Annotated in this window: 63 protein-coding genes, 1 tRNA gene, 1 pseudogene and 1 riboswitch (2 of these 66 cut by a window edge); of the genes and pseudogenes, 28 read left to right on the forward strand and 37 right to left on the reverse strand. The window is 68.1% G+C overall.

Translation table 11 applies throughout. The features are described 5' to 3' along the window. Nucleotides 1-786, reverse strand: the 5' portion of a protein-coding gene (locus OHT76_RS16805; protein WP_328871649.1) for an ROK family transcriptional regulator. Its footprint begins 324 nt before the window's first position; the window shows 786 of its 1110 coding nt (coding positions 1-786); the start codon lies at nt 784-786; its stop codon lies off the left edge, out of view. Between the two features lie 48 nt (nt 787-834). On the opposite strand from OHT76_RS16805, the gene OHT76_RS16810 reads away from it, so the two are divergent. Together OHT76_RS16810 and OHT76_RS16815 are read left to right on the forward strand one after the other, a co-directional pair. Further along, entirely contained in the window at nt 835-1902 is a 1068-nt protein-coding gene (locus OHT76_RS16810; protein ID WP_328871650.1) for a Gfo/Idh/MocA family oxidoreductase, read from the forward strand. After that, nucleotides 1899-2408, forward strand: a complete 510-nt coding sequence (locus OHT76_RS16815) for a heme-degrading domain-containing protein (RefSeq protein ID WP_328871651.1) — start codon at nt 1899-1901, stop codon at nt 2406-2408. Before OHT76_RS16810 ends, OHT76_RS16815 begins: the two co-directional genes overlap by 4 nt. Before the next feature lie 21 nt (nt 2409-2429). Here the strand turns inward: OHT76_RS16815 and OHT76_RS16820 are convergent, their stop codons facing one another. From OHT76_RS16820 to OHT76_RS16835, 4 genes are all read right to left on the reverse strand, one after another. Continuing rightward, nucleotides 2430-3281 (reverse strand): fumarylacetoacetate hydrolase family protein, encoded by an 852-nt coding sequence (locus OHT76_RS16820; protein ID WP_328871652.1) that lies wholly within the window; start codon nt 3279-3281, stop codon nt 2430-2432. A gap of 119 nt (nt 3282-3400) precedes the next feature. After that, entirely contained in the window at nt 3401-4090 is a 690-nt protein-coding gene (locus OHT76_RS16825) for a YidC/Oxa1 family membrane protein insertase (protein WP_328871653.1), read from the reverse strand. A gap of 87 nt (nt 4091-4177) precedes the next feature. After that, nucleotides 4178-4492, reverse strand: a complete 315-nt coding sequence (locus OHT76_RS16830) for a DUF6412 domain-containing protein (protein WP_328871654.1) — start codon at nt 4490-4492, stop codon at nt 4178-4180. 53 nt (nt 4493-4545) lie between these two features. Next, the gene (locus tag OHT76_RS16835; protein WP_328871655.1) at nt 4546-5328 is read right to left on the reverse strand and encodes a class E sortase; all 783 of its coding nucleotides are present in this window, start codon (nt 5326-5328) and stop codon (nt 4546-4548) included. Between the two features lie 224 nt (nt 5329-5552). On the opposite strand from OHT76_RS16835, the gene OHT76_RS16840 reads away from it, so the two are divergent. Continuing rightward, nucleotides 5553-7025 carry a glycoside hydrolase gene (locus OHT76_RS16840; RefSeq protein ID WP_328871656.1) on the forward strand — a complete coding sequence of 491 codons (1473 nt, stop codon included), beginning with the start codon at nt 5553-5555 and terminating at the stop codon, nt 7023-7025. A 77-nt stretch (nt 7026-7102) separates the two neighbouring features. Further along, nucleotides 7103-8134: an SEC-C metal-binding domain-containing protein gene (locus OHT76_RS16845; protein WP_328871657.1), complete on the forward strand. Its 1032-nt coding sequence runs from the start codon at nt 7103-7105 to the stop codon at nt 8132-8134. A 7-nt stretch (nt 8135-8141) separates the two neighbouring features. Here OHT76_RS16845 and OHT76_RS16850 read toward each other — a convergent pair whose 3' ends face one another. After that, a complete protein-coding gene (locus OHT76_RS16850; protein ID WP_328871658.1) occupies nt 8142-8609 on the reverse strand; it encodes an SRPBCC family protein in 468 nt (155 codons plus the stop codon). A gap of 107 nt (nt 8610-8716) precedes the next feature. On the opposite strand from OHT76_RS16850, the gene OHT76_RS16855 reads away from it, so the two are divergent. Beyond that, a complete protein-coding gene (locus OHT76_RS16855) occupies nt 8717-11839 on the forward strand; it encodes a DUF3427 domain-containing protein (RefSeq protein ID WP_443049918.1) in 3123 nt (1040 codons plus the stop codon). A gap of 18 nt (nt 11840-11857) precedes the next feature. Here OHT76_RS16855 and OHT76_RS16860 read toward each other — a convergent pair whose 3' ends face one another. Next, complete coding sequence (locus OHT76_RS16860) at nt 11858-12433, reverse strand: hypothetical protein (protein ID WP_328871659.1); 576 nt, start codon at nt 12431-12433, stop codon at nt 11858-11860. 101 nt (nt 12434-12534) lie between these two features. On the opposite strand from OHT76_RS16860, the gene OHT76_RS16865 reads away from it, so the two are divergent. Continuing rightward, complete coding sequence (locus OHT76_RS16865; protein WP_328871660.1) at nt 12535-13554, forward strand: hypothetical protein; 1020 nt, start codon at nt 12535-12537, stop codon at nt 13552-13554. A 114-nt stretch (nt 13555-13668) separates the two neighbouring features. Here the strand turns inward: OHT76_RS16865 and OHT76_RS16870 are convergent, their stop codons facing one another. Next, nucleotides 13669-14316, reverse strand: coding sequence for an ATP-binding protein (locus tag OHT76_RS16870; protein ID WP_443049919.1), 648 nt, complete (start codon nt 14314-14316; stop codon nt 13669-13671). 209 nt (nt 14317-14525) lie between these two features. Between OHT76_RS16870 and OHT76_RS16875 the strand changes: the two genes are divergently transcribed. Further along, nucleotides 14526-15374: a helix-turn-helix domain-containing protein gene (locus tag OHT76_RS16875; RefSeq protein WP_328871662.1), complete on the forward strand. Its 849-nt coding sequence runs from the start codon at nt 14526-14528 to the stop codon at nt 15372-15374. Nucleotides 15375-15382: 8 nt separating this feature from the next. After that, nucleotides 15383-15604, forward strand: a complete 222-nt coding sequence (locus OHT76_RS16880) for a DUF397 domain-containing protein (protein ID WP_328876545.1) — start codon at nt 15383-15385, stop codon at nt 15602-15604. Nucleotides 15605-15614: 10 nt separating this feature from the next. Here OHT76_RS16880 and OHT76_RS16885 read toward each other — a convergent pair whose 3' ends face one another. From OHT76_RS16885 to OHT76_RS16895, 3 genes are read right to left on the reverse strand one after another with little or no spacing between them, the layout of a single operon-like run. Continuing rightward, nucleotides 15615-16475, reverse strand: coding sequence for a helix-turn-helix domain-containing protein (locus tag OHT76_RS16885; protein WP_328871663.1), 861 nt, complete (start codon nt 16473-16475; stop codon nt 15615-15617). A gap of 22 nt (nt 16476-16497) precedes the next feature. After that, nucleotides 16498-17031, reverse strand: a complete 534-nt coding sequence (locus tag OHT76_RS16890) for a DUF6879 family protein (RefSeq protein ID WP_328871664.1) — start codon at nt 17029-17031, stop codon at nt 16498-16500. Then, nucleotides 17000-17263: a hypothetical protein gene (locus tag OHT76_RS16895; protein ID WP_328871665.1), complete on the reverse strand. Its 264-nt coding sequence runs from the start codon at nt 17261-17263 to the stop codon at nt 17000-17002. The genes OHT76_RS16890 and OHT76_RS16895 overlap by 32 nt, the downstream gene beginning before the upstream one ends. Before the next feature lie 200 nt (nt 17264-17463). Here OHT76_RS16895 and OHT76_RS16900 point away from each other — a divergent pair, with 200 nt between their 5' ends. From OHT76_RS16900 to OHT76_RS16920, 5 genes are all read left to right on the forward strand, one after another. Then, a complete protein-coding gene (locus tag OHT76_RS16900; RefSeq protein WP_443049921.1) occupies nt 17464-17961 on the forward strand; it encodes a hypothetical protein in 498 nt (165 codons plus the stop codon). After that, a complete protein-coding gene (locus OHT76_RS16905; RefSeq protein ID WP_328871667.1) occupies nt 17958-18398 on the forward strand; it encodes a hypothetical protein in 441 nt (146 codons plus the stop codon). The genes OHT76_RS16900 and OHT76_RS16905 overlap by 4 nt, the downstream gene beginning before the upstream one ends. A gap of 3 nt (nt 18399-18401) precedes the next feature. Beyond that, nucleotides 18402-18809 carry a hypothetical protein gene (locus OHT76_RS16910; RefSeq protein ID WP_328871668.1) on the forward strand — a complete coding sequence of 136 codons (408 nt, stop codon included), beginning with the start codon at nt 18402-18404 and terminating at the stop codon, nt 18807-18809. Between the two features lie 49 nt (nt 18810-18858). Continuing rightward, on the forward strand, nt 18859-20526 hold the full coding sequence (locus tag OHT76_RS16915; protein ID WP_328871669.1) for a glycosyltransferase family A protein: 1668 nt from the start codon (nt 18859-18861) through the stop codon (nt 20524-20526). Between the two features lie 72 nt (nt 20527-20598). Next, nucleotides 20599-21096, forward strand: a complete 498-nt coding sequence (locus OHT76_RS16920; RefSeq protein WP_328871670.1) for a peptidylprolyl isomerase — start codon at nt 20599-20601, stop codon at nt 21094-21096. A gap of 60 nt (nt 21097-21156) precedes the next feature. Here OHT76_RS16920 and OHT76_RS16925 read toward each other — a convergent pair whose 3' ends face one another. Both OHT76_RS16925 and OHT76_RS16930 read right to left on the reverse strand, forming a co-directional pair. Beyond that, nucleotides 21157-21621, reverse strand: coding sequence for a MarR family transcriptional regulator (locus OHT76_RS16925; RefSeq protein ID WP_443049795.1), 465 nt, complete (start codon nt 21619-21621; stop codon nt 21157-21159). A gap of 47 nt (nt 21622-21668) precedes the next feature. Continuing rightward, on the reverse strand, nt 21669-22463 hold the full coding sequence (locus OHT76_RS16930) for an alpha/beta fold hydrolase (RefSeq protein WP_328871671.1): 795 nt from the start codon (nt 22461-22463) through the stop codon (nt 21669-21671). Nucleotides 22464-22601: 138 nt separating this feature from the next. Here OHT76_RS16930 and OHT76_RS16935 point away from each other — a divergent pair, with 138 nt between their 5' ends. Together OHT76_RS16935 and OHT76_RS16940 are read left to right on the forward strand one after the other, a co-directional pair. Then, nucleotides 22602-23108 carry a hypothetical protein gene (locus OHT76_RS16935; protein ID WP_328871672.1) on the forward strand — a complete coding sequence of 169 codons (507 nt, stop codon included), beginning with the start codon at nt 22602-22604 and terminating at the stop codon, nt 23106-23108. A gap of 48 nt (nt 23109-23156) precedes the next feature. Beyond that, entirely contained in the window at nt 23157-23459 is a 303-nt protein-coding gene (locus OHT76_RS16940; protein ID WP_328871673.1) for a hypothetical protein, read from the forward strand. A 79-nt stretch (nt 23460-23538) separates the two neighbouring features. Here the strand turns inward: OHT76_RS16940 and OHT76_RS16945 are convergent, their stop codons facing one another. Then, entirely contained in the window at nt 23539-23898 is a 360-nt protein-coding gene (locus OHT76_RS16945) for a VOC family protein (protein WP_328871674.1), read from the reverse strand. Between the two features lie 122 nt (nt 23899-24020). Between OHT76_RS16945 and OHT76_RS16950 the strand changes: the two genes are divergently transcribed. After that, entirely contained in the window at nt 24021-25454 is a 1434-nt protein-coding gene (locus OHT76_RS16950; RefSeq protein WP_328876547.1) for an alginate lyase family protein, read from the forward strand. Nucleotides 25455-25535: 81 nt separating this feature from the next. Here OHT76_RS16950 and OHT76_RS16955 read toward each other — a convergent pair whose 3' ends face one another. Further along, nucleotides 25536-26009 carry a carboxymuconolactone decarboxylase family protein gene (locus OHT76_RS16955; protein ID WP_328871675.1) on the reverse strand — a complete coding sequence of 158 codons (474 nt, stop codon included), beginning with the start codon at nt 26007-26009 and terminating at the stop codon, nt 25536-25538. A 106-nt stretch (nt 26010-26115) separates the two neighbouring features. Beyond that, a complete protein-coding gene (locus tag OHT76_RS16960) occupies nt 26116-27543 on the reverse strand; it encodes a DUF445 domain-containing protein (RefSeq protein ID WP_328871676.1) in 1428 nt (475 codons plus the stop codon). A 187-nt stretch (nt 27544-27730) separates the two neighbouring features. On the opposite strand from OHT76_RS16960, the gene OHT76_RS16965 reads away from it, so the two are divergent. Further along, nucleotides 27731-29065: an SGNH/GDSL hydrolase family protein gene (locus OHT76_RS16965; protein WP_328871677.1), complete on the forward strand. Its 1335-nt coding sequence runs from the start codon at nt 27731-27733 to the stop codon at nt 29063-29065. Between the two features lie 6 nt (nt 29066-29071). Here OHT76_RS16965 and OHT76_RS16970 read toward each other — a convergent pair whose 3' ends face one another. The 4 genes from OHT76_RS16970 to OHT76_RS16985 are packed head-to-tail and all read right to left on the reverse strand — an operon-like array spanning nt 29072 to nt 32448. Then, nucleotides 29072-29842, reverse strand: a complete 771-nt coding sequence (locus OHT76_RS16970) for a DUF1707 SHOCT-like domain-containing protein (protein WP_328871678.1) — start codon at nt 29840-29842, stop codon at nt 29072-29074. Between the two features lie 32 nt (nt 29843-29874). Next, on the reverse strand, nt 29875-30834 hold the full coding sequence (locus OHT76_RS16975) for an ABC transporter ATP-binding protein (RefSeq protein ID WP_328871679.1): 960 nt from the start codon (nt 30832-30834) through the stop codon (nt 29875-29877). A gap of 2 nt (nt 30835-30836) precedes the next feature. Further along, nucleotides 30837-31655, reverse strand: coding sequence for an ABC transporter permease (locus OHT76_RS16980; protein ID WP_328871680.1), 819 nt, complete (start codon nt 31653-31655; stop codon nt 30837-30839). Then, nucleotides 31648-32448: an ABC transporter permease gene (locus OHT76_RS16985; protein WP_328871681.1), complete on the reverse strand. Its 801-nt coding sequence runs from the start codon at nt 32446-32448 to the stop codon at nt 31648-31650. The genes OHT76_RS16980 and OHT76_RS16985 overlap by 8 nt, the downstream gene beginning before the upstream one ends. A 205-nt stretch (nt 32449-32653) precedes the next feature. On the opposite strand from OHT76_RS16985, the gene OHT76_RS16990 reads away from it, so the two are divergent. Then, entirely contained in the window at nt 32654-35005 is a 2352-nt protein-coding gene (locus OHT76_RS16990) for a transglycosylase domain-containing protein (protein WP_328871682.1), read from the forward strand. A gap of 22 nt (nt 35006-35027) precedes the next feature. On the opposite strand, the gene OHT76_RS16995 is transcribed toward OHT76_RS16990, so the two are convergent. The 3 genes from OHT76_RS16995 to OHT76_RS17005 form a co-directional block, all read right to left on the reverse strand. Continuing rightward, nucleotides 35028-35348 carry a DMT family transporter gene (locus OHT76_RS16995; protein ID WP_328871683.1) on the reverse strand — a complete coding sequence of 107 codons (321 nt, stop codon included), beginning with the start codon at nt 35346-35348 and terminating at the stop codon, nt 35028-35030. A gap of 36 nt (nt 35349-35384) precedes the next feature. Continuing rightward, nucleotides 35385-35449, reverse strand: a riboswitch (guanidine-III (ykkC-III) riboswitch). A gap of 56 nt (nt 35450-35505) precedes the next feature. Continuing rightward, on the reverse strand, nt 35506-35808 hold the full coding sequence (locus OHT76_RS17000) for a GroES family chaperonin (RefSeq protein WP_443049923.1): 303 nt from the start codon (nt 35806-35808) through the stop codon (nt 35506-35508). Between the two features lie 94 nt (nt 35809-35902). Further along, the gene (locus OHT76_RS17005; protein ID WP_328871685.1) at nt 35903-36232 is read right to left on the reverse strand and encodes a DUF3618 domain-containing protein; all 330 of its coding nucleotides are present in this window, start codon (nt 36230-36232) and stop codon (nt 35903-35905) included. A gap of 93 nt (nt 36233-36325) precedes the next feature. Between OHT76_RS17005 and bcp the strand changes: the two genes are divergently transcribed. The 4 genes from bcp (at nt 36326) to OHT76_RS17025 (ending at nt 38178) form a co-directional block, all read left to right on the forward strand. Beyond that, entirely contained in the window at nt 36326-36793 is a 468-nt protein-coding gene (gene bcp, locus OHT76_RS17010) for a thioredoxin-dependent thiol peroxidase (RefSeq protein WP_328871686.1), read from the forward strand. 138 nt (nt 36794-36931) lie between these two features. Beyond that, nucleotides 36932-37573 carry an HNH endonuclease signature motif containing protein gene (locus OHT76_RS17015; RefSeq protein WP_328871687.1) on the forward strand — a complete coding sequence of 214 codons (642 nt, stop codon included), beginning with the start codon at nt 36932-36934 and terminating at the stop codon, nt 37571-37573. A gap of 14 nt (nt 37574-37587) precedes the next feature. Beyond that, nucleotides 37588-38109: an HNH endonuclease signature motif containing protein gene (locus OHT76_RS17020; RefSeq protein WP_328871688.1), complete on the forward strand. Its 522-nt coding sequence runs from the start codon at nt 37588-37590 to the stop codon at nt 38107-38109. Then, nucleotides 38095-38178 (forward strand) — tRNA-Leu (locus OHT76_RS17025). The genes OHT76_RS17020 and OHT76_RS17025 overlap by 15 nt, the downstream gene beginning before the upstream one ends. A 43-nt stretch (nt 38179-38221) precedes the next feature. Here the strand turns inward: OHT76_RS17025 and rdgB are convergent. From rdgB to OHT76_RS17045, 4 genes are all read right to left on the reverse strand, one after another. Continuing rightward, nucleotides 38222-38824: an RdgB/HAM1 family non-canonical purine NTP pyrophosphatase gene (rdgB, locus tag OHT76_RS17030; RefSeq protein WP_328871689.1), complete on the reverse strand. Its 603-nt coding sequence runs from the start codon at nt 38822-38824 to the stop codon at nt 38222-38224. A gap of 10 nt (nt 38825-38834) precedes the next feature. Further along, complete coding sequence (locus OHT76_RS17035; protein WP_328871690.1) at nt 38835-39236, reverse strand: hypothetical protein; 402 nt, start codon at nt 39234-39236, stop codon at nt 38835-38837. 144 nt (nt 39237-39380) lie between these two features. Then, nucleotides 39381-40118 (reverse strand): ribonuclease PH, encoded by a 738-nt coding sequence (rph, locus tag OHT76_RS17040; protein ID WP_328871691.1) that lies wholly within the window; start codon nt 40116-40118, stop codon nt 39381-39383. Nucleotides 40119-40211: 93 nt separating this feature from the next. Continuing rightward, complete coding sequence (locus OHT76_RS17045; protein WP_328871692.1) at nt 40212-40445, reverse strand: PTS glucose/sucrose transporter subunit IIB; 234 nt, start codon at nt 40443-40445, stop codon at nt 40212-40214. 127 nt (nt 40446-40572) lie between these two features. Here OHT76_RS17045 and OHT76_RS17050 point away from each other — a divergent pair, with 127 nt between their 5' ends. Both OHT76_RS17050 and OHT76_RS17055 read left to right on the forward strand, forming a co-directional pair. Beyond that, entirely contained in the window at nt 40573-41859 is a 1287-nt protein-coding gene (locus tag OHT76_RS17050) for a PTS transporter subunit EIIC (protein WP_328876548.1), read from the forward strand. A 137-nt stretch (nt 41860-41996) separates the two neighbouring features. Beyond that, on the forward strand, nt 41997-43247 hold the full coding sequence (locus OHT76_RS17055; RefSeq protein ID WP_328871693.1) for a PTS transporter subunit EIIC: 1251 nt from the start codon (nt 41997-41999) through the stop codon (nt 43245-43247). 67 nt (nt 43248-43314) lie between these two features. On the opposite strand, the gene OHT76_RS17060 is transcribed toward OHT76_RS17055, so the two are convergent. Then, nucleotides 43315-44067 (reverse strand): MBL fold metallo-hydrolase, encoded by a 753-nt coding sequence (locus OHT76_RS17060; protein ID WP_328871694.1) that lies wholly within the window; start codon nt 44065-44067, stop codon nt 43315-43317. A gap of 258 nt (nt 44068-44325) precedes the next feature. Here OHT76_RS17060 and OHT76_RS17065 point away from each other — a divergent pair, with 258 nt between their 5' ends. Together OHT76_RS17065 and OHT76_RS17070 are read left to right on the forward strand one after the other, a co-directional pair. Continuing rightward, complete coding sequence (locus OHT76_RS17065) at nt 44326-44607, forward strand: hypothetical protein (RefSeq protein WP_328871695.1); 282 nt, start codon at nt 44326-44328, stop codon at nt 44605-44607. A gap of 41 nt (nt 44608-44648) precedes the next feature. Beyond that, nucleotides 44649-45080 carry a type II toxin-antitoxin system PemK/MazF family toxin gene (locus OHT76_RS17070; protein WP_328871696.1) on the forward strand — a complete coding sequence of 144 codons (432 nt, stop codon included), beginning with the start codon at nt 44649-44651 and terminating at the stop codon, nt 45078-45080. 4 nt (nt 45081-45084) lie between these two features. Here the strand turns inward: OHT76_RS17070 and OHT76_RS17075 are convergent, their stop codons facing one another. The 7 genes and pseudogenes from OHT76_RS17075 to clpS all read right to left on the reverse strand — a co-directional run bounded on the left by OHT76_RS17075 (nt 45085) and on the right by clpS (nt 49583). Then, complete coding sequence (locus OHT76_RS17075; RefSeq protein ID WP_328871697.1) at nt 45085-46035, reverse strand: PLP-dependent cysteine synthase family protein; 951 nt, start codon at nt 46033-46035, stop codon at nt 45085-45087. A 6-nt stretch (nt 46036-46041) separates the two neighbouring features. After that, on the reverse strand, nt 46042-46320 hold the full coding sequence (locus OHT76_RS17080; RefSeq protein WP_328871698.1) for a MoaD/ThiS family protein: 279 nt from the start codon (nt 46318-46320) through the stop codon (nt 46042-46044). A 97-nt stretch (nt 46321-46417) separates the two neighbouring features. After that, entirely contained in the window at nt 46418-46513 is a 96-nt protein-coding gene (locus OHT76_RS17085; RefSeq protein ID WP_328871699.1) for a putative leader peptide, read from the reverse strand. A 108-nt stretch (nt 46514-46621) separates the two neighbouring features. Beyond that, the gene (locus OHT76_RS17090) at nt 46622-47044 is read right to left on the reverse strand and encodes a M67 family metallopeptidase (protein ID WP_328871700.1); all 423 of its coding nucleotides are present in this window, start codon (nt 47042-47044) and stop codon (nt 46622-46624) included. Between the two features lie 74 nt (nt 47045-47118). Continuing rightward, nucleotides 47119-48390: pseudogene (locus OHT76_RS17095) on the reverse strand (amino acid permease); the annotation flags it as partial. A gap of 257 nt (nt 48391-48647) precedes the next feature. Next, nucleotides 48648-49253 (reverse strand): DUF2017 domain-containing protein, encoded by a 606-nt coding sequence (locus tag OHT76_RS17100; RefSeq protein WP_328871701.1) that lies wholly within the window; start codon nt 49251-49253, stop codon nt 48648-48650. A gap of 12 nt (nt 49254-49265) precedes the next feature. Then, nucleotides 49266-49583 (reverse strand): ATP-dependent Clp protease adapter ClpS, encoded by a 318-nt coding sequence (clpS, locus tag OHT76_RS17105; RefSeq protein WP_095754611.1) that lies wholly within the window; start codon nt 49581-49583, stop codon nt 49266-49268. Between the two features lie 57 nt (nt 49584-49640). Between clpS and OHT76_RS17110 the strand changes: the two genes are divergently transcribed. Both OHT76_RS17110 and OHT76_RS17115 read left to right on the forward strand, forming a co-directional pair. Further along, nucleotides 49641-50987, forward strand: a complete 1347-nt coding sequence (locus OHT76_RS17110) for a nicotinate phosphoribosyltransferase (protein WP_328871702.1) — start codon at nt 49641-49643, stop codon at nt 50985-50987. Between the two features lie 75 nt (nt 50988-51062). Beyond that, complete coding sequence (locus OHT76_RS17115; RefSeq protein ID WP_328871703.1) at nt 51063-51653, forward strand: isochorismatase family protein; 591 nt, start codon at nt 51063-51065, stop codon at nt 51651-51653. On the opposite strand, the gene OHT76_RS17120 is transcribed toward OHT76_RS17115, so the two are convergent. Then, nucleotides 51650-51994, reverse strand: coding sequence for a hypothetical protein (locus tag OHT76_RS17120; RefSeq protein ID WP_328871704.1), 345 nt, complete (start codon nt 51992-51994; stop codon nt 51650-51652). The genes OHT76_RS17115 and OHT76_RS17120 overlap by 4 nt on opposite strands. Nucleotides 51995-52115: 121 nt before the next feature. Continuing rightward, nucleotides 52116-52923 carry the 3' portion of an immune inhibitor A domain-containing protein gene (locus OHT76_RS17125; protein WP_328871705.1) on the reverse strand. The gene runs 1550 nt beyond the window's last position, so only the last 808 of its 2358 coding nucleotides appear in the window; the start codon falls outside the window, past its right edge — the gene reads right to left on this strand; its stop codon occupies nt 52116-52118.

The raw sequence follows: 52923 nt of genomic DNA on the forward strand, positions 1-52923 counted from the left end.
CTCGCAGACCGGGCCGTCGAGCTGGACGACCTGATGGCCGAACTCCCCCGCGCCGGTGCGAGCACCCCGGTGCACGACTCCCCCGAGCACCAGACCGCCGCCCAGCCCCGCCCCGAAGTGCAGATAGGCGAAGGACTCACCCGCTCCACCGACCGCGAGGCCGAGGGCGGCGGCGTTGGTGTCCTTGTCGACCACCACGGGCACCCCCAGCCCCCGCTCCAACGCCTCCCGCAGCGGGAAGCCGTCCCACTCGGGGAACCCGGTGACCCGGTGCAGGACCCCCTTCGCATGATCCAGCGGCCCCGGCAGCCCGACCCCGACACCCAGCAGGGTCCCGCGCTCCTCCACCAGCGCCGACACCTCCCGCACCACGCCCTCGACGACCGCCGTCTTCCCGGCCCCCAGATCCAGCGAGGCGCCCCGCTCCGCCACCACCGCCCCCGTCAGATCCACCAGCACCGCCCGCAGCGCGTCCCGGTCCAGATGGACGCCCACCGCATGCCCGGCCTCGGGCACCAGTCGCAGTACGGTCCGCGGCTTGCCGCCCGTGGACGCCCGCCGTCCCGCCTCCGCGGCAAGCCCCTCCGCCCGCAGCCGCGCGGTGATCTTGCTGACGGCCTGCGGGGTCAGCCCTATCCGCTCGGCCACCTCCAGGCGGCTGATCCCCTCGGGCCCGGCGGTCCGCAGCAGGTCCAGCACGAGCGCGGTGTTGTGGCTGCGCAGCACCGGCAGATTCACGCCCGCGGCCGCCCCACTGATTCCCTTTGCACTGCTCACACCCCCCATTCTCCCCACCGCTTGCACTTTGGCAACAGCGTTGCGAAAGTAGGAGTCATGACTGGCACACCCCTCCGCACCGGCCTGATCGGCTACGGCCTCGCCGGCTCCGTCTTCCACGCCCCGCTGATCGCCGCCACCGAGGGCCTCTCCCTCGACACGGTCGTCACCGCCAACCCGGAGCGGCAGGAGCAGGCCCGCGCCGGTTATCCGGACGTCCGTATCGCCGCGACCCCCGACGAGCTGTTCGCCCGCGCCGACGAGCTCGACCTGATCGTCATCGCCTCCCCGAACAAGACGCATGTCCCGCTCGCCACCGCCGCGCTCAAGGCCGGTCTCCCGGTCGTCGTGGACAAGCCCGTCGCGGGCACGGCCGCCGAGGCCCGGGAGCTCGCGGCGCTGGCCGAGGAGCGCGGACTGCTCCTGTCCGTCTTCCAGAACCGCCGCTGGGACAACGACTTCCTCACCCTGCGCAAGCTGATCACCGAAGGCGAGCTGGGCGACGTCTACCGCTTCGAGTCCCGCTTCGAGCGCTGGCGCCCCCAACTCAAGGGCGGCTGGCGCGAGTCCGGCGACCCGGCAGAGATCGGAGGTCTCCTCTACGACCTCGGCAGCCATGTCGTGGACCAGGCCCTGGTCCTCTTCGGCCCCGCCGCCTCCGTCTACGCCGAGTCGGACATCCGCCGCGAGGGCGCCGAGACGGACGACGACACGTTCATCGCCATCACGCACACGAACGGCGTCCGCTCCCACCTCTACGTCTCCGCCACCACCGCCCAGCTCGGCCCCCGCTTCCGGGTGCTCGGCTCCAAGGCGGGCTACGTCAAGCACGGCCTCGACCCCCAGGAGGCGGCCCTGCGCGACGGCGAGCTGCCCGGCGCCGACTGGGGCACCGAGCCCGAGTCGCTGTGGGGCCGCGTCGGTTCCGGCGAGTCCCCGCTGACCGGCGGGGGCCGCCCCGAACCGACCCTTCCGGGCGACTACCCCGCGTACTATGCGGCCGTGGCCAGGGCCCTTACCGGCGGCGGCACCAACCCGGTGACCGCTCTGGAGGCGGCCGCCGCCCTCGACGTACTGGAGGCGGCCCGCCGTTCGGCCCGTGACGGAGTGGCGGTGGCGCTGTGACGCACAACAACGGGATCACCCCGAAGTTCACCCCGGAGATCACCCCGACCATCGAGGAACTCCAGGCCCAGGAACGCCGCCTGGTCTTCAAGGAGTTCACCCTCGACGACGCCTGGCGTCTGGGCTCGCTCCTGGTGGAACTGGCCCGCGAACGCCAGGCTCCGGTCGCCATCGACATCCACCGCGCGGGCCAGCAGCTCTTCCACGCCGCGCTCCCCGGCTCGACGCCGGACAACGACGCGTGGATCGCCCGCAAGCGCCGGGTCGTCGAGCGCTACCACTCGTCCTCCTACCTGGTGGGCGCCCGCTCCCGGGCCAAGGGCACGACCTTCGAGGACTCCTCCCGCCTGGACCCGGATGTGTACGCGGCCCATGGCGGCTCCTTCCCCCTCACGGTGGAGGGGGTCGGCGTCATCGGCGCGGTGACGGTGTCCGGGCTGCCCCAACTGGAGGACCACCGCTTCGTGGTGGAGGCGCTGGAGGAGTTCCTGGGGAAGGCCGAGTAAGGCGTACGTACGTCGAGGGGCCTAGGCGTCCTTGAGCTCCTGCCGCTGACGCCCGAGCCCCTCGATCTCCAACTCCACGACATCCCCGGCCCGCAGGAACGGCTTCGGCTCGGGCTGCCCCAGAGCCACCCCCGCCGGCGTACCCGTGTTGATGACATCCCCGGGGTAGAGCGTCATGAACTGACTGACGTACCGCACCACTTCCCCCACGGGGAAGATCTGCTCGGCGGTCGTCCCGTCCTGCTTCGACTCCCCGTTGACCCACAGCTTCAGCGACAGGTTCTGCGGATCCGGAACCTCATCCGCGGTCACCAGCCACGGCCCCAGCGGATTGAACGTCTCGCAGTTCTTCCCCTTGTCCCAGGTCCCGCCCCGCTCGATCTGGAACTCCCGCTCGGACACATCATGCGCGACCGCGTACCCGGCGACATGCCCGAGCGCCGCCTCCGCAGACTCGACATACCGAGCCGTACGCCCGATGACGACGGCGAGCTCGACCTCCCAGTCGGTTTTCACCGACCCGCGAGGGACGAGCACCGTGTCGTTCGGGCCCACGACCGTGTCCGCGGCCTTGAAGAAGATGACCGGCTCGGCGGGCGGCTCGGCCCCCGTCTCGCGGGCGTGGTCGTGATAGTTCAGCCCGATGCACACGATCTTCCCGATCCGCCCGAGCGGCGGCCCGATCCGCAGCCCCGCGGCATCCAGCACCGGCAGCTCACCGGCCACGGCACGGATGCGCGCGAGCGCGTCCTCGTCGGCGAGCAGCGCTCCGTCGATGTCCGGCACGACCCCCGACAGGTCCCGAAGAACCCCCTCGGCATCGAGCAGCGCGGGCGTCTCCGCTCCCGCCGTACCGACTCGCAGCAGCTTCATGATCACAATCTCCCTCGATCGCGGGGCGCCCGCCGACGTGTGCAGCCATCGGAGGACTGGTCGATCCTCCAAGGTCCACGACCGGTCCGCAATACCCGGTTCACGTACTGGACCGTAGGTCAGCGGTACAGCACGGCCCTCTCGACCGCGCTCCAGAGCGAGCTGGTGACGACGTACAGCGCGGCGGCGAGCGGTACGACGGCCACGGTGACCAGCGTGAAGAAGGAGATGAACGGCATGACCTTGGTGATCGCACCGGCGCCGGGGGTGTCGAGAGCCGGCGCACTGTCGGCCAGGGTCACCTTCGACTGCCGGTAATTGAAGAAGGCGACCCCGGTGACGATCGCGAACAGCCCCAGGTACACGAGCCCGGCCACACCTCCCGTGGTCAGCGCGTCGGTGAAGCGGTCGCCGAGGGGTGCGGTGAACAGCTGGTGGGTGAGCAGTTCGTTGGGCCGGTCGCCGATCTCCGTGCTGGAGAAGAGGTGGTAGAGCAGGACGAACGCGGGCGCCTGGAGCAGGCTCGGCAGACAGCCGGCCAGCGGCGACACCTTGTGCTCGGTGTGCAGCTCGAGCACGGCCCGCTGGAGCTTCTCGGGGTTCTTCCCGTGCTTGCGGCGCAGTTCGGCGATCTTCGGCTGGAGCGCGGTGCGGGCCTTCTGACCGCGGGCGGAGGCCCGGGACAGCGGATGCACGAGCAGCCGTACGAGCATGGTGAACAGGACGATCGCGGCGGCGGCCGCGGAGCCGTGGAAGAGCGGCTGGAGCAGCTCGGCGAGCTGCTCGACAAGGCGGGCGAAAACGGACATGGGTGAGCCCTCCGGGGGTCTCGTCGTGCCGGGATACAGAGAGGCGGCATGACGACCCGCGCGGGGTGTTTTTACAGGTGTGTGCCCCTACGCGAAGGTCGTCGAGACGACGAGTCCGGGGGCTCGGGGACGGGTGCGCCCCTTGGCGTCGGGGTCGCGTTGCGGCAGGAAGGCCGTACGACGATCTCGGTCGCGGATGGCCGTACGGACCCGGGTGGGCGGCACGGCGGGCGCGCAGCGCGCGGCGATGACCGAGCAGACGGCGAGCGCGGAACCGGCCGCGGCGGTCGCGGCGAGGGCGACGGTCGCGAAGAGGCTGCCGGAGTCGAGCAGGACGACGTCGAGGAAGAGGGCGAGGAGGAGGACGAGGGCAGGACGCAGACCGGTCCAGCTCTTGATCATCGACTTCCCCCCTTCCCGTTGCCATTTGTCATACGGCTGTCATTTGTTATACCTCACCGCGCCCGCATGGAGCGCAGCGTCCCCCACACCACCAGCCGGTAACGCGAGGTGTATTCGGGCGTGCAGGTGGTCAGGGTGAGGTAATACCCGGGCTCGCGATAGCCGCGGCCGGGGTGAACGAGGCTGCGCGGCACGGGCCGTATGACCCCGGTGTCGTGCGCGGACGTCTGCGCCAGGGTCTGGTCCACGGCGTACGTGTACACCGCCGCCTTCGTCTCTACGACGATCTCGTCGCCGTCGCCCAGCCGGTCGAGCCGCCGGAAGGGCTCGCCGTGGGTGTTGCGGTGCCCGGCGATGGCGAAGTTGCCGGGGCGGCCGGGCTGTTGGGTGTCGGGGTAGTGGCCGACGTAGCCCTTGTTGAGGACGCCGGTCTTGCTGATGCCTTCGGCGACGGGGACGCGGAGGTCGAGGGCGGGGATGGTGAGGATGGCGTAGGCGTGGGACCAGTCGGGGGTGGGTTGTCGTTGCGGGGCGGGGGGTTGGGTGGCTTGTGACGCTTCTGAAGGGGCGGCTTCCGGGGATGTCTCTTCCGGGGATGTCCGGGGGGCCGGCTCGGTTGATTCTTCAGGCGAGGCGGCCCACTCCCGCTCCAGAGCCGCCACTCCCTCCCGGGCCTCCGCCTTGGCCTCCCGGTTGGTCCACCAGAGCTGGTGGACGACGAGGAGCAGGAGCACGAGGCCGACGGTGACGAGGAGTTCGCCGCCGGTCCACAGGGCACGGCGGCGCAGGGCGCGACGGCGACGGGTGCGGTGCTGGACGACGAGGGGCCCCGGCATGCGCGCACGATAGGCGGAGGCGGCTGAAGTCACCAGAGTCCATGGGGGCGTTCGAGACTTCGTACAGCGGTTTTAGAAAGGGCTGTCGCAACCCTCGACAAGCCGGCCGGGGGCCCCGATGCTTCCTGATGGCATGTACGGGACACGCCATGTGTGGGACAGGCCATGTACGGGACAGGCCGCCCCTCAGGGGGCATCAGGAAGCATCGGGAAGCGGAGAAGTCATGATCCGACGCAGAACTCTGCTGGCGGCGACAGGCGGAGCGGTCCTCGGCAGCGCCCTGGCGACGGGCACCGCACACGCGGACGCGACGATCGCCGTCAACCCCGGGACGCGGTACGGCACTTGGGAGGGCTGGGGCACATCACTGGCCTGGTGGGGCAACGTCTTCGGCACCCGTGACGACTTCGCCGACCTCTTCTTCACCACCAAGTCGGTGACCTACAACGGCACCTCGCTCCCCGGCCTGGGCCTGAACATCGCCCGCTACAACCTGGGCGCGTGCAGTTGGAACAGCGTGAACGGCCAGACGATGGCGGAGTCGCCGAACATCCCCGCGTTCAAGCAGATCGAGGGGTTCTGGCAGGACTGGAACAACGAGGACGCGGCGTCCTCGGCCTGGGACTGGACGGCGGACGCGGCGCAGCGGGCGATGCTGGTGAAGGCGACGCAGCGAGGCGCTGTCTCGGAGCTGTTCGCCAACTCCCCGATGTGGTGGATGTGTTACAACCACAACCCGTCCGGCGCGGCGGACGGCGGCAACAACCTCCAGACCTGGAACTACCGCCAGCACGCCTCCCACCTGGCCGCGGTGGCCCTGTACGCGAAGACGAACTGGGGCGTGAACTTCGCGACGGTGGACCCCTTCAACGAGCCGGCGTCGACCTGGTGGACCGCGACCGGCACCCAGGAGGGCTGCCACCTGGATCCGGCGGTGCAAGCGGCCGTACTGCCGTACATGAGAAGCGAGTTGGACAAGCGGGGCCTGTCCTCCGTACGTATCTCGGCATCGGACGAGACGAACTACGACACGGCACGCAGCACATGGGCGAGCTTCGGCGCGTCGACGAAGGCGCTGGTGAGCCAGGTGAACGTACACGGCTACCAGGGCACGGGCGGCCGCAGAGACCTGCTCTACACGGACGTAGTGACAACATCGGGCAAGAAGCTGTGGAACTCGGAGACGGGCGACAGCGACGGCACGGGCCTGAGCATGGCCCGCAACCTCTGCTACGACTTCCGCTGGCTGCATCCGACGGCCTGGTGCTACTGGCAGGTCATGGACCCGTCGACGGGCTGGGCGATGATCGCGTACGACGCGAACACGCTGCAGCCGACGACCGTACAGCCGAAGTACTACGTGATGGCCCAGTTCAGCCGCCATATCCGCCCCGGGATGACGATCCTGGACACGGGAGTGAGCTATGCGACGGCGGCGTACGACGCGGCGGCGCGCCGCCTGGTTCTGGTGGCCGTGAACACTTCGACTGCCGCCCAGACGCTGACCTTCGACCTCTCCCGCTTCACGACGGTGACGGGCGGCTCGGGAGGCCTGGTGCCTCGCTGGAACACGGTGACGGGGGGTGGGGACATGTACCGGTCGTACGCGGACCGGTACATCTCCGGAAAGTCGGTGAGCGCGGTGTTCGCGCCGGGGGCGGTGCAGACGCTGCAAGTGGACGGGGTGACGATCTAGGAACGTGTGCGTGGACGTGGGGCTGCTGGCCTGCGGATATCTGACGCTCGCCGGGGCCCCGCAGTACGGTGTCCCTCATGCGCCCCGACACGCCTGCCGAGAACGTCGACCACACCGCCGAAGCGGCACGCCTGGAGCGGACCGCCGGCCTGTACCCCGAGGACGCCGAAGCCCTGCTGCTGCAGGCGGCGGCCCACCTGGAACTGTCCGGCAACCGCCCCGCCGCGAGCACGCTCTACGACCGCCTGCTGTCGTCCACGGGTTCTCTGGAGAACCCGTACCTGGTCCGCGCCCTGAAGGCGTCGAACCTGTGGGAGTACGGCCATGAGGCGGAGGCCCGAGCGATCATCGACGGAGTCCGAGCGGCGGCACCCCGGGACCCGGCCCCCTGGGTGATCGTGGCGGAGGCGCTGGAATCGCACGACGAGCTGGAGGCGGCGCAGGAGACGTTCACGGAGGGGGTGACCCTGCTCCTGACGGACGTACCGGAGCCCCCGTACTCGACGCATCCGCTGTTGTACGGCCGCCACCGGGTACGGAGGATGCTGGGCGCTGCCCACGACGACTGGGACACCCTGGCGGACACGATCCACCTCACCCACTCCTCCCCCGCCTCCGCGGTCTCCCTGGACGAACTCCACGACCCGAAGCGCGTCTGGTCGCTGGGCTCGAACAACCCGGCGGAGTTGGAGGCGGAGATCTCCCGCTTGCGCGCGGAGCTGGGCGCGTACCGGGAGGCGCTGTCCCGCCCCTTCCCGGTGGCGGTACTGCACTGGCCGGCGCCTGAACTTCGGGAACTCCTGGAGGCGTACCCGACGCTGGCGGACGAGTACCCGTCCCACGAGACGCACCTCGCGACGATAGAGGCCTCCCTACGGGAGCTGGCCTCCTCCGGCACCCCGAACCTGGGCATCGTGACGGGGACGGTCCCGTCGTACGAGGCCTTCGCGGCGTCGGAGGGGACATCGCCGGGAGATGCGTCGCTATTGCCCCAGTACGCGACGACGCTGGCGGCGCGGGGTCGGGCGGTGGAGTGGCCGCCGCAGCGGGGCGCGGCTTGTTGGTGCGGTTCGAACCGGACCTACGGGCAGTGCCACGGAGCGGAGTGACCTGAGCTCACCCCGCGCGCCCCTCGACGGCGGCGGCAACGTCGTCCAGATCCTTGGCGATGGCCTTACTGACAGCACGAGCCCCGAGGCCGCCCAGAACCTTGGCGAGGATCCCCATCACCCCGCCACTGGGCGCCTCGGCGGTAAACGTCATACGGACGGTCGTCGTCACGGGACCGTCCGCCCGCAACACCCACTCCGAGATGTAGTGGGTACCGTGCGACTCAGCCTCAACGACATACCGCTCGGGCGGTTCACACGCGGTAACCCACATCTCCTCGGTGGCGTCCTTACCGAACATGCGCCGGGTTTCGCGCCATCGGGTACCGACGGCGAAGGCGTCGCCTGAGAGCACCTCGACTTTTGAGACGCCGGTGAGTACGCGCTCCATGCCTTGGAGGTCGGTTAGGGCTTCCCACACCGCCCCCTGAGCAGCGGCGATACGCCGCTCAACAATGACGCTCTTACTGGTCATGGCTCCATGAAAGCAGCGGGGTCCGACAGTCGCCCGATGGGAGCTGTCAGCGTCGCCTGCTACAACAGAGCCACTGCAACACGAGGGATTGGGGATACGGCGTGGCTCTGCCGGGGGATCTGTCTCAGCCTGTCGCGGGTGTTTACGAGGAACTCGTCACCCACCGCATGCAGGAGCAGATGGAGCAGCTGAATGCAGCGGGCTGGAAGGCCATCGATGACGAGGTCAGCGAGGAATCATCACCCCATGTAATCGCCCGGCACATCGGGCGGGCTGTGAGCCACCGGCTCAGCCAGCTACCCCCTGACCAGCGCGTCGCCGTAGCCAACCAGATCATCGAGTCACTCACATCCAATGATGGTGTCGAGCTCATCGCCGATGGGCCGCGTCAGCTCCTTGCGCTGGCTGAGAAGGAAGCACCGGGCGTCTACGCCATACGCCCGCTCACTCCCCTCTCGGAGACCGCCCTCATTACCAACTCTCCCGAGGATCCAAGCCTCGGTAGTGAGCTGCGCGCTGAGCTTGCCACCGCAGACCGCATCGATCTGCTGTGTGCCTTCGTCAAGTGGTACGGGCTACGCGTGCTTGAGGACTCTCTCCGCGCCGCCAAGGAGCGTGGAGTCCCGATTCGCGTCATCACGACCACGTATATCGGCGCGACCGACCGCCATGCGCTCGACCGACTCGTTCGCGACTTCGGCGCTCAAGTGAAGATCAACTACGAAACGCGTTCAACACGCCTACATGCGAAGGCATGGCTGTTTCGCCGCAAAAGCGGCTTCGATACGGCCTACGTCGGTAGCTCCAACCTCTCAAGGGCCGCACTGCTCGACGGGCTGGAGTGGAACGTACGCCTGTCCTCGGTAGCCACTCCGGTGGTGCTCAATAAATTCGAGGCCACCTTCGACGCGTACTGGAACGACATCGCCTTTGAGTCCTACGACCCGGACCGCGACGCGCGCAAGTTGGACGAGGCTCTAGGCGTGGCAGGTGGTTCACCGGCCGGCCACGACTCCAAGATCAGCCTCTCCGGTCTTGAGGTTCGACCGTATCCGCATCAGGCCGACATGCTGGAGCGACTGCGCGTTGAGCGTGAGGTCCGCGGTCACCAGCACAACTTGCTCGTTGCCGCGACCGGTACGGGCAAGACCGTCATGGCCGCCCTTGACTACCGCAATCTGCATAAACAGCTAGGTGGCAAGCAGTACCCGCGGCTCCTCTTCGTGGCACACCGCAAAGAGATCCTGAAGCAGTCCCTACGCAAATACCGCGAAGTACTCGATGACGCCTCCTTCGGCGAAGTCCTCTTCAGCGGTGAGCTACCACGCGACTGGAAGCACGTCTTCGCTAGCGTCCAATCACTCACCGACCAGCGACTCGACCAGTTCGACCCAGCACATTTCGACATCATCGTCGTGGACGAGTTCCATCACGCCACCGCTACGACGTACCGACGCGTCCTCAACCACTTCAAGCCGAAACAGCTTCTCGGTCTGACCGCCACTCCTGAACGCGCGGACGGTCTGAACGTCCAGGACGAGTTCTTTGACGGACGGATCGCCGCCGAGATGCGGCTCTGGGAGGCTCTCGACAACGACCTCCTCTGCCCCTTCCATTACTTTGGTCTGCCCGACGGCACAGACCTCAGGCGCCTCAACTGGCGTTCTGGAACGTATGACCAGAGCCAGCTCGGTGAGCTGTTCTCCGCCGACGATGCCCGGGCCCGCATCGTCATCAAGCAGATACGAGACAAGGTCTCCGACCCGATGAGCATGCGCGCACTCGGCTTTTGCGTGAGCCGGAAGCACGCTCACTTCATGGCGCAGTGCTTCCAGAAGGCAGGCTTCAAGGCTGCGGCCCTGGACAGCGAGTCGAAGCCCGTAGTCCGCGATCAGGTGCTCGCCCAGCTCAAGGCTGGAGAGATCCAGGTCATCTTCTCGGTAGACCTCTTCAACGAGGGCCTGGACATCCCCGACGTCGATACGCTCCTCCTCCTGCGCCCAACGAGCAGCGCCACCGTCTTCCTTCAGCAACTCGGACGCGGCCTCCGCCGCACGCCGGACAAGCCTGTACTCACGGTGCTCGACTTCATCGGCCAGCATCGTGCCGAGTTCCGGTTCGAGGAACAGTTCCGCGCGATGACGAACCTGTCGCGCAACCGACTACTTGAGCATGCCGAGCACGATTTTCCACTGCTGCCATCGGGCTGCCAGATCATCCTTGAAGGCAAGTCTAAGGATCTGGTGCTGGAGAACATCCGCACCCAGATCAAGGCGAACGTTCAGACCCTCGCCAAGGAAGTCAAGTCCTTCAATACGCCCCTCCTCGCCGATTACCTGAAGGAGAGTCGCCGTGAGATCAGGGAGTTGTATAAGGCGAGCAACTCATGGACGTCCGTTCTGCGCCGAGCCAGCATGACCGACCTACCTGAACAAGCTGGCGAGGAGGATCTACTGAAGCGGGTGCATGCGTTTTTGCACGTCGATGACCTCGAACGCGCTGAGGCGTACGCTCGCTTGTTGAGCGATGAGGCTCCCCCGTACGAGTCCTTGAATCCGAGGGACAAAACATTCGCACGCATGCTGTTCTTCAACCTCTGGGACAAGGCTGGCGGGTTCAGTTCGTACGCGCAAGGACTCGAATCGCTTCGTGCGCAGCGAGCCCTCCGCAGCGAACTGCGGCAGGTGCTTGAGCACGTGATGGGACAGGCCGACCACTTCCCCATCCCACTCGTTGGCCCGCACGAACACATACCTCTGAAAATCCACAGCGCATACAACCGCTCAGAGATCCTCGCCGCGCTAGGTGTCGCCCGGCTCGGTGGTCAGATGCCTGGTTCCTTTGCGCAGGGCGTTCTGTGGGACGAGCAGAACCAGACGGATTCGCTGCTGATCACTCTCGAAAAGAACGAGAAGGACTTTTCACCCACCGTCCGATACAAGGACTATGCGCTAAGCCCTTCCCTCTTCCACTGGGAGTCGCAGAGCACAACCGCGGACACCTCGCCTACCGGGCTGCGCTACCAACAGCATGCTCAGCGCGGAAGCCATGTGCTGATGTTCATGCGGCGCTACAAGGACACCGATATCGGCAAGGCCCAACCCTGGATGCTGCTCGGCCCAGCAACCTACGTCCGTCACCAGGGCAGCAAACCAATGGCCATCACCTGGCAACTGCACCACGACCTGCCCGCGGATGTGTGGTCGTACTCAGCCATCACCGCAGGCTAGCCGACGACGTAATACCCGCTAACTGACCGGCTGTCGTGGATCACGCACGATTTCTCCAGCCCTCTGGAGGAAGGCCGCATGGGCTTGCGCCATCTCCTCTCTGGCTCGGGCAAAGCGAGCCCAAGTTGCGCTCAAGCCCTCGGGATTCGTGCCTGATACCGCCACCAAGGAAGCCACTGCCCTTATCGACGTCTCCGTCAGCGCGTAAGCCAGCTCGTTCGCCTCGCCTGGTCCCCAGAGCGCCAACTGGCTGGTTTTCGCCTGCATTTCAAGCGTGCCATCTCCCAACTCACGCCTTGCCGCAGCATCAAGCCCACCGCCGCTTCGCGCCTCGGGGGCGATGCGTGTGAGCACTTCATCGAGTACGGCATAAGCCGCAAAGAGAGCAGCAAAGGACTGATGCCGCTGACTGCGTACCCACTGCCAGTGCTCCGCTGCCGCCTGACCGTGCACCTGCGCTAGAGCGGCCTCAACTGCCTTACGTCCGCCGGCTTCCGCTCCACCCCTGGCATACCTACCGGCAATCACCGCACCGATGACCGCGGATGCGAAAGCGATAACAGCCGCGATGATCGTCCCCGTCGCCTCACCCATCGCACCATCCTCGCCTGAGCCTGGCGTAGCCACAACGGCCCCCAGGCGAACCGGCGTCACCTGCCGCACTCCGCGAGCATCGAACCCACTAACCTCAACACATGACGATGCCCTCTTCCGGGTTCCAACCCGGCGCCATCCTCACGCGCAAGCAGATCCACCCCGTGCTCGGCGGCAGTGGCTACGCTGGAATCTGTCCTGCAGTGGAGAAGCGGAACGTTCTCATCTTCTCTGACAGCGCGATTGGTAAGCGTTACGGATATCGCGACGGATGGCTCGCCGAGGACGACGACCTGGGGCCCATATTCACCTACACCGGCACCGGCAAGCGGGGCCACCAGGCCTTCGAGGGTGGAAATGCGGCCATTCTGGAACATGCCCAAAAGGGTCGCACCCTGCACCTGTTTGTCGCCGTAGGAAAGGTTCCAGGAAGCGACACGCGAACGCATAAGTACATAGGGAAGTTCAAGCTTGACGAGCGAAAGCCATTCGAGATTCGAGAGGCCAAAGACGAATTAGGTCATGACCGCAATGTCATCGTGTTCCGACTGCGCCCGATCGGCCATTGCGTCCGGGAGGCTTCCGACACTCTTCAACCAGCGCCCGAGTCCCAGTCGCGGTTTAACCGGACTGCAGGCCGCTTTGCCCGAGCGGCTCGACGTCGGAGGCGCGAGCGCCAGCCGCAGACCGACATCGACCAGGTAGCAGCAACCCGCGATGACCTGGCGGACGCGTTCGAGGACCGTCAGGTCGTATCTGGGGAAACGATTGGTCAACTGGACGTGTCGATGCGGAACTCAACCTCTCGACTCATGTTCGACCTGTTCAACCCAGCGAACAACACCGTGTATGAGCCGACGGGCAGCGCGGCAAGCGAGTCAATCACTCAAGCTCTTGCTCAACTCCTGCGAGCACGGCGCTACTTAAATGAAATCCCACACGATCAGCCGCTGCACCTAATGGTGCTCGCACCAGCCCTCCCCCAGGGGGATCTCCGCGATCTGCTCGCCGAACACGGGATTGGCCTCGTGTACCGCACCGACAGCGGCGACTTCTCTGAGTTCGAGGCAGGCACCCCCACACGTTCATTCCGCTGCTTGGATTGCCCCGTACCCGCATAGGAACCCCAGCGGGGTGAGGTTGGTGATCTTCGCCGAGATCGCGCCGCTTCGGGAGACCAGCGACTCGATCAAAGGCGCGTGGTCCCTGCATGCGGTTACCTCGCGAGCAACACCTCACCCCACCCCTCCCGTCGTGGCACTCGCCTCCACCTCGAACCGAGTCTGTGCACGATCCAACACGTCGTCCGCGTCGTAGCCATGCACTCGAAGCCAGTGAAGGAAGTCCGCAATGGCCGCGATGGCGGCGTCCTCCGCCATGCCCGAGGCAAGGCGATGCGAGCCCGGCCGCCAAGGCCGTTTCGCCGACGAATAGACGCCGAGCAAGGTCTCGGCGCGTAATACGCCAGGACTGTCCACGTGACCGTTCGGCGTGGCAAGCCCTGTCGCCAACTCGCACCACGTGACCTTCCGATCGCACCGAAGCTGGACACCCCAGCGGTCGGCGACCGCGTCCACCAGGGCCATCCCCCTGCCGCCCTCCGACTCGGAGTCCGCATCGAGGAGCGTGGGAAGGGCGCGCGTGTCGGGGTCATGCACCTCGATACGCAGGTACGTGCCGCTCATGGACACGGCCAGCGTGGCCGGTGTGCCGTGACCGGCGTGGGTGATGACGTTGGTGGCCAACTCGCTCACGCACAGCTGAGCGTGGTCGACCGTGCCGTGCAATCCCCAGATGCCCAGATGCAGCCGCATGACGCGGCGCAGAGCGGCCACTTCCGCAGGCTCGGCGGTGAAGGCCAAGTCCCAGGGCTTTCGCGACATGCACGCTTCATGGGTCACAAGGGCCCCTCTCGTCGCAGTCGACTCCGCACAGCCGCGGAGCGTTACGGACACTCACGATGCGTTGCACTCAGAGTGATGGATTCCTATCCCGCCGTGCAATGTGCAGCAAGGGATTCCCACTTATGAGTGATTGGCAATCACACCCCTTGGCGCAAGACTGAACGCCCGCTATCTGAAAGAGGGTTGGGATGGCCGGTTCACCGACGGCACGCCGTCGTCGCCTGTCCATCGAGCTGAAGAAGCTCCGCGAGAAGAGCGCACTGACCTGCGCCCAGGTCGGAGAGGCCCTGGACTGGAGCGGCTCGAAGGTCAACCGGATGGAGACGGGCAGCGGTCGGGTCCAACCGTCCGACATCGACGCCCTGTGCCGGTTCTACGGCACCAGCGACGAGCTGCGTGAGTTCCTCAAGTCACTGGCCCGGCAGGCCAAGGTGCGCGGCTGGTGGCAATTGCACGGCACAGGGGTCCCGGAGTGGTTCAACATCTACATCGGCCTGGAACAGGACGCGACCACATTCCGTCAGTACCAGTGCGAGCTGATTCCCGGCCTCATGCAGACAGAGCCGTACGCCTGCGAACTCCACAAGGCCGGCGCACACATGTCCGCGGAGGACATCGACAGGGCGGTACGCGTACGCATGGAGCGCCAAGCCATGCTGGCGCGGCCCGACGCCCCCGATGCCTGGTTCATCGTGAGCGAAGGCGCTCTGCGCCACGTCATCGGAGACCGTGGGGTGATGCGGAATCAGCTGGAACGCGTCCTGGATTCCGTCGAGTTGCCCACCGTGACCTTGCAGGTCCTTCCTTTCGACTCAGGCGCCTATCCGGTGACAGGCTCATTCACCATGCTGGGCTTCCCCGCCCCGGAAGATCCGGACATCGTGTACCGGGACGGCATCACCGACGCCGTGTACCTGGAAGGCGAGCATCATGTTCGTGAGTACACCAGGGCGTTCGACGGACTACGGGCAGCGGCATTGAGCCCTCAGCGCTCGGCCCAGTTGATCAAATCGATCGTGAAGGAATACGCAAAGTGAGCAATGCAGTGTCCAGCGAACTCGACGGCCCCGCATGGTTCACCTCGTCGTACAGCAACGGCGCCGGAGGCGAATGCGTCGAATGTGCGCTGAGCGACGACCACGCCCTTGTGCGCGACTCCAAGACGGCGAGGGGGCCTGTGGTCACGTTCACCCGCGGGCCTTGGCAGCCCTTCATACGCGCGGTGGGACGGGATCAGTTCGGGATACCTGCAGGGCGTAGTCGCTGAACAACCCCCTTCAGGAACCGTCCAGCCCCGCTATCGCCCTGAGGATCAGGGCCCGTGCCTCCGCTCCGTAAACCGCCATACCCCTGAGCTCTTCGAAAGCCTTCAGATACAGATTGATCTCGGAAGGCTGAGTAATCCTCACCTGTGCAGAGACCAGTTCCACCGACACGAGCTTGTCGTCGTAGACATGGAACGTCTCTCGAGGCCACTGGGCCCGTTCGCGGGTCGCCGACGGGATGACACCCAGCGACACCTGGGGCAGCGCCCCGGCTGTAAGGAGATAGCCGAGCTGGGCGGCCATGGCGTCCTCGTCGCAGACGCGGAAGTACAACGCGGCCTCCTCGACGACCAGGACGAAACGGTGCCCCGGTTCATGGATCACGCGCGAGCGGTCGACGCGTGCTCTGGCAGCCTCTGCGCTGTCGTCGACAGGGAGTTCACGGAAGCGGGCGCTGATGCCCAGGACTCCGGCGGCATAGCCCTCGGTCTGGAGCAGGCCGGGGACCATCGACGACGAGTAGACGCGGAACAGCCGGGTCTCGTGGAAGAACTGAACAGCGCTGTCCTGCAAGCGCTTCAGACCGCTGCGGACCCGATGACGCCACTCGGTGTACATCGACTCCGCATGGAGGGACTGGGCAACGAGGTCGTCCCCCAGTGCCGGGACACCGCAGGCCGCGACCCATGCCCGGATGTCGGTCGTGGAGGGCGCCGTGCGAGCGTTTTCGATGCGGGAGGTCTTCGCGTGGTGCCAACCGCACCGGTCGGCCAGCTCGGTGACCGTCAGCCCCGCCCCTTTGCGGAGCTCGCGCAGTCTTCGGGCAACGACTTCGCGAGCGGCCTGGGCGGACGAGGACGGGGAAACAGGCATGAGCTGGCTTTCCGGTGTTCTGTCAGTGGATCTCGTACTGGCTGTGCGGAATCGCTCTGGCCCAGACCGATTCAAAGGCTTCGGCGCAGAGCTTGGCCGCATCGGACGCGTCGTCCCAGACTTCGCCACCGAGGGACGCGCCGTCCCCCGAGAAGTGGTTCCAGCGGATGACTCGGCCGTCGAAGAGCCAGTAGTCGTTGCCGGGCAGTGCGATGTCGGACGCACAGCGTCTGGGCAGCCAGCGGACCGCCTCGCCAGCGGCGACGTTGGTGAACGTGCCGTCGTAGAGGAAGCGGGTGTACTCGCTGACAGGCTCTGAGACGATGCGCGCCCGCCGGATCACGACCCCCCGGTTCACGGTGTCCTGTACGAGGTCGAGCCACGGTCGCCACCATGAGGTCCGGTCTTCCGGGTCATGGCGGTATCCGGCGCGCCAGTCCGCGAAAGGGCCCTTCTCGTAGTCGACCGCATAGGAGTCCCGCATCTCCAGGTGGACGGCCGATCGTGTGCATGTGGCCAGGAGGTCACTGAACGCCGTTGGCACGTTCGACGGCATCGCACGCCTCCCTGATCATGGGCACCATCCTTGCGGGGATACGGACCACGGCCTCGCTCTCCGGGATGCCTTTGGCGTGGCCCGGCAGCTCGAACGCGGCGCACTCCGCTTCGAGGGCTGAATCGGGTTTCCAGCCCTGGAGGACGAGTTCCTGCTTCTCCTGGTCCACCCAGATGGTCGGGCTTTCGTGGTCGCCGGTGTTGGGGTCGATCCCGATGAACAGCAGCGGCATGGCAGCCTCCGTCGGTGAGATGTGCAGTTGTGTGCACCACGGTCCCGTCGGCGCCGGAGTCCGTCAAGAGGGGATTCTCCGCCAAGTCACCTGAAGGAGCTAGGTATTGCACAAATCTGCACGGCGCTGGTTCCGACAAGCATCGCCTCTCTAGCGTCATGGCCACGGGGGGCCCTCAACGCACTTGGAGGCCAGTGGATATGCAGATTCATGTACTCAACGGACTGATCAGCGACTGGCTGGCCCGGGCACACCCAGTGCCCGAGCAGGCCAGGATGGAATGGTCGAAGCAGGGGGTCGCACTACTGCCGCTGGATGGCAGATTTGCCGCAGTTCGGTTGTCCGAGGAACTCGTGCATGCGGCCCTCGCCGGCGAGGGCTCCGAGCAGGTGTCCGCCGCACTGGCCGAAGAGCTCAGCGGCCCGGTCATTCACGACCACCGTGCCGTCGGTCCGACGTATTACGCACTCATCCAGGGACACGCCGGGCTCGTGTGGGAATTCGGCGACATCGCGCCGTGCCTGTGCGGAGACACGTACCTGGGAATCCCGCGTGTCGACCGGAAACGGCCGCCGGGGACGTATTGGCTGGTGCCGCCACGCTACGACGGCGACCTGTGCAGGCCGCAGGCTGTGCGGGAGCTGGTCGTCCGCGGTCGTCGGCGGCTCGACGGTGAGACTGCGGTGGTCGTGCGATGACATCCCCCACCGTCAGCACAGAGACGCGCACCGGCCGATCCCTCCTCCCCAACGCCGAGTTCGAAATGCTCGCCGCGTTCTGCGCGGAGGAGTACGGGCTGGAACGCTGTGTCGCCGATCGGGTCGTCGACCAGGCACTGGCTCTGGTCTTCGTCATGGGATCGACGGGCGAGGGAGCCATGATGGCGCCGTCGGAAGTAGTCGATCCGGGTTGGCACACCCTCATTCTGCACACCGGGTGGTACGCCGAGTGGTGTGACAGAAACTTCGGCTACTTCCTGCATCACCAGCCCAACTCGAAGGTGCGCACGCGGGGGCTGATGGTCGATGTCGTGGGGAGGCTCCGGGCCTACGGCTTCGAGGTCGACGAGCAGATGTGGGGTACGGCCGCGGAATGCAACGCCCCCACCTGCTGCGGCGACGGCCCCTGCTGCTGAGCCATGGCCGTCATCACCCTGACCGGCATCAGCCGCGTGACCGTCTTCCCTCTTGAGGAACTCACCGTCGCCTACACCACCCAATCCGGAGACGAGCGGGGACTGGGTGACATCGGAGTCGTCGCCGTCGTCGACGAGAGCAGCGCCGGAGATGAGCTGTGGCGCCTGGCGCTCAGCCTTGGAGGACGTGTCGGTGACGGGGATCGAGCCCGTTGGATCCTCACCCAGGCGCACCGCGCTCGGATGGTCAACGCGTACACCGACCTGCCGAGCGCGGTGTGGACAGCGCGGATCCGGCGGCGCTTCGAACTCGGCTCGCTGTTCGCGAACCACGAGGTTCTGATGACCGGCGGCATGCGGCGGTTGGCCGACGGACGCGATGTCGCGCCACTCCCCCACAACCTGACATAACGTGTCACCTACGTACAAATGAACCGTAGGTGAACCCCCGGGGGACCCCATGCTCAAGGTCACCGTCGTAGTCCCCGTCCACAACGCAGGCGACTACCTCGACCGCTGCGCCCCCTCCCTCCTCCACCAGAGCATCGGCCCCGACGCCTACGAGATCGTCTACGTCGACGACGGCTCGACCGACGGCTCCGGAGCCCACCTTGACCGGCTGGCGGCCCGACACCCGCACGTCCGGGTGTTCCACCAGGAGAACTCCGGCTGGCCGGGCAAACCCCGTAACGTCGGAGTCCGCCACGCCAGGGGTGAGTACGTCCAATTCGTGGACCAGGACGACGAACTGACCCCAACAGCCCTGGAGAATCTGTACCGCCTCGCGGCGCGCAACGGCTCGGACATCGTCCTGGGCCGAGTGGTCGGCACGATGGCCGGCCCGAGCAGAGTCTTCAAGCGCACCGTGGACCACTGCACCGCCGCCGACGCCCCGCTCTTCGAGAGCCTGACCCCGCACAAGATGTTCCGCCGGGACTTCCTCCTCGACCACGGCATCGAGTTCCCCGAGGGCCGGGTCCGCCTGGAGGACCAGCTGTTCATGGCGCGGGCGTATGTACGCGCGAAGACGGTCTCGATCCTCTCCACGCCCTGCTACGTCTGGAACCGCCGCGAGGACGGAGCCAATACCAGCGCGTCGGCGACGACCCCGGAGACGTACTACGGCCATCTGCGCCAGGTGGTGGACGCGGTGAAGAAGGGCACGGACCCGGGCCCGCTCCAGGACGATCTCCTGCGCCGTTCCTACCGGGTGGAACTCCTCCGTCCGGTGAGCGAGCCGAGAGTCCTGCAGCGTACGGGCGAGGCCCTGGACCGCTACTTCTCCATCGTCCGCCGTATGGCCCTCGACTGCTTCCCGCCGGGCGTACGCGAGGGCCTGCCCGCGATCTCCCGCCTGAGGGCGACGCTGCTGGAGGAGGACCGGCTGGACTCGCTGATCGAGCTGGCCCGCAGAGTGCAGGCGATCAGACCCCGCCTGACGGTGGAGGACATCCACTGGACCAGGGGCAGCCTCCACCTCACCACCACCCTCGACATGCTCCGCCCGGACGGCGAACCGCTCACCCTCCACGAACGCCACGGCCGCCTCTATCTGGACCCCGACCTCCTCGCCGACATCAAGGGCGCTGAGAACTGGGAGGTCCGTGACCCCCTGGCCTACGCCGGCGGCGAACTGCTTACCCACGACACGGCCCGCGACCAGTGGTGGTACCCGGCCGAGGACCTGACACCACGCACGGAACCGGCGGGCGCGGGCCGCCATCGGGTCGTGGTCTCCAGTACGACGGTGCTGGACCCCCTCACCCTGGCAGCGGGCGAGCCCCTGCCGCCGGGCACGCACCTGATCTGGGCGAGCGCCCAACTGCTGGGCGTGGGGAGGAGGGCACGGGTGGTGCTGGACGCCCGCCACCCTCGCCTGGCGACAGCAACGGCAGGCACCCCACCCCGCCTGATCATCCCGACACGAACACCCCGCGAATCCCAGCTCCGCCTGGCGGTGGGCCCACCGGGCAGCACGTCCCTCCACCACCGCCTCCTCCTCCGTACGACGACGTCCCCCGACCTCCGCCGCACGGCCACCACGGTCCTCCGCCACCTCCCACCCCGTGTGCGGCGCAGGGTGGGGAGGCTGGCTCGGCGGACGGATCCGTGGAGCCCCGGACTGTGATCGGACGCACGATCGGACGCCTTCGGGCAGCCCGTGAGCGCGGCGACATTCGGGAGGGTGCAGGATGGGGGTATGACGACCAAGGTCTATTTCGACATCACCATCAACGACAAGCCCGCCGGGCGGATCAACTTCAACCTCTTCGACGACGTCGTCCCGAAGACCGCGGAGAACTTCCGCGCCCTCGCCACCGGCGAGAAGGGCTTCGGCTACGCCGGGTCCTCCTTCCACCGCGTCATCCCGGACTTCATGCTCCAGGGCGGTGACTTCACCGCGGGCAACGGCACCGGCGGCAAGAGCATCTACGGCGAGAAGTTCGCCGACGAGAACTTCCAGCTCAAGCACACCCGTCCGGGCCTGCTGTCGATGGCCAACGCCGGCCCGAACACCAACGGCTCCCAGTTCTTCATCACGACGATCGTGACGGACTGGCTGGACGGCAAGCACGTCGTGTTCGGCGAGGTCGCCGACGAGACCAGCATGCAGCTCGTGAAGAAGATCGAGTCGCTCGGCTCCCGCAACGGCGCGACGTCCGCGAAGATCACCATCTCGGCGTCCGGTCAGCTCTGACGAACGGCGGTCATCGCCGACGGCCGGGGCGTGTGCCATCGCCCCGGCCTTCTCATGTCGTCACTCCGGCAAGTTCCCGTCGCCGCCCAAGTTCGCCACCATGCGCCGCAGCACATCGATCGTCGTGGCGAAGTCGGCGCGGGTCACGCCCTCGTGCGTCTGCTCGTGCACCCGGGCATTGCGATCCCTCGCGCGGATACGCCCCGCCTCTCCGGCGTCCGTCAGGGTCATCGCCCCCGACGCAGCGTCCTCCGTGACCCAGCCCCGCCCGACCAGATCGTCATAGACCCCGTCGAAGTCCGTCGACTGGTCGTCGTAGGGGGTGAGCCGCTCCGTGAGCATGCGGCGGGTCCACTTTCCCGGGGCGCCCGATACGTGGTTCAGGGTCCACCAGTGAGGTTGCGTCAGGTCCTCCACCGCCAGTTGGGCGCGTATGGCTCCCACCACGCGGCGGTACGCCATGCCGCTCCACGCCCCGATGGGCTGTGCGGCCAGCTCTTCCTCGGAGTACTCCCTCAGGCCCATCTTCAGGTCCTTTCCGTTGAGCGCCTCTACGCGATCAACGTAGAACCTCAAGTTTTGTTGAGGTCAAGGAACTCCCTTATCGCCGCGTGCAGTCGCCCCGGCTGATCCAGATGTACGTCGTGCCCCGCGCCCGGGATCGTGCGCAGCTCGGTGCGAGGGCGGGCCGACATGGCGTCGCACTCCGCCTCCGGCATCCAGCCGTTCTCGCCCCGGACGACCAGGGCCGGGGCGGTCGTCCGCCTCCACTCCGCCCAGTAGTCCCGCCTCGTCGCGTCCGTGATCATCTCCACCATTACGTCCCGCTCCACCCGCGGCCACCACCCCTCCCCCCGCTCCTCCAACCCCCTCGCCCACGCCTCGTGCCCCAGGAAGTCCCGTGCCTCCTCGAAGGACTTGAACGGCTTCGGCCAGCTGTCCAGCCAGGTGGCTATCTGCGCCGGGGTGTCCGTAGGCGTCCGCTCCGGGCCCGCCTCTATCAGGACCAGGGAAGCCACCAGGTCGGGGCGGGTCGCTGCCAGGAGGATGGCCGTATGGCCGCCCAGGGACTGGCCGATCAGGGTTACGGGGGACAGTGACAGGTGTTCGATCAGCGCGGCCGCGTCCGCTGTGCACGCCTCTCGGGAGACCGTCGTCGGGTGGCGTGTGCTCGCGCCGTGACCTCGGGCGTCGTACGTCACCACGCGGTGGCCGTCGGCGAGCAGGCGGGTGGTCAGGTCGTCCCACTCGCCCTGGTGGCCGGCTAGGCCGTGTAGGAGGAGGACCGCGGGGCCGTGGGCGGGGTGGTCGCGGTAGGCGATGCGGGTGCCGTCGGGGGTCGTCAGGGCTGCTTCGGCCGGGTTCAACTCTGGTCCGCCTTCAGGGGCTCGGGCACGCGGGCGGGCCCAGCGTCGCCCGCAACCGTCCCTCCCCGCCAGCCAATTGCCCCCGGAACTGTGGGCTCCGCCACAGCCACCCCTCCCCCGGCCTGCTGGACTCTGCGGATGTTCTGGCTGAGCCTGCTGTTCGTCGTCATCGCCGCCGTCACGGCCTTCGGGCTCCTCGGCTACGGCGGCCGCACCCTCGCCGACAGCCGTCGCGCCGGCGACGGTCGCGCCGGGCTGTTGCGCGGGCTCGCCGCGCTCTGTGGCGCGGGCGCGTGCGCGCTGTACGGGTGGGGGCTGCTCTTCGTCGTCGGCGCCGTCCTCACCGCCGAGGACGGCGGTACGGACTCCTCGCCGCCGCAGTCCTGCCGTACGCCCGGCTGGTGGGAGCGGCATCAGCGGGGCATCGAGATCGTCGACTACTCGGTGCGCTTCGTGCCGCTCGGGTTCGTGTGCGAGACGAGCGACGGCGGGAGTTACGACAACGGCGACGTCCCGGGGTACGTCAATCCCGCCGCTCTGGGCCTCGCCCTCGGTGGCGCCGGGTGTGCCGTGGCCGCCGGGTACGTGACGGAGTTGCGGGCGCGGGCCGGAGCCCGGGGGTCTTCGAGTGATCGTCGAGCGTGATGACTAGCCTCTTTGACACCAGTGACACGCAGCAGGAGGCAGGCAGACATGGCGAAGATTCCCAGCGCGGTGATCGCCGCGGGCGGGCTCGTGGGCGGGTACACCGTGGCCCGGGTGACGAAGAAGCGGCAGCTCGGCGGTGCCGTGCTGGCCGCCGCCGGGGCGGCCGCGGCGCAGCAGTGGCGGCAGCGGGCGGGCGGACAGGCCGCGGGCGCGCTGACGGCGGCCTACGTCGCCGCCTTCGCCGGCTCGCACCCGCTGGCCAAGAAGGTCGGCGCCTGGCCGGCCGTGTTCGGCGTGGCCGGCGCCGTGGCGCTGGCGTCCTGGGCGGTTGCCGACCGCAACGGCTGACGCGCGCCCACCCAGGGCACCAACCAGGGCACCCACCCAGCGCACCCACCTAAAGCTGACACCCAGCCAGGGGTCCGCCCTAGGCCCCATGCATCAGCACATTCACCACCCGCCCCGTCGGATCCCGGACGAAGAAGCGCCGTACCCCCCACTCCTCGTCCCGGAACTCCCGTACGATCTCCGCGCCCGAGGCCCGCACCCGGGCATACACCGCGTCGACGTCCTCGACCTCCACGCTGAGGTCGGGGACGACCGGCGCGGTGCGTTCTTCGGTCAGGAAGCTGACCTGGGCGGTGGGGTTGGCGGGTGACGCCATCGTCATCACCCAGCCCATGTCCATGACCTCCTCGAAGCCGAGCAGGCCGTAGAAGTCGCCGCTCGCCCTCTTCTGCGAGCCGGGCTCGACCTGGATGTTCGGGACGATTCTGCGGATGGTCATCGTCTGCTCTCCGGGGATCGGCAGTTTCTGTTATCGCCCATCCCTTCCCCGCGTCTCCTCTCCGTCCCCCACCCCAGACGTCGAGGTACGCGCACGTGACACCACACATCAGCCGCCGCAGCATGCTCCTGGCCGCCGGTGCGGCGGGAGCCGTCGCTCTCAGCCCGGCCGCCCCCGCCATCGCCGCCCCCGCCGCCTACGCCCACCCCGGGCTCCTCCACACCCGCGCCGACCTGGACCGTATGGCCAAGAAGGTGCAACAGGGCGCCGAGCCGTACACCGCCGGGTTCGGCAAGCTCGCCGCCAACCGGCACTCCCAGAGCGCCTGGACCGCCAACCCCCAGGCCACCGTCTACCGAGGCTCGGGCTCTCCGCAGAACTACGCGATCCTCTACAACGACATCCACGCCGCCTATCAGAACGCCCTGCGCGGACACATCAGCGGTGACGAGGCCCATCTGGACTCCGCCGTCGCCATTCTCAACGCCTGGTCGGGGAAGCTGACCGAGCTGGCCGGCAGCGCCGACCGGTTCCTGGCCGCCGGGCTGTACGGGTACCAGTTCGCCAACGCCGCCGAACTCGTCCGCGACCACCCGGACTTCGAGCTCGGCCGCTTCCAGGAGATGCTGAGCACCGTCTTCGGCACACTCAGCGACGACTTCCTGGTCCGGCACAACGGCGCCGTCGTCAGCAACTACTGGACCAACTGGGACCTGACCGCCATGGCCTGCGTCCTGGCCACCGGCATCTTCTGCGACGACAGGGACCAAGTCGCCCGCGCCGTCGACTACTTCAAGCACGGCGAGGGTCTCGGCTCCATCCGGAACGCCATTCCCGTCCTGCGCGAGGACGGCCTCGCCGAGTGGCTGGAGGCCGGGCGCGACCAGGGGCACGCGCTCCTCGGCGTCGGACTCATGGGCACGTTCTGCGAGATGGCCTGGAACCAGGGCATCGACCTCTACGGCTACGACGACAGCCGTTTCCTCAAGGGCGCCCAGTACGTGGCGAAGTGGAGCATGGGCGAGGAGGTGCCGTTCACCGCCAGCACCCGTGAGAAGGGCGCCATCAACGGGTGGTCGGGGAGTGAGACCGTCACCGAGGCCGCCGGTGTCGACCCGGCCATGACCCGGCCGATCTGGGCGATGATCGCCAACCACTACACCAAGCGGCGCGGGCTGTCCGCCTCCTACGTCACCCGGATCGCCGCCAAGTCCGGCCCCGAGGGCGGCGGCGGGGACTACGGCCCCAACAGCGGCGGCTACGACCAACTCGGCTTCGGGACAATCGCGTTCACGCGGGACAAGGCGACCGCCCAGACGACGACGCCGTCACCGACTTCGTCCGGCGAACCCCGTCCCCAGGCAAGCGCAGGCGGCGCGGTCCCGTCGCAGTCCGCCTCTCCGTCCGCGTCCGCGTCCCCGTCCGGCGGCGACCTCGCCGCCACCGGCTCCGACGACCTCCTCGGCTGGGCCGCCGCGACAGGCATCGGCGCCCTCGCGGGCGGGCTGCTCCTGCTGCGCCGGCGGGACCGGTTGCGGGGTGGGTCCACCGAATAGGGACCCAGGGGGCGCAATCGGCGCCCCCAGCCTCAGCAGCCCCAGCAGCCCCAGCAGCCCCAGCCGACGAACCCCGCGGGCTCAGCCGAACATCCCCACCTGGTAGTCCCCCGCGGGCTGCTGCACGATCACATTGAACCGGTTGTACGTGTTGATCAGCGCGATGATGGCCACCAGCGCCCCGAGCTGCTCCTCGTCGTAGTGCTTGGCGGCGTTCTCCCACACCGCGTCCGGGACGCCGCCGGCCGCGTCGGCGATGCGTGTGCCCTGCTCCGCCAGTTCCAGCGCGGCGCGCTCCGCCTCGGTGAAGACCTTGGCCTCGCGCCAGGCGGCGACCAGGTGGAGGCGCTGCTGGGTCTCCCCGGCCGCGGCGGCGTCCTTGGTGTGCATGTCGGTGCAGAATCCACAGCTGTTGATCTGGCTGGCACGGATCTTCACCAGCTCCAGCGTGGAGTTGGGCAGCGACGAGTCCGACACCGCCTTGGCCGCGGAGTTGATGTGCCTGAAGACCTTGGCCAGGACGGGGTTTTCGAAGAGGTTGAGGCGGGCTTCCATGACGAGCTCCTCTGCCGTTGTAGGTGGTTACACCCCTATGACGGAACGGCCCGGAGCTGTGTGACACGGCAGAATGTGACCTGCGCCACTACAGGTAAGGGAAGAGCTACGCCCCCAGCCCCCGCGACACCGTATAGATCACCAACCCTGCCAACGACCCCACCACCGTGCCGTTGATCCGGATGAACTGCAGGTCACGCCCGATATGCGCCTCGATCTTCCGGGTCGTGTGCTCGGCGTCCCAGCTCGCCACGGTGTCCGTGATCAGGGAGGTGATCTCCTTGCGGTAGGTCGTGACGACGTATACCGCCGCGCCCTCCACCCAGGTGTCGACCTTGCTCTGCAGCTTCGGGTCGACCGCCGTGCGGGCGCCCAGCGACAGCAGCGAGGCCCGTACCCGCAGCCGCAGCTCGCTGCGCTCGTCCTCCGCCGCCGAGACGATCATGGATCGTACGGCCGTCCAGGCGGACGCGATCAGGTCCTGCACCTCGCCCCGGCCGAGCACCTCGCCCTTGAGCCGCTCCACACGCGCGCGGGTGTCGGTGTCGGACTGGAGGTCGGAGGCGAAGTCGGTGAGGAAGCGGTCCAGGGCACCGCGGGCCGGATGGGAGGGCATGTCGCGCATCTCGGTGACGAAGCGCAGCAGCTCCTTGTAGACGCGCTCACCGACCCGCTTGTCGACGAAGCGCGGGGTCCAGCCGGGCGCCCCGCCCTGGACGGCGTCCATGACCTGCTCGTCGTGCAGGACCAGCCAGTCGTGCGCCCGGGAGACGACGAGGTCGACGACGCGCTTGTGGCCGCCGTCGGCCACCACCTTCTCCAGCATCTTGCCGATGCCGGGCCCGATCTCCTGCGCGTCGGCCCGCCGGGTGATCGCCTCCCCGACCACCGCCTGCACATCCGAGTCCCGCAGCACCGTCAGCGCACCCCTGAGCGCCGCCGACAGTTCGGCCGTCACCCGGTCGGCGTGCTGGGGTTCGGCCAGCCAGGCGCCGAGCCGGCTGCCGATGCCGACAGCCCGCAGCCGCTGCCGTACGACGTCCTCGGAGAGGAAGTTCTCGCCGACGAACTCGCCCAGCGAGACGCCCAGCTGATCCTTCTTGTTGGGGATGATCGCGGTGTGCGGGATCGGGATGCCGAGGGGGTGGCGGAAGAGGGCGGTGACGGCGAACCAGTCGGCCAGCGCGCCGACCATCCCGGCCTCGGCCGTCGCCGCGACATAGCCCGCCCAGGCGCCGGCGCCCTCGTTCGACGCCCACTTCGCCAGGACGTACACCAGCGCCACGAAGAGCAGCAGTCCGGTCGCGGTGATCTTCATCCGGCGTACGCCGCGCTGCTTCTCCTCGTCGGCGGCGCTGAAGGTCGTCATCGCACGGACGGCCGAGGCGGGGACGCCGGCAGGATTGGCCGCCGCGTCCCGCCGGGCATGCTCCTCTACGCCCGAAAGTTCCGAAGGCCCCGAAAGATCCGAAGACCCTGTTTCGCCCGTTCTCGATCGTTCCATCCGCTCCACCCGTTCACGGTCCCCGTACACATTGTCCCTTCCTGACCGACTCCTGGAACGAAACGAGAGTTCCCGGCGTCTGTCCGGTGGGGGGAGCACACTGGGGAACTCCACGGCCCAATGGGGGGTCTGTTCAAGTCCTCCCGCCCTCATGACGCATCATGAGGTGATCACATCGGAGCCTCGGGCTCCCATTCGCCCGAGGAGACCGCACCGCATGACCAGGCGTCACGGTTATGCCCTGCTTTCCGCCATCGTCGCCCTGATCGTGGGACTGTCCGCGGCGATCTACGTCGGAGTCGCAGCCGATGACGGCAGCGGCCGCGAGAACACCCTGGCCAGCGGGAACCCCCCGCGCAACAACGCCGCCCCGGTCTCCACCGGCACCTGGGTCGGCGCGTGGTCGGCCGCACCGGCCGCCGCCGAGCCGGGCACCGAGACGGACGGCATGGCGGGCCGCTCGGTCCGCAACGTCGTCCACGCGGGCATCGGCGGTACGAGTGCCCGCATCACGCTGTCCAATCTCTACGGCGGATCCCCGCTGACGATCACGCACGCCTCGCTCGCCGTCGCCGCGGGGTCCGACACGGCCGCCGCGGTCACCCACACCATGCGGCGGCTCACCTTCGGCGGCAACACCACCGTCGTCATCCCGCCGGGCGGGCAGGTGATGAGCGACGCCGTGCGCGTGAGCGTCCCGGCGAACACGAACGTCCTGGTCACGACGTACTCCCCGACCCGCTCAGGCCCGGTCACCTACCACCCGCACGCCCGCCAGGTCTCCTACGTCGCCCAGGGCGACCGCACCGAGGACGTGACCGGGACCGCGTACGCGGAAGAGGTGGGGTTCTGGCGCTACCTCACCGCGCTGGACGTGCTGAGCAATGACGCCGACGGCACGGTGGTGGTGCTCGGTGACTCCCTCACGGACGGGATCACCTCCACCTCCGGGGCCAACCGGCGCTGGACGGACGTCCTCGCGCAGCGGCTGCGCACGGCGGTCGCGGCCGGGCAGGACCTGCCCCGCTACAGCGTCGTCAACCAGGGGATCAGCGGCAACCGGATCCTGACCGGGGGGCTCGGCCGCCCCGCGGACAACCCCAGCGGGCTCGACCGCTTCACCCGCGATGTGCTCGACCGCACCAACGTCAAGGTCGTCGTCATCGCCCTCGGCGTGAACGACATCCTCCGCAACCCGCAGCTGGCTGATCCGCAGCACATCCTGGAGGGCCTGCGCGTCATGGTCCGCCAGGCGCACGCGCGGGGGCTGAAGGTGATGGGCGCGACGCTGATGCCGTTCGGGGGGCATCGGGGCTATACGGCGGAGCGGGAGGGCGTCCGCCAGGAGATCAACGCGGAGATCCGGGCCGGCCGGGTCTTCGACGCGGTGGCCGACTTCGACGAGGCCCTGCGGGACCCGTACAACCCGCGCAAGCTCAAGGGCGACTACGACTCGGGCGACCACCTCCACCCGAGCGACCGGGGCTACGAGCGGATGGCGGACGCCGTCGAGCTGAAGGACCTGAAGGGCTCGGCCCCGGCGGAGCTGTGAGCGGGGTCAGTCCTCGCGCCGGTCGCGCCGGTCCCGCATCAGGTCCCGGTGCCCGTCCATCAGCCGCCGATGCGCGTCCTGGATGTCCTCCTGGAACGACTCGTGCAGCTCCCGCCGCGACGCCTTCTTGTCCAGCTTCGCCTGGCGTCGCTCCTCGCGGAGTCGTTGCCGTTCCGCCCTCGTGACCTTCCGTTCGACCCCGACCCCGCCCCAGAAGGCGAAGCCGGTCACGATCACCCGAGGCGCCCCGGGATCCCCCGGCACGCCCTCCTCGCGCTGGTCGAAGCCGCCCATGATGCCGATCCCGCGCACCTGGACCTCGACCCCGGGCGGGACGATCACATTCAACCCGCCCATGATCGCCACGCAGTTGATCACGACCTCGCCGTCCGCGAAGTTCGCCTCCCGCAGGTCGATCTCCCCACCGCCCCAGAAGGCGAAGGAGTTGAAGCGGCGCGGCACGGTCCAGCGGCCCTTGCGCTCGAAACCGGACATGATCGCCACACCCCAGGTCGACGACCCCTCGCCGCCGGTGATGCGCGCGGCCCAACTGCCGTCCTGCTCAGGGCCTTTCACCAGGTTCACGGAGGGCGACACCGGCAGGTCCCGGGTGATCGGCGTCAGCTCCCCGTACGTCCGCGCCTTGTACGTGGCGTCCAGCCGCTCCTCGAACTCCTCCATGTCGAGCCGCCCCTCCGCGAGGGCGTCCTGCAGGATCTCGGCGACTCGCTCACGATCGGCGTCGGAGGCCCGGAGCTCGGGGAGTTCGTCGGTCATGCAATCAGCCTACGAGTTCCGGCGGCCCGGCACTATGCGGTGGCCTGCTCTGCGTACATCTGCGCGATCACTGCCTCGATGTCGGGCTCCCGGACCGAGAGGTCCACCAGCGGATACTCCGCCGCGACCCTCGACACCAACCCCGCCGCCGACTCCCCCGCCGGGAACGCCAGCCACTGCCGCGGCCCCTCCACCTTCACCACCCGTGCCATGGGACCCACCTCGATCGGCGGCAGCTCGCGCTCCAGGTCCACCACCAGGACGCGTTCACTTCCGCCCGCCTCGTGCAGACCGGCGAGGGCACCGTCGTAGACCATGCGCCCGTGGTCGATGACCATCACGCGCGAGCAGAGCTGCTCGATGTCCTGGAGGTCGTGGGTGGTCAGCAGGACCGTGGTGCCGCGATCGGTGTTCAACTCCCGCAGGAATCCACGGACCTTGGACTTCGAGATCACATCCAGGCCGATCGTCGGCTCGTCCAGGTACAGCACCTCGGGGTCGTGCAGCAGCGCCGCCGCGATGTCCCCGCGCATCCGCTGGCCGAGCGACAGTTGGCGTACCGGGACCTCCAACAGGCGCTCCAGCTCCAGCAGTTCCACACACCGGTCGAGGTTCTCGCGGTAACGGTCGTCCGGGATCCGGTACATGCGGTGCATCAGCCGGTAGGAGTCGATCAGCGGCAGGTCCCACCACAGGGTGGTGCGCTGGCCGAAGACCACGCCGATGCGGTGCGCCAGGCGTCTGCGCTCGCGTGACGGGTCGATGCCCGCGACCCGCAGCCGCCCGCCGCTCGGCGTCAGGATTCCCGTGAGCATCTTGATCGTCGTCGACTTGCCCGCGCCGTTCGGCCCGATGTACCCGACCATCTCGCCCCGCGCGACCGTGAAGGAGATCGAGTCGACCGCCCGCACCTGCCGCCGTTCCCGCTTGAGGAAGCCCGTCCTACGGCGGACGTCGAAGACCTTCTCGACCCGGTCCACTTCGATGAACACTCTCAGCTCCCCGTACTCCGATACGCCCTGAGCCCCGCCCGCCAGGCAAGACCCGCCAGCACACAGAAACCGAACGCCACCACCGGCGACGCGAAGGCCGCCCAGTCCGGCAGACCCAGCGGATACGGCCGCCCCAACACATAAGCAGCCGGCACCCAGTTGACGAAGGCGAGCGGCAGCACGAACGTCACCCCGCGCACCAGATCCGTCCCGAACACGGTCGGCGGATACTGCAACAGCGTGCCCCCGCCGTAAGTGAACGCGTTCTGCACCTCGGCCGCGTCCTGCGCCACGAACTGGAAGGCCGCCCCCGCCACGAACACCGACCCGAAGATCACCGCCCCGCACACCACCATCACCGGCACCAGCAGCACCTTCGCCGCCGTCCAGTCGACCTCGACGGCCACCAGCGCGTACCCCAGCACCAGCACACCCTGGGTGATCCGGCCCAGGCGGCGCAGCGCGAAGTGGTCCGCGCCGACCTGGGCGAGCACCGGCGCGGGCCGCACCAGCAGGATGTCGAAGGAACCGTCGCGAATCCGGCCGCCCAGCACATCCATCGAACCGAGCAGCAGATCGGCGAGGCCGAAGGCCGTCGCGGACAGGCCGTACAGCAGGGCGACCTCGGGCAGCGTCCAGCCGCCGAGCGAGTCGACCTGCGAGAACATCAGCAGGATCGCGACGAAGTCCATGCCCGTGATCAGCAGATTGCCGACCACCGTGAAGACGAAGGACGTGCGGTAGGTCAGCAACGACCGGATCCACATCCCGGCGATCAGCCGGTACGCCCGCAGCCCCTCGGCCACTGTGCTCTCAGCCACCCTGCACCACCACCCGCCGCGTCGCCGCCGACTGCAACAGCCGCCCCAACGCCAGCAGGACGAGAGCCCAGGCGGCCTGGAAGGCGTACGCGTGCCAGGGCGAGACCTCCCCCATCAGCACATCCGCCGGCATCTGGAGCTGCGCCGCCCAGGGCAGCGTCCGCACGATGTCCCCGAACGGGTCCGGGAAGGCGTTCAGCGGGAGGGTCATGCCGGAGCAGAAGATCCCAGCGATCATCAGGGTCTGCGCGATGCCCCGGTCGTCCATGAGCCAGAACATCATCAGCGCGGCGAGATAGCGGATCCCGAAACTGACGATCATCGCCAGTGCCACCGCGACCAGGAAGGCCACCCAGGTGGTGACGGACTGGGGCAGCGCCATCGAGAAGAACAGCGCGCCGAAGGTGAACGGGATCACCCCGCGCCCCAGCAGCTGGAAGATCGAGCGGCCCAAGTCACTGGCCAGCCACCACAGTTGGAGGTCGGCGGGGCGGTACAGATCGACGGCGATCTCCCCGGTGCGGATCCGGGCCATCAGGTCCTTCTCCGCGCCGCCGCCCTGGATCGCCAGCGTCGAGTACAGGGCCTGGCCCAGCCACGCATAGGTGACGGCCTGTGTCTGGTCGTACCCTCCCAGGTGTGGTCTCTCGTCCCACAGCGCCAGGTACGTGTACACCAGGATGATCCCGAAGACCGTGTTGGTGAACACCCCGGCGGCGGTGGCCGCCCGATAGGTCGCGTACCGCCTGAATCCCCCCGCCGCGACGGCCACGTACAACCGTCCGGAACCCACCGCCACCACCCTCCTCGGCCCGCCGCACACCGAAGCGCAGGAGCCTAGTGCGCAGGTGGTGACGCACGCCACGCATTTTCCGCGGCCGAAGCGTGCCGTGATCCGGGAACGGAACGCATGGTGCGAGAGTCTTCAACAGGGGGCGCAGAACGCGTACGAGGTCGTACGGGAACGTAACGACGCGAAACAGGAGTCCGGGCACTAGATGAGCGACGAGCCGCAGCCGCAGCAGCCGACCGAGAAGGCCAAGCGGCCCAGGCGCACCGGGTGGCGCCGGCTGATCCCGACCTGGCGCATGGTGCTCGGCACCTTCGTCGTCGGCGTGCTGCTGCTGGTCGGCCTGTTCTTCCTCGGCTACTCCCTGGTCAAGATCCCGCCGGCCAACGCGCTCGCCACCAAGCAGAGCAATGTCTTCCTGTACGCCGACGGCACCCAGCTCGCCCGCGACGGCGAGGTCAACCGGGAGAACGTCGACCTCGCACAGATCTCCAAGGACGCCCGCAACGCCGTACTGGCCGCCGAGGACCGGGACTTCTACAGCGAGTCCGCCATCGATCCCAAGGCGATGGTGCGCGCCGCCTGGAACACCGCCACCGGCAAGGGCAAGCAGTCCGGCTCCACGATCACCCAGCAGTACGTCAAGAACTACTACCTGGCCCAGGAACAGACCGTCACCCGCAAGGTGAAGGAGTTCTTCATCTCGATCAAGCTGGACCGCACGGAGTCCAAGGACCAGATCCTCGAGGGCTACCTCAACACCAGCTACTTCGGCCGCAACGCCTACGGCATCCAGGCCGCCGCCCAGGCCTACTACGGCGTCGACGCCGCCGAACTCAGCGCAGCCCAGGGCGCCTACCTCGCCGCCCTGCTCAACGCGCCCAGCGAGTACGACGTCGTCGCCCACCCCGAGAACAAGGCGGCAGCCCAGGCCCGTTGGAACTACGTCCTGGACGGCATGGTCACGGAGGACTGGCTCAGCCCCTCCGAGCGGGCGGGCCTGAAGTTCCCGATGCCGAAGGAGGCGACGGTCTCCACCGGCATGTCCGGGCAGCGCGGTTACATCGTCCAGATCGTGAAGGACTACCTCGTCCAGAACAAGATCGTGGACAAGGACGACCTCGACGCGGGCGGCTACCGCATCACCACCACGCTCCACAAGGACAAGCAGGACGCCTTCGTCGACGCGGTCAACGACAAGCTGATGGACAAGCTGGACCCGAAGGCCCGCAAGGTCGACTCCTACGTCCGCGCGGGCGGCGCCGCCATCGATCCCAAGAGCGGCAAGGTCGTCGCGATGTACAACGGCATCGACTACGTCAAGCAGTACACCCCCAACGCCGCGCGCCGCGACTTCCAGGTCGGCTCCACCTTCAAGCCGTTCGTGTTCACCTCGGCCGTCCAGAACGACTCCACGACCCAGGACGGCCGCCTCATCACCCCCAACACGATCTACGACGGCACCAACGAACGCCCCGTCCAGGGCTGGACCGGCACCTACGCCCCGGAGAACGAGGACTACGTCTCCTACGGCGACATCACCCTCCGCGAGGCCACCGACAAGTCCGTGAACTCGGTGTACGCGCAGCTGGCGGTGGACGTCGGCTCCGAGAAGGTCAAGGACACCGCGATCGCCCTCGGCCTGCCCTCGGACACCCCGGACCTCGAGCCGTCCCCGTCCATCGCGCTCGGCGTGGCCACCGCCAGCGTCCTGGACATGGCCGAGGCGTACGCCACGCTCGCCAACCACGGCAAGCACGGCACGTACACGATGATCGAGCGGATCACCAAGGACGGCGCGGACGTCATCGACCTGCCCGACCGCAAGACCTCGCAGGTCGTCACCCGGGAGGCCGCCGACACCACGACCTCGGTCCTGCAGAGCGTCGTCGAGAACGGCACCGCCACCGCCGCCCAGGCCGCGGGCCGTCCCGCCGCGGGCAAGACCGGCACCGCGGAGAAGGACCAGGCCGCCTGGTTCGCCGGCTACACCCCCGAACTCGCCACCGTCGTCGCCGTGATGGGCCAGGACCCGGTCACCGCCAAGCACGAGTCGCTGTACAACGTGATGGGCCTGCCGCGCATCAACGGCGGCGGGGCGCCCGCGGAGATCTGGGCGCAGTTCACCGAGGAGGCCCTGAAGGGCGAGCCGGTGACGGACTTCGACCTGGAGATCCAGGAGGGCGCCGACATCGTCCAGCCCCCGCCCGTGGAGCCGTCCGACGAGCCGACGACGGGCAGCACGGAAAGCGGCAGCCCGACGCCGGGCGGCGAGACACCGACGACGGGCGGCACCACCGGCGACACGACCACGGGCGGTACCCCGACCACCGGGGGTGGCACGACGACCGGCGGCGGTACGACGGACGGCGGCACGACCACCGACGGGGGGACGACGACGGACGGCGGCACCACCGACGGCGGGACCACCACCGACGGCGGCACCACGACGGACGGGGGCACCACCGGCGACACGACGACGGGTGGGGATGCGACCGGCGGCACCACCGGCGCCGGCACCACGGCGGGCACGCTGTCCTGGACCCGCCGAAGCGACTGATCAGTGCCCGCGGAGCGACTGGTCAGTGCCCGCTGGTCGCCTTGAGCCCCACCACGGCGACCAGCAGCAGACAGACGAAGAAGATCCGGGCGGCGGTCGCCGGCTCACCCAGGGCGACCATGCCGACCACCGCCGCACCGGCCGCCCCGATACCGACCCACACGCCATAGGCGGTACCGATGGGCAGGGAACGGGCGGCGTAGGACAGCAGCAGCATGCTGGCGACGATTCCGGCGCCGGTGAACAGGCTGGGCACGAGACGGGTGAAACCGTCGGTGTACTTCATCCCGATCGACCAGCCGACTTCGAGCAGACCGGCGACGGCGAGCAGAACCCAGGCCATGGGGGAAACCTCCGAGAGACGGAACGGACGGACGTCGGTGCGTCGTCTTTTCCTTGGTCCCGGTACGGCGCGTCTCGTCGGGGTTGCCTTCAAAGCTAGCAAAGGAACGACGAAAGGGGCCGGTGACGATGGTCACCAGCCCCTTTGAGCCGTTGCTTTACAGGTACAGCCCGGTCGAATCCTCGGACCCCTCGAACCGGTCGGCGGCCACGGCGTGCAGATCGCGCTCGCGCATCAGCACATAGGCGATGCCCCGCACCTCCACCTCGGCCCGGTCCTCCGGGTCGTACAGAACCCGGTCGCCGACCTCGACGGTCCGTACGTTCTGCCCCACCGCGACGACCTCGGCCCAGGCCAGCCGACGGCCGACCGCCGCGGTGGCCGGAATCAGGATCCCGCCACCGGAACGCCGCTCGCCCTCGCTGGTGTCCTGCCGTACGAGGACACGGTCGTGCAGCATCCGGATGGGGAGCTTGTCGTGATGGGGGGTGTCGTTTCTGTTGGCGCTCACGCCTCGAACCTACCTGCCTTCACCGCGTCCGTACGCCGCCGGGTCAGCGCTTACGGCGCCGGGTGCCGACGGCAAAAAGCCCCACGACCCCGACGACGAGCAGCGCGACCGGGACGACCCGCTCGAGCCGGGGCGCACCCTCCTCGTTCACGAACCGCGCCTTGACGTCACTCACGACCCGATTGACCTGGACGTAGGCACGCCCCAAAGTGTGATCGACATTGGAGACGACCTTGGCCTTCGCATCCCCGACGATGGTCTTCGGGTGGACCCGAACCCCGATCTCGTCGAGCGTCTCGGCCAGCACTTCGCGGCGACGCCTGATGTCCGCCTCGATCTGCGCCGGGGTTCTGGTGTCCGACGTTTCCGCCACCGTACGGCCTCCGAAGTCTCATGGTGCTGTTCCGGACAGTCTGTCAGCTCCACACGCCGCCGCACTGTCAGGACCCCCGGTTACGCTAGCGAGATGAGCGAGCGACTCCAGCCCGGGGACGTGGCCCCCGCCTTCACCCTCCCCGACGCCGACGGCAACGAGATCTCTTTGTCGGACCACAAGGGCCGCAAAGTGATCGTCTACTTCTACCCGGCGGCCCTGACCCCCGGCTGCACGAAGCAGGCCTGCGACTTCACGGACAACTTGGAGGTACTGGCCGGCGCCGGCTACGACGTCATCGGCATCTCCCCCGACGCCCCCGAAAAGCTGGCGAAGTTCCGCGAGAAGGAATCGCTGAAGGTAACGCTCCTCGCAGACCCGGACAAGACAGTCACGGAGTCCTACGCCGCCTACGGCGAGAAGAAGAACTACGGCAAGACGTACATGGGCGTCATCCGCTCCACGATCATCGTCGACGAACACGGCAAGGTCGAACGCGCCCTGTACAACGTCCGAGCGACGGGCCACGTGGCCAAGATCATCAAGGATCTGGGCATCTGAGAACCGCTTTCCACCACTGAGCGGCTCGCACGGGACACCCCGATGCGGGCCGCTTTTGCATATCGGGCGTGACTGTCCGATAAACGGCTCGTTACTCCGTACGAGCTGCGAACGCGCAGCCGGAACGGAGGGGGCTCGATGGGGGCCAGTGCGTACACCAGGGAGCGGCTGGAGGAGGCGGCTCGGGGGGCGCGGACGTTGTCGGAGGCGTGCGTGTGGTTGGGGGTGGAGCCGAACAGTTCGACGCGGCGGTATGTCATGGGGCGGATGAAGAAGCTGGGAGTGGATGTCTCGTACTTCGAGCGGGAGGGGGTGAAGTGGACCAAGGAGATCCTGCAGGCGGCTGTGTCGGCCTCGACGAACATGTGCGAGGTGCTGCGGCATCTTGGGCTTGAGGTGGTCGGCGGGCACCACACGCACATCAGTCGGCGGATCAAGGCGTATGGGATCGACACCTCGCACTTCCAGGTGCCGACACGGCGCGGCAAGGCGCGGCGTCCCCGGACACCGGAAGCGCTGCTCGTCGAACAGCCGCTGGGCGCGGCCCGGCGCATCTCGAGCGACCGCCTCAAGTGGGCGATGACGGAGCTGGGCATGCGGGAGCTGTGCGCCATGTGCGGCACGGAAGCGGTCTGGCGAGGCTGCCCACTCCCCCTTGAGGTCGACCACATCAACGGCAACTGGCGGGACAACCGCATCGAGAACCTACGGTTCCTGTGCCCCAACTGCCACTCGACGACTGACAATTACCGCGGGCGGGGCAAAGGCAGGGCGCTATGAGCCGATGGTGCAGGTTGCCTCGCCCCACAACCGAGGAGCTGCGCACGGCCGTCGCCGAGTCCATCTCCATCGCTGGGGTGCTCCGCAGCCTGGGGCGCCCCGACAGCGGCAGGCAACGCGCACTGCTGCGACAGTGGATCGCCGAGGAGCACCTGACGACGGAGCACTTCCTGGGGCAGGCACATCAGCGGGGCAGGCCCGGCGTGGTCCCCGCCAAGCGACCCGAGGAAATCCTGGTCAAGCACGACGGCAAACGCCGGACAAAGACGTACTTGCTGCGCCGCGCGCTGCGCGAGGTTGGCGTCCCCGAAGTGTGCGCGAAGTGCGGGGTCGGATCTGAGTGGCTCGGCAAGCCCATGCCGCTGGAGGTCGATCACATCAACGGGGACTGGCGGGACGACCGGCGGGAGAATCTGCGGTTGTTGTGCCCCAACTGCCACGCCATCACAAGCACCTGGTGCCGAGGCGGCCGCCGACGTTCTTCTGGCGACGACCACATGACCGGTACCATGGCCGTGCACGCGGCCGTGTCGTAACTGGCAGCCGAGCTGCGTTTAGATCGCAGTGGGCGAAAGCCCGTGTGGGTTCGAATCCCACCGGCCGCACGCACTCGGAGGGGCCGTCCGCCTGGACGGCCCCTCCCGTGTCTCAGCCCAACAGCTCCCGCACCACCGGCACCAACGCCCGAAACGCCTTCCCCCGGTGGCTGATCGCGTTCTTCTCGGCTGGGGTCAGTTCCGCGCAGGTTCGGGACTCGCCGTCCGGCTGGAGGATCGGGTCGTAGCCGAAGCCGTTGGTGCCGACCGGGGTGTGGCGCAATAGGCCTCGGAGTTGGCCCTCGACCACTCGCTCCCGGCCGTCCGGCAGGGCGAGGGCTGCCGCGCAGGCGAAGTGGGCGCCGCGGTGTTCGTCGGCGATGTCCGACAGCTGGGCCAGGAGCAGGTTCAGGTTCGCGCGATCGTCCCCATGCCTCCCCGCCCAGCGGGCCGAGAAGATGCCCGGGGCGCCGTTGAGGACGTCTACGCAGAGGCCCGAGTCGTCGGCTACCGCGGGCAGGCCTGTGGCCTGGGCCAGGGCGTGGGCTTTCAGGAGGGCGTTCTCGGCGAACGTCACTCCTGTTTCCTTGACGTCCGGGATGTCCGGGAACGCGTCCGCGCCGACGAGGTCATGGCTCAGACCTGCGTCGGCGAGGATCGCTTTCAGCTCGGTGATCTTTCCGGCGTTGCGTGTGGCGAGGATCAGGCGGGTCATGCCCCCAGTATCAGGGGGTGCAGACCTTCGTCAGTTCGCCGGCCGCGTCGGTGACCGGGGTGAGGTCGGGGGTCTCGTCGCCGTTCTTGACGGCCGTACGGACGTTGTCGACCGCGGCGGCGAGGTCGTCGACCGCCTTGCTGACGTCGGCGTTGTCGGTCTTCTCGCCGACCTCGTCGAGGTTCTTGTCGATGGAGTCGAGGGACTCGTCGATCTGCGTCGGGTCGTTCGCGGCGCTCTCCACGGCCTGCTGGAGCTCGGTCACGCTGTCCGCGACCGCCTCGGCGGTCTGGACGCAGTCCAGCGCCTTGCCGACGGCCTCGCAGCCGGTGGTCAGTCCAACGGTCAGCCCTACGGCCGCCACCGCGGCGACAATGGCGATACGGCTCCGACGGCGTCGGCTCGCGCCCATGCTGGTGTCCCTCCCGTGCTCAGGCCCTTGGCAGGCCCCCGTGCCTGGCCGGGCGCACGACGGTATGTCGTACGCCCGTACCCCTAGTGACGCTGGGGCGGGCGGCGTGGTTGCCCGTGCCGGACGCCTGGCTTGGTGCGTCCTTTACTTTTCGAGGACCGTATCAAGGGCCTTGCGCTGGAGGACAGCGAGTTCGGTGCAGCCCGAAACCGCCAGGTCCAGCAGGACGTTGAGCTCCTCGCGGGCGAAGGGCTCGGCCTCCGCGGTGCCCTGGACCTCGACGAAGCGGCCGTCGCCGGTGCAGACGACGTTCATGTCGGTCTCGGCCTTCACGTCCTCCTCGTAGCGGAGGTCGAGGAGCGGGACCCCGCCGACGATGCCGACCGACACCGCCGACACGGTTCCGGTCAGGGGCTGGCGGCCCGCCTTGATCAGCTTCTTGCCCTGGGCCCAGGCGATGGCGTCCGCGAGTGCCACGTACGCGCCCGTGATGGCCGCCGTACGCGTGCCGCCGTCGGCCTGCAGTACGTCGCAGTCCAGGACGATCGTGTTCTCGCCGAGCGCCTTGTAGTCGATGACCGCGCGCAGGGAGCGGCCGATGAGTCGGCTGATCTCGTGCGTACGGCCGCCGATCTTGCCGCGCACGGACTCGCGGTCGCCGCGGGTGTTGGTGGCGCGGGGCAGCATGGAGTACTCCGCGGTGACCCAGCCCTCGCCGCTGCCCTTGCGCCAGCGCGGGACGCCTTCGGTGACGGAGGCGGTGCAGAAGACCTTCGTGTCGCCGAAGGAGACGAGGACGGAGCCCTCGGCGTGCTTGCTCCAGCCGCGTTCGATGGTGACGGGGCGGAGCTGTTCGGGGGTGCGGCCGTCGATGCGTGACATGCCGATGAGCCTAGCCGTACATGTGGAAGGGGCCCCTCCCCCGGTGGGACGGGACCCCTGTCCGTGAACCCGGCCGCTTGAGGGGCCGGGGGCTCACATCATGTCTTCGATCTCCGCCGCGATCGGGTCGGCGTCGGTGCCGATGACGACCTGGATCGCGGTGCCCATCTTGACGACTCCGTGGGCGCCGGCCGCCTTCAGGGCCGCCTCGTTGACGAGGGAGGCGTCGGCGACTTCGGTGCGCAGGCGCGTGATGCAGCCCTCGACCTCTTCGATGTTGTCGATGCCGCCGAGTCCGGCGACGATCTTCTCAGCCTTGGTGGCCATTTCGGTCTCCTCACGCACAGTTGGCCCAACTTTTCGAGCGATTGCGCCGTACGTACCGAAAGATGACGTCACAGCTACCCAATCGTCGATAACTGGTCTACACCACCTGACAGGCGGTCGCCAACTGATGAACGCCCCCTCCGAGACCTCTCCGGCACGTCGGCGGTGGCAGTCGGCGTTCCAGGGCCTGCAGAAGATGGGACGCAGTCTTCAGCTGCCGATCGCGGTCCTGCCGGCCGCGGGCATTCTCAACCGGCTCGGCCAGCCCGATGTGTTCGGGGACGAGGGGCTCGGCTGGGACAACGTCGCCAAGGTGATGGACGGCGCGGGCGGCGCGCTGCTCGACGGTCAATTGGGACTGCCTCTGCTGTTCTGCGTCGGTGTCGCGATCGGCATGGCGAAGAAGGCGGACGGCTCGACCGCGCTCGCGGCGGTGGCGGGTTTCCTCGTCTACTACAACGTGCTGCGCCAGTTTCCCGAGGACTGCCCGGAGGGGGCGACGGAGGTCGAGACCGGCTGCCAGGCGACGGAAGGGGTGGTGACGGCCTTCACGTACCAGAACCCCGGGGTCTTCGGCGGCATCGTCATCGGCCTGTTGACGGCCTTCTTCTGGGCCCGCTATCACCGTACGAAGCTGGTGGACTGGCTCGGCTTCTTCAACGGCCGCCGTCTGGTGCCGATCATCATGGCGTTCGTCGCCATCGCCATCGCGGCGCTGTGTCTGTGGGTCTGGCCGCCGATCGGCAACGGGCTGGAGGACTTCAGCGACTGGCTGAGCGACGCGGGCGCCTGGGGTGCGGGTGTGTTCGGTATCGCCAACCGCGCACTGCTGGTGATCGGGCTGCATCAGTTCCTGAACGTGCCCATCTGGTTCCAGTTCGGCACCTACACCACGCCGGACGGCGAGGTGGTGCACGGCGACATCAATATGTTCCTGGCGGGCGATCCGGATGCGGGGCAGTTCCTGTCGGGCTTCTTCCCGATCATGATGTTCGCGCTGCCGGCCGCGGCCCTCGCGATCACGCACTGCGCCAAGCCGCACCGCCGCAAGGAGGTCGGCGGTCTGATGCTCTCGGTCGCGCTGACGTCGTTCGTCACCGGTATCACCGAGCCGATCGAGTACTCGTTCCTGTTCATCGCGCCGCTGTTGTACGTGGTGCACGCGGTGCTGACGGGTGTGTCGATGGCGGTGACGTGGGGGCTCGGGGTGCACGACGGCTTCAGCTTCTCCGCCGGTCTCATCGACTACATCATCAACTGGAACCTGGCGACCAGGCCGTGGGCGATCATTCCGATCGGGCTGGCCTTCGCAGTCGTGTATTACGTGATCTTCCGGTTCGCGATCACGAGATTCGATCTCAAGACGCCGGGCAGGGAGCCGGAGGAGGAACACGAGGACGTCACCAAGGCCTGATCAAAACCGCGCCGAATAACGGTTGCACAACCCGCGGTTCCGGTAACGGAATCGCGGGTTCCTTATGCGCCCTTCATCGTGCTACAACAGGTCTACACCACTGAGTGGTGTAGACCACCACCCGATGGAGGAAGTCTATGAGCACCGCCACCGCATCGGCGGCCCCCACGAAGAAGTGGGGATCCGGCCTGTTCCAGGGCCTGCAGAAGGTCGGCCGCAGCCTCCAGCTGCCGATCGCCGTATTGCCGGCGGCGGGCATTCTGCTGCGCCTCGGCCAGGACGACGTGTTCGGCAAGGACGGACTCGGCTGGAACAAGGTCGCGTCGGTCTTCGCCACCGCGGGCGACGCCGTCTTCGCCAACCTGCCCCTGCTGTTCTGTGTCGGCATCGCCATCGGCTTCGCCAAGAAGGCCGACGGCTCCACCGCACTGGCGGCGCTGGTCGGCTTCCTGGTCTACAAGAACGTGCTGACCGCGTTCCCGATCACCGAAGCAAAGGTCACCAAGGGTGCGGATGTCGCCGCCACCTACAACGACCCCAAGGTCTTCGGCGGCATCATCATGGGCCTCATAGCCGCCGTCACCTGGCAGCGCTTCCACCGCACCAAGCTCCCCGACTGGCTGGGCTTCTTCAACGGCCGTCGGCTGGTCCCGATCCTGATGGCCTTCATCGGCACCATCGTCGGTGTCTTCTTCGGTCTGGCCTGGGAGCCCGTCGGTGAGGTCATCACCAACTTCGGCGAGTGGATGACCGGTCTCGGCGCAGCGGGTGCGGGCATCTTCGGCGCGATCAACCGCGCGCTGCTCCCGGTCGGCATGCACCAGTTCGTCAACACCGTGGCCTGGCAGGAGATCGGCTCCTTCAAGGACTCGGCCGGTGCCGTCTGGCACGGCGACCTGCCGCGCTTCTTCCACGGCGACCCGACCGCGGGCCAGTTCATGACCGGCTTCTTCCCGATCATGATGTTCGCCCTCCCGGCCGCCGCCCTGGCGATCACGCACACGGCCCGCCCCGAGCGCCGCAAGGCCGTCGGCGGCATGATGATGTCGCTGGCGCTGACCTCGTTCGTCACCGGCATCACCGAGCCGATCGAGTTCGCGTTCATGTTCATCGCGCCGCTGCTCTACGTCATCCACGCGGTGCTGACCGCGCTCTCGATGGCCGTCACCTGGGCCATGGGCGTGCACCACGGCTTCAGCTTCTCGGCCGGCGCGATCGACTACTTCCTCAACTGGAACCTGGCCACCAAGCCCTGGATGATCATCCCGATCGGCCTGGTCTTCGCGGCGATCTACTACTCGGTCTTCCGCTTCGCGATCATCAGATTCAACCTCACCACCCCCGGCCGCGAGCCCGACGAGGAGCTCGAGGACCTCACCAAGGCGTGAGCCGCCGCTGAACCACGACGAGGCCCCCCGGAACACTCCGGGGGGCCTCGTTCTGTCGTAGTCGCCGTCAGATCTCGTACGTCTGCCTCGGCGCCGCCAGTTCCGCCGGACCGTCGTAGACCGCGCGGGCGTCGGCGAGGTTGAGCTGGGCGTCGGTCCACGGGGGGATGTGGGTCAGGACCAGGCGGCGGGCGCCCGCTCGGGCCGCCGTCTCGCCCGCCTCGCGGCCGTTGAGGTGCAGGTCGGGGATGTTCTCCTTGCCGTGCGTGAACGCCGCCTCGCACAGGAACAGATCGGTGTCGCGGGCGAGTTCGTCGAGCGTCGGGGTGACGCCGGTGTCGCCGGAGTACGTCAGGGACCTCCCGCCGTGCTCGACGCGGATGCCGTACGCCTCCACCGGATGGGCCACGCGCTCCGTGTGCACCGTGAACGGGCCGATCTCGAAGGTGGACGGCTTGACGGTGTGGAAGTCGAAGACCTCGCTCATCGAGGAGGCCGAGGGGGTGTCGGCGTAGGCCGTGGTCAGCCGGTGCTCCGTGCCCTCGGGTCCGTAGACCGGGATGGGGGCGCAGCGGCCGCCGTCGTGGCGGTAGTAGCGTGCGACGAAGTACGCGCACATGTCGATGCAGTGGTCGGCGTGCAGATGGCTCAGGAAGATCGCGTCGAGGTCGTAGAGACCGCAGTGGCGCTGCAGCTCGCCCAGGGCGCCGTTGCCCATGTCGAGGAGCAGCCGGAAGCCGTCGGCCTCGACGAGGTAGCTCGAGCAGGCCGATTCCGCGGACGGGAACGACCCCGAGCAGCCGACGACGGTGAGCTTCATGAAGCAGAAACCTCCGCTGGCGGGAAATCCGGATAGGGGGCGACGGGGGTCGTGCGGTGCGTCGAGCGTAAGGCGCAAAACGTCGGGTCGCTCCTCCGCCAAGGGCTGTTGTGGGCGAACTCACCTGTGCTGTCACCGGTTCGGCTGCCGCCCGCTGTCAGTTGTTCGAGATCACCCGCAGGGGGCACTCCGCTCGCCGGTGCCCGCCGTCGCCTCTAGCGTCGGGCGGGGGTCACTCGGAATTCGGAGGAGCCTGACATGGCGGTACTGGTGCACAACGAAGCCGCGGATTGGACGAAGGAGCTCTACCAGGCGACGTTCGACCTGGCGATCCCGGACCGGACGCAGCCGCCGGCGGGGCTCATCGCCCACCTCGCGGCGCCCCGCGAGGCGGGTGGCTGGCAGGTCATCGACATCTGGGAGTCGGAGGACGCCTTCCGGCGCTTCCTGGAGGGCTCCGTCATCCCCGCCGCTCAGGAACTCGGAGCGCCGCCGTTCGACACGAAGGTGGTCGAGTTGTACAACTCCCTGATCCCGTAGTCGCGGCGCGGGGGCGCGGGCGCACCGGTACCGTCGTTGGTATGGACACGTCCTGGTGGCTGGCGCTCGCGGCGGTGGTGCTGCTCGCGCTCGTCGCCGCGCTCGTGGACGGGTGGGGGCGCGGACGGCGTCCCCCGGGGCGGCGCCTGCGGCGGGTGGCGGCGCGGCCGCAGCCGACGGAGATCTGGTGGGCGAGCGTGCCCTACGAGGACCGGCCCGGTGCGAAGGACCGGCCGTGTCTGGTGCTGGCGGTGCATGGGAAGCGGGTGCGCGTCGCGAAGATCACCAGCCGCTATCACGACGAGCGGGCCGGGGTGATTCCGTTGCCGCCGGGTGCGGTGAGCGATGCTCAGGGGCGGGCGAGCTTCCTGGAGACGGACGAGCTGCGCGAGGTGCCCGTGTGGGACTTCCGCCGGAAGGTGGGGGTGGTGGACCCGGTCCTTTGGGACCAGGTCCGTCACCTGGCTACATGAGGGCCTACGCCCAGAGTTGACCCTGAAGGGTCTCGATCGCTTCTTCTGTCGTCGCCGCCGTGTAGACGCCCGTCGACAGGTACTTCCAGCCGCCGTCGGCCACGACGAACACGATGTCGGCGGACTCCCCCGCCTTCAGCGCCTTGTTGCCGACGCCGATCGCGGCGTGCAGGGCCGCGCCGGTGGAGACGCCGGCGAAGATGCCCTCCTGCTGGAGCAGCTCACGGGTGCGGGTGACCGCGTCCGCCGAGCCGACGGAGAAGCGGGTGGTGAGGACCGAGGCGTCGTACAACTCCGGTACGAAGCCCTCGTCGAGGTTCCTGAGGCCGTACACCAGGTCGTCGTAGCGCGGTTCGGCGGCGACGATCTTCACGTCCGGCTTGTGCTCACGGAGGTAGCGGCCGACGCCCATCAGGGTGCCGGTGGTGCCGAGGCCGGCCACGAAGTGGGTGATGGACGGGAGGTCGGTGAGGATCTCGGGGCCCGTGGTCGCGTAGTGGGCGCCCGCGTTGTCCGGGTTGCCGTACTGGTAGAGCATCACCCAGTCGGGGTGCTCGGCCGACAGCTCCTTGGCGACGCGTACGGCCGTGTTGGAGCCGCCCGCCGCCGGGGAGGAGATGATCTCGGCGCCCCACATGCCGAGCAGGTCCCGGCGCTCCTGCGAGGTGTTCTCGGGCATCACGCAGACCATGCGGTAGCCCTTGAGCTTGGCGGCCATGGCCAGTGAGATGCCGGTGTTGCCGGAGGTGGGCTCCAGAATCGTGCAGCCCGGGGTCAGACGGCCGTCCTTCTCCGCCTGCTCGATCATGTGCAGGGCCGGGCGGTCCTTGACCGAGCCGGTGGGGTTGCGGTCCTCCAGCTTGGCCCAGATGCGGACCTCGGCGGACGGCGACAGCCGCGGCAGGCGCACCAGGGGGGTGTTGCCTACCGCGGCCAGCGGGGAGTCGTAGCGCATACGGGATCAGACCATGCCGCCGGCCACGGCCGGCAGGATCGTGACGTTGTCGCCGTCGGTGAGCTTGGTGTTGATGCCGTCGAGGAAGCGGACGTCCTCGTCGTTCAGGTAGACGTTGACGAACCGGCGCAGCTGCTCGCCGTCCACGATGCGGGCGCGGATGCCCGCATGCCGGGTCTCCAGGTCGGTGAACAGGTCGGCGAGGGTGTCACCGCTGCCCTCCACCGCCTTCTGACCGTCGGTGTACTGGCGGAGGATGGTGGGGATGCGGACCTCGATGGCCATGGCAAGGGGCTCCTGTCGGAAAAGTGGTCTGGTCTCAGTGGGCGCGCGCGTCGACGGCGCGCCGCGGCAACACGGCCGTACGGCTACAGCGGGACGGTCAACAGATGGCGCTGTTCAGCCTGCACAGGTCGACGTGCAGCCGCGCAACGAGCATCGTGCCCGGCGCCTTGTCGCTCACGTCGAGAAGAACCATGGGCTCATCGTATCGATTCCCGGACCGGCTCCAGGAGTGTGATCTCACCATACGGACGCAATTCTCCACGATGCGAGATCAGAGGGTTTCAGCGGGTCTCAGTCGGTCTCAGTAGGCCTCTACGACCTTGACCTCTTCCTCCGTGATCTCGCCCTCCAGGATCCGGAACGAGCGGAACTGGAACTCGCCCAGGCCGTCGGTGTCGGCGGTGGAGACGAGGACGTAGTGCGCGCCGGGCTCGTTGGCGTAGGAGATGTCGGTGCGGGAGGGGTAGGCCTCGGTCGCCGTGTGGGAGTGGTAGATGACCACCGGCTCCTCGTCACGGTCGTCCAGCTCACGGTAGAGCTTGAGCAGATCGCCGGAGTCGAACTCGTAGAACGTGGGCGACATGGCCGCGTTCAGCATCGGGATGAAGCGCTCGGGGCGGTCGGACCCCTCCGGCCCCGCGATGACGCCGCACGCCTCGTCGGGGTGGTCCTTGCGCGCGTGCGCGACGATCTGGTCGACGAGGGCCTGGGTGATGGTCAGCATGCTGGCCAGGATAAGCAGAAGGGCCGCCGCGTACCGAAGGATGGTACGGGGCGGCCCACATAGTGAGCTGAGGGTCAGCCGACCTTCTCGAACTCCGGCTCACGGCGCTCCGTGATCTCGGGGTTGCGGGACTTCAGCACGGCCCAGCCGATGCCCAGCGCCGCCGCCCAGCCGGCCATCACGTACAGGCAGACGCGGGAGTCGGCGTCGTAGGCGATGAGGCCCGTGACGAAGAGCAGGAAGACGATGGCGACCCAGCTGCACTTCGCGCCGCCGGGGGCCGGGAAGGACGAGGCCGGCAGGCGGCCGGCGTCGACCGCGCGGCGGTACATGACATGGCTGACCAGGATCATCAGCCAGGTCCAGATGCCGGCCGCGGTGGCGACGGAGACGACGTAGCCGAAGGCCTTCTCCGGGACGATGTAGTTCAGGACCACACCGATGCCCATGAAGAGCATGGAGACGGTGATGCCGAAGGCGGGCGTCTTGGTGGACGACAGCTTGCTGAACACCCGCGGCGCCTCGCCGCTCTCGGCCAGGTTCCGCAGCATGCGGCCCGTGGAGTACATGCCCGAGTTGCAGGACGACAGGGCGGCGGTCAGCACGACGAAGTTGACGATGGCCGCGCCCGCCGGGATGCCGATCTTCGCGAAGGCCGCGACGAAGGGGCTGACGCCCTCCGAGAACTCGGTCCACTTGACCACGCACAGGATGACGGTGAGGGCACCGACGTAGAAGAGCGCGATACGCCAGGGCAGGGTGTTGATCGCCTTGGGGAGGGTCTTCTCCGGGTTCTCGGACTCGCCCGCGGTGACACCGACCAGCTCGACCGCGAGGTAGGCGAACATGACGCCCTGCAGGGTCATCAGGGACGAGCCGATGCCCTTGGGGAAGAAGCCGTCGAAGGCCCAGAGGTTGGAGACCGCAGCGGTGTCACCGGCGTTGCTGAAGCCGAAGGTGAGGACGCCGAGGCCGATCACGATCATGCCGATCAGCGCGGTCACCTTGACCATCGAGAACCAGAACTCGATCTCGCCGAACAGCTTCACGGAGATCAGGTTGGCCGCGAACAGCAGCAGCAGGAACGCCAGCGCCGTGACCCATTGCGGGATGTCCGGGAACCAGTAGTTGACGTAGATCGCGGCGGCCGTGAGCTCGGCCATGCCGGTGACGACCCACATCAGCCAGTACGTCCAGCCGGTGAAATAGCCGAAGAACGGGCCGAGGAACTCGCGGGAGTACTCCGCGAAGGAACCCGAGACCGGGCGGTAGAGGAGCAGCTCACCGAGCGCCCGCATGATGAAGAAGATGATGACGCCCGCGAGGGCGTACATGAGGCGGATTGAATGGAGCGTTCTACCTGACCAGCGGTCTGCCGGTCGGTGGCGCACCCGGTCGGAACATGGGTGGTGTTCGCCGGGCGGTCGTGAAGATTTATCACGGCCGCAATATTGATCGTCCGGGCGCTCTGTGGCGCATCACACAGGAAGAAGCGGACAAGCCGCGCACAAAAGGGACACAGTGGGCCGGGAGGGTGACGTGATCGTTATTCGGATTTGAGCGTCCGCTGAGCGAACACACGGATCGGTCACAACCACCACGATCAGGGCATGAGCGTGGAGACGAGCGTCTCCTGGAGCCCGCCCAGCCAGAGGTACGCCATCACCATCGGCTTACGAGGGTCCTCGTCCGGCAGCCGGTAGAGCAGGTCGGTGTCGTCCTCGTCGACGATGTCGAGGCGCGAGCCGATCGCCAGGCGCAGATCGTTGAGGGCGCTGAGCCACTGGCGGGACTCCTCGGGGGTCAGCTTCAGCACCGCCCCGCCGTCACCGGCGGCGGTACTGAGCTCGTCCAGGGAGCGGATCACCGCGAGGGCGTTCTCCCGCTTGCCGGCCCGCAGGTCGTTCTCGGTGTAGCGGCGGAACTCGGCGGAGTACGCGCGCTGTTCCTCGGCCTCCTGGGGTCCGGGCGTGCCCTCGGGGTCGCTGTAGGCGTCCGGGAACAGCCGGCGCAGAACAGGGTCGGCGGGCGGTTCGCTCGGGCCGTCGGCGAAGAGTTCGGCGAGCGGGTCGTCGGGGGTGTCCTCACCGGGTCCCGGGCCGATCAGCTCCAGGAGCTGTACGGCCAGTGACCGGATGATGGAGATCTCGACGTCGTCGAGCGCGACGGCCGCGCCGCCGCCGGGGAGCGGTTCGAAGGTTCCTGGCATCAGCGCTGGTCGCTACTTCCGGTCCTGCTGGAGGGTGGCCCACAGACCGTATCCGTGCATGGCCTGCACATCGCGTTCCATCTCCTCGCGGGTGCCGCTGGAGACGACCGCTCGGCCCTTGTGGTGGACGTCGAGCATGAGCTTGGTGGCCTTGTCCTTGGAGTAGCCGAAGTACGTCTGGAAGACGTACGTCACATAGCTCATGAGGTTGACCGGGTCATTGTGGACGATCGTGACCCAGGGGACGTCGGGCTCGGGAACGGCGAATACCTCTTCCGCCGACTCGGTGCGTTCGATCTCTACGGGAGCGGGTGACGTCACATGGCCCATGCTGCCACGCACGCCCTAAATCGTCACACTGACGCGAAGTGCGGTAGCATCCTTGCCATGAACACAGCGGACCTTGGGCTGCCGGTGGACGTTCCTTCTACGGCGCTCTTCACGGATCAGTACGAGCTGACGATGCTCCGCGCCGCCCTGAAAGCGGGCACGGCCGAACGGCGGAGTGTGTTCGAGGTCTTCACGCGCCGACTGCCGAACGGGCGCCGCTACGGCGTGGTCGCGGGCACCGGACGGGTGCTGGACGCCGTCGAGAACTTCCGGTTCGACGCGGGCGTCCTCGGCTTCCTGCGCGAGCGCGCCATCGTCGACGAGGAGACCCTGGACTGGCTCGCCGGCTACCGCTTCAGCGGCGACATCTGGGGCTACCCCGAGGGCGAGGTGTACTTCCCGGGTTCGCCGATCATGCGGGTGGAGGGCTCCTTCGCCGAGTGCGTGCTGCTGGAGACGGTGATCCTGTCGATCCTCAACCACGACTCGGCCATCGCCGCGGCGGCCTCCCGGATGTCCTCCGCCGCCGGGGAGCGGCCGCTGATCGAGATGGGCGCCCGGCGCACCCACGAACTGGCCGCGGTCGCCGCCGCGCGCGCCGCGTACGTCGGCGGCTTCGCCACCACCTCCGACCTGGCGGCCGGTTTCCGCTACGGCATTCCGACCGTCGGCACCTCCGCGCACGCCTTCACCCTCCTCCACGACCGCGAGCGGGACGCCTTCCAGGCCCAGGTGAACTCGCTCGGCAGGGGCACGACCCTGCTCGTGGACACCTACGACGTCGCCGAGGCCGTCCGCATGGCCGTGGAGGTTGCCGGGCCCGAGTTGGGCGCGGTCCGTATCGACTCCGGGGACCTGCTCCTCGTGGCGCACCGGGTGCGCCAGCAGCTGGACGAGCTGGGCGCCCGGGACACGAAGATCATCGTGACCTCGGATCTCGACGAGTACGCCATCGCCTCGCTGGCGGCGGCGCCGGTGGACGCGTACGGGGTGGGCACCCAGCTGGTGACCGGCTCCGGGCACCCGACCTGCTCCATGGTCTACAAGCTGGTCGCCCGCGCCGAGTCCGCCGACCCCAAGGCGCCGCTGGTGCCGGTGGCGAAGAAGGCCACCGGCGGCAAGACCTCCATCGGCGGCCGCAAGTGGGCGGCGCGCCGCCTCGACGAGTACGGCGCCGCCGAGGCCGAGGTCATCGGCACCGGCGCGGTGCCCGCGGAGCTGGCCGACCGGCAGCTGCTGGTGGAGCTGGTCAAGGGCGGCGAGGTCGTGGCGCGCGAGCCGCTGGACGTCGTACGGGACCGGCACATCGCCGCCCGGGCGGGGCTGCCGCTGTCCGCTACACAGCTCTCGCGAGGGGAACCCGTCATTCCGACGGAGTACGTCCATCTGCGCTCGGGTAGCTAATTGCGGTGCGCCCTCCCGCTGTGCCGCCCAAGTGTCTAGGCTCGTAAGTTCACTCAAAGTCGAAGGACGTCCACCATGCGCCGCGCCTTGATCGTCGTTGACGTGCAGAACGACTTCTGCGAGGGGGGCAGCCTCGCGGTGGCCGGCGGCGCGGATGTCGCCGCCGCCATCACCGAGCTGGTCGGACAGGCCGCCGGTTCCGGGTACCAGCATGTGGTGGCCACCCGCGACCACCACATCGCGCCCGGCGGTCACTTCGCCGACAACCCCGACTACGTCCACTCCTGGCCGGCGCACTGTGTCGCGGGCACGGAGGGGGTCGGGTTCCACCCGAACTTCGCCCCGACGGTCGCCTCCGGCGCGATCGACGCCGTGTTCGACAAGGGGGCGTACGCGGCGGCGTACAGCGGGTTCGAGGGCGTCGACGAGAACGGCGTGACGCTCGCCGACTGGCTGCGGGCGCGGGAGGTCTCGGAGGTGGACGTGGTGGGCATCGCCACGGACCACTGTGTCCGCGCGACCGCCGTGGACGCCGCCCGCGAAGGCTTCCGCACGCATGTCCTGCTGGACCTGACCGCGGGCGTCGCCGAGGAGACGACGGACCGGGCGCTGGAGGAGATGCGCGAGGCCGGGGTGGAGCTCACCGGGAAGCCGGTCGTCGCCTAGGCCTGGGCCGCCGGTCTTCGCAGCAGGGCTCTGATCGGGCGCCACAGCTCCTGGGCCAGTTCCGGGGCCGCCGCGACACCGTTGTCAGGGGTGGTCCGCCATATCAGGCCGTCGGGGTGGTGCAGGACCGCGGTGATCTCGTCCGGGGTCGGCGGGGCCGCGTTGCCGCGCAGGTAGACCGCTCGCAGGCCCAGATTGCGGAGCCTGGTCAGGGCCCGGGCACGGTTGCGGGCGTGGACCAGGAAGCGGACCGAGCCGGTGCCGTCGGCGGTGGGCATGGGCAGGTTCAGCGCCACCACCACGCTGCCGGTCGGCAGCTTGCAGAAACCTCCTGCGGCCATGCGGTCACACCCCCGTGTGCGTCGGTGTCAATAAGAGAGCCACAGGACGCACCTAAACACGGATCGGCGGCAACCCGCCAGGGGTTGCCGCCGATACGCTTCTGACCTGCGAAAACGCTCTTTACTTCGCCGCGGGCCCGATTTCGACCGAGATCGTCGAGCCGTTCTTGGCCTCCTTGACGATCTTGATCTTGGTGTTGGTGTCAGTGATCTTTACCCCGGCGAGCGGAGTCGCCGCGTCGTAGTAGGTGCTGGTCCGGTCGTTGAAGACCGGCACCCCCTTCGACGACGGGATCTTGGTCGCGACGTCCGCGTTGTGCAGCGTCAGACCGTCCGTGCGGTACAGGCTGAAAGGCGAGTCGTAGGCCTGGATCCGGCTGCGCATCAGCGTGCCGTCCGACCACTTCATCGCCGTCGGGTGCGAGTCGACCGGCAGGATCAGACCGGCGCCCGGGTGCTTGCTGGTGTTGTTGTCCGCCTGGGAGGTGTCCCACTTCCAGATCAACAGACCGTTCTGGTACGGGTAGTGCTCCACCCAGCTCGGACGGGTCCCGGAGAAGCCGAAGTTGTACGGGCCGACCTTCAGGGTCTTGTCGTACGACACGTACTGACGGTTCTCGGCGATGTAGTACTGCGCGTAGTCCTTGGTGAAGGACGCGCCCATGCGCGTAAAGCCGCTCGCGGTCCACGCGGCGTCCGCCGTCTCGGCGTTGTCGGTGAACAGCGCCGTGCCGTCCGCGGTCACCGAGATCCGGTCGGCCGCGAAGCCCTTCTCGGCCACACCGCCGTCGGTGGCGTAGCGGAAGCGCAGGTCGATCTTCTTGCCGGCGTAGGCGTCCAGCGGGAAGGACAGCTTCTTGTACGTCTCCGAGAAGCCGGAGAGCGCGGGCTTGTCCGAGCCGTCACGCCCGATGGCCTGGCCGTCCACC

Source organism: Streptomyces sp. NBC_00287 (assembly GCF_036173105.1).
Lineage (GTDB): Bacteria > Actinomycetota > Actinomycetes > Streptomycetales > Streptomycetaceae > Streptomyces.

Bases quoted from the DNA above. Each gene is read 5' to 3' on its own strand.
- OHT76_RS17090 (WP_328871700.1), bottom strand. From the start codon at position 47,044: ATGCTGACCATCACCCAGGCCCTCGTCGACCAGATCGTCGCGCACGCG.
- OHT76_RS17050 (WP_328876548.1), top strand. From the start codon at position 40,573: ATGAACGCCCCCTCCGAGACCTCTCCGGCACGTCGGCGGTGGCAGTCG.
- OHT76_RS17045 (WP_328871692.1), bottom strand. From the start codon at position 40,445: ATGGCCACCAAGGCTGAGAAGATCGTCGCCGGACTCGGCGGCATCGAC.
- OHT76_RS16900 (WP_443049921.1), top strand. From the start codon at position 17,464: ATGCAGATTCATGTACTCAACGGACTGATCAGCGACTGGCTGGCCCGG.
- OHT76_RS16810 (WP_328871650.1), top strand. From the start codon at position 835: ATGACTGGCACACCCCTCCGCACCGGCCTGATCGGCTACGGCCTCGCC.
- OHT76_RS16835 (WP_328871655.1), bottom strand. From the start codon at position 5,328: ATGCCGGGGCCCCTCGTCGTCCAGCACCGCACCCGTCGCCGTCGCGCC.
- OHT76_RS17015 (WP_328871687.1), top strand. From the start codon at position 36,932: ATGGGGGCCAGTGCGTACACCAGGGAGCGGCTGGAGGAGGCGGCTCGG.
- OHT76_RS17085 (WP_328871699.1), bottom strand. From the start codon at position 46,513: ATGGTTCTTCTCGACGTGAGCGACAAGGCGCCGGGCACGATGCTCGTT.
- clpS (WP_095754611.1), bottom strand. From the start codon at position 49,583: ATGGGCCATGTGACGTCACCCGCTCCCGTAGAGATCGAACGCACCGAG.
- OHT76_RS16860 (WP_328871659.1), bottom strand. From the start codon at position 12,433: ATGGGTGAGGCGACGGGGACGATCATCGCGGCTGTTATCGCTTTCGCA.
- OHT76_RS16945 (WP_328871674.1), bottom strand. From the start codon at position 23,898: ATGACCATCCGCAGAATCGTCCCGAACATCCAGGTCGAGCCCGGCTCG.
- OHT76_RS16950 (WP_328876547.1), top strand. From the start codon at position 24,021: ATGCTCCTGGCCGCCGGTGCGGCGGGAGCCGTCGCTCTCAGCCCGGCC.
- OHT76_RS16885 (WP_328871663.1), bottom strand. From the start codon at position 16,475: ATGCCTGTTTCCCCGTCCTCGTCCGCCCAGGCCGCTCGCGAAGTCGTT.
- OHT76_RS16935 (WP_328871672.1), top strand. From the start codon at position 22,602: ATGTTCTGGCTGAGCCTGCTGTTCGTCGTCATCGCCGCCGTCACGGCC.
- OHT76_RS16910 (WP_328871668.1), top strand. From the start codon at position 18,402: ATGGCCGTCATCACCCTGACCGGCATCAGCCGCGTGACCGTCTTCCCT.
- OHT76_RS16915 (WP_328871669.1), top strand. From the start codon at position 18,859: ATGCTCAAGGTCACCGTCGTAGTCCCCGTCCACAACGCAGGCGACTAC.
- OHT76_RS17100 (WP_328871701.1), bottom strand. From the start codon at position 49,253: ATGCCAGGAACCTTCGAACCGCTCCCCGGCGGCGGCGCGGCCGTCGCG.
- OHT76_RS16840 (WP_328871656.1), top strand. From the start codon at position 5,553: ATGATCCGACGCAGAACTCTGCTGGCGGCGACAGGCGGAGCGGTCCTC.
- OHT76_RS16895 (WP_328871665.1), bottom strand. From the start codon at position 17,263: ATGCCGCTGCTGTTCATCGGGATCGACCCCAACACCGGCGACCACGAA.
- OHT76_RS16990 (WP_328871682.1), top strand. From the start codon at position 32,654: ATGAGCGACGAGCCGCAGCCGCAGCAGCCGACCGAGAAGGCCAAGCGG.
- OHT76_RS16925 (WP_443049795.1), bottom strand. From the start codon at position 21,621: ATGGGCCTGAGGGAGTACTCCGAGGAAGAGCTGGCCGCACAGCCCATC.
- OHT76_RS16825 (WP_328871653.1), bottom strand. From the start codon at position 4,090: ATGTCCGTTTTCGCCCGCCTTGTCGAGCAGCTCGCCGAGCTGCTCCAG.
- OHT76_RS17120 (WP_328871704.1), bottom strand. From the start codon at position 51,994: ATGGCCGCAGGAGGTTTCTGCAAGCTGCCGACCGGCAGCGTGGTGGTG.
- OHT76_RS17070 (WP_328871696.1), top strand. From the start codon at position 44,649: ATGGACACGTCCTGGTGGCTGGCGCTCGCGGCGGTGGTGCTGCTCGCG.
- OHT76_RS16830 (WP_328871654.1), bottom strand. From the start codon at position 4,492: ATGATCAAGAGCTGGACCGGTCTGCGTCCTGCCCTCGTCCTCCTCCTC.
- OHT76_RS17035 (WP_328871690.1), bottom strand. From the start codon at position 39,236: ATGGGCGCGAGCCGACGCCGTCGGAGCCGTATCGCCATTGTCGCCGCG.
- OHT76_RS17065 (WP_328871695.1), top strand. From the start codon at position 44,326: ATGGCGGTACTGGTGCACAACGAAGCCGCGGATTGGACGAAGGAGCTC.
- rph (WP_328871691.1), bottom strand. From the start codon at position 40,118: ATGTCACGCATCGACGGCCGCACCCCCGAACAGCTCCGCCCCGTCACC.
- OHT76_RS17060 (WP_328871694.1), bottom strand. From the start codon at position 44,067: ATGAAGCTCACCGTCGTCGGCTGCTCGGGGTCGTTCCCGTCCGCGGAA.
- OHT76_RS17110 (WP_328871702.1), top strand. From the start codon at position 49,641: ATGAACACAGCGGACCTTGGGCTGCCGGTGGACGTTCCTTCTACGGCG.
- OHT76_RS17115 (WP_328871703.1), top strand. From the start codon at position 51,063: ATGCGCCGCGCCTTGATCGTCGTTGACGTGCAGAACGACTTCTGCGAG.
- OHT76_RS17055 (WP_328871693.1), top strand. From the start codon at position 41,997: ATGAGCACCGCCACCGCATCGGCGGCCCCCACGAAGAAGTGGGGATCC.
- OHT76_RS16870 (WP_443049919.1), bottom strand. From the start codon at position 14,316: ATGTCGCGAAAGCCCTGGGACTTGGCCTTCACCGCCGAGCCTGCGGAA.
- OHT76_RS16820 (WP_328871652.1), bottom strand. From the start codon at position 3,281: ATGAAGCTGCTGCGAGTCGGTACGGCGGGAGCGGAGACGCCCGCGCTG.
- bcp (WP_328871686.1), top strand. From the start codon at position 36,326: ATGAGCGAGCGACTCCAGCCCGGGGACGTGGCCCCCGCCTTCACCCTC.
- OHT76_RS16845 (WP_328871657.1), top strand. From the start codon at position 7,103: ATGCGCCCCGACACGCCTGCCGAGAACGTCGACCACACCGCCGAAGCG.
- OHT76_RS16865 (WP_328871660.1), top strand. From the start codon at position 12,535: ATGACGATGCCCTCTTCCGGGTTCCAACCCGGCGCCATCCTCACGCGC.
- OHT76_RS16920 (WP_328871670.1), top strand. From the start codon at position 20,599: ATGACGACCAAGGTCTATTTCGACATCACCATCAACGACAAGCCCGCC.
- OHT76_RS17080 (WP_328871698.1), bottom strand. From the start codon at position 46,320: ATGGCCATCGAGGTCCGCATCCCCACCATCCTCCGCCAGTACACCGAC.
- OHT76_RS16995 (WP_328871683.1), bottom strand. From the start codon at position 35,348: ATGGCCTGGGTTCTGCTCGCCGTCGCCGGTCTGCTCGAAGTCGGCTGG.
- OHT76_RS16940 (WP_328871673.1), top strand. From the start codon at position 23,157: ATGGCGAAGATTCCCAGCGCGGTGATCGCCGCGGGCGGGCTCGTGGGC.
- OHT76_RS17075 (WP_328871697.1), bottom strand. From the start codon at position 46,035: ATGCGCTACGACTCCCCGCTGGCCGCGGTAGGCAACACCCCCCTGGTG.
- OHT76_RS17000 (WP_443049923.1), bottom strand. From the start codon at position 35,808: ATGCTGCACGACCGTGTCCTCGTACGGCAGGACACCAGCGAGGGCGAG.
- OHT76_RS16850 (WP_328871658.1), bottom strand. From the start codon at position 8,609: ATGACCAGTAAGAGCGTCATTGTTGAGCGGCGTATCGCCGCTGCTCAG.
- rdgB (WP_328871689.1), bottom strand. From the start codon at position 38,824: ATGACCCGCCTGATCCTCGCCACACGCAACGCCGGAAAGATCACCGAG.
- OHT76_RS16875 (WP_328871662.1), top strand. From the start codon at position 14,526: ATGGCCGGTTCACCGACGGCACGCCGTCGTCGCCTGTCCATCGAGCTG.
- OHT76_RS16970 (WP_328871678.1), bottom strand. From the start codon at position 29,842: ATGACCGACGAACTCCCCGAGCTCCGGGCCTCCGACGCCGATCGTGAG.
- OHT76_RS16905 (WP_328871667.1), top strand. From the start codon at position 17,958: ATGACATCCCCCACCGTCAGCACAGAGACGCGCACCGGCCGATCCCTC.
- OHT76_RS16890 (WP_328871664.1), bottom strand. From the start codon at position 17,031: ATGCCGTCGAACGTGCCAACGGCGTTCAGTGACCTCCTGGCCACATGC.
- OHT76_RS16955 (WP_328871675.1), bottom strand. From the start codon at position 26,009: ATGGAAGCCCGCCTCAACCTCTTCGAAAACCCCGTCCTGGCCAAGGTC.
- OHT76_RS16965 (WP_328871677.1), top strand. From the start codon at position 27,731: ATGACCAGGCGTCACGGTTATGCCCTGCTTTCCGCCATCGTCGCCCTG.